Source organism: Mycobacterium sp. 663a-19 (assembly GCF_035616495.1).
GTDB lineage: Bacteria > Actinomycetota > Actinomycetes > Mycobacteriales > Mycobacteriaceae > Mycobacterium.
The window spans coordinates 1-57,671 of sequence record NZ_JAPJAV010000011.1 but is presented as its reverse complement, the minus strand read 5'-3'; the positions used below and the strand labels follow the sequence as shown (position 1 = coordinate 57,671).

The 57,671-nt window shown below is 68.2% G+C and carries 46 protein-coding genes, 2 tRNA genes and 1 pseudogene (1 of these 49 running past the window's edge); 16 read left to right on the top strand and 33 right to left on the bottom strand.

From position 1 onward, the window contains the following. Positions 1-854, top strand: the 3' portion of a protein-coding gene (locus OQ968_RS19190) for an amidohydrolase family protein (RefSeq protein ID WP_324680759.1). It extends 286 nt beyond the left edge of the window; the window shows 854 of its 1,140 coding nt (coding positions 287-1,140); the start codon falls outside the window, past its left edge; the stop codon is at positions 852-854. A gap of 44 nt (positions 855-898) precedes the next feature. After that, complete coding sequence (locus tag OQ968_RS19185; protein ID WP_324680757.1) at positions 899-1,276, top strand: nuclear transport factor 2 family protein; 378 nt, start codon at positions 899-901, stop codon at positions 1,274-1,276. Here OQ968_RS19185 and OQ968_RS19180 read toward each other — a convergent pair. Together OQ968_RS19180 and OQ968_RS19175 are read right to left on the bottom strand one after the other, a co-directional pair. Further along, a complete protein-coding gene (locus OQ968_RS19180; RefSeq protein WP_324680754.1) occupies positions 1,269-2,138 on the bottom strand; it encodes a hypothetical protein in 870 nt (289 codons plus the stop codon). The genes OQ968_RS19185 and OQ968_RS19180 overlap by 8 nt on opposite strands. Further along, entirely contained in the window at positions 2,117-2,728 is a 612-nt protein-coding gene (locus OQ968_RS19175) for an NAD(P)-binding protein (RefSeq protein ID WP_324680753.1), read from the bottom strand. The genes OQ968_RS19180 and OQ968_RS19175 overlap by 22 nt, the downstream gene beginning before the upstream one ends. A 155-nt stretch (positions 2,729-2,883) precedes the next feature. Between OQ968_RS19175 and OQ968_RS19170 the strand changes: the two genes are divergently transcribed. From OQ968_RS19170 to OQ968_RS19155, 4 genes are all read left to right on the top strand, one after another. Then, the gene (locus OQ968_RS19170) at positions 2,884-3,360 is read left to right on the top strand and encodes a CAP domain-containing protein (RefSeq protein WP_420715955.1); all 477 of its coding nucleotides are present in this window, start codon (positions 2,884-2,886) and stop codon (positions 3,358-3,360) included. A 140-nt stretch (positions 3,361-3,500) separates the two neighbouring features. Further along, positions 3,501-6,674 carry an ATP-binding protein gene (locus OQ968_RS19165; RefSeq protein WP_324680749.1) on the top strand — a complete coding sequence of 1,058 codons (3,174 nt, stop codon included), beginning with the start codon at positions 3,501-3,503 and terminating at the stop codon, positions 6,672-6,674. Further along, on the top strand, positions 6,671-9,340 hold the full coding sequence (locus OQ968_RS19160) for an ATP-binding protein (protein WP_324680747.1): 2,670 nt from the start codon (positions 6,671-6,673) through the stop codon (positions 9,338-9,340). Before OQ968_RS19165 ends, OQ968_RS19160 begins: the two co-directional genes overlap by 4 nt. A 96-nt stretch (positions 9,341-9,436) precedes the next feature. Next, positions 9,437-10,267 carry a Sir2 family NAD-dependent protein deacetylase gene (locus tag OQ968_RS19155; RefSeq protein ID WP_324680745.1) on the top strand — a complete coding sequence of 277 codons (831 nt, stop codon included), beginning with the start codon at positions 9,437-9,439 and terminating at the stop codon, positions 10,265-10,267. Here OQ968_RS19155 and OQ968_RS19150 read toward each other — a convergent pair. Further along, the gene (locus tag OQ968_RS19150) at positions 10,264-11,523 is read right to left on the bottom strand and encodes a cytochrome P450 (RefSeq protein ID WP_324680744.1); all 1,260 of its coding nucleotides are present in this window, start codon (positions 11,521-11,523) and stop codon (positions 10,264-10,266) included. The genes OQ968_RS19155 and OQ968_RS19150 overlap by 4 nt on opposite strands. A 92-nt stretch (positions 11,524-11,615) precedes the next feature. Here OQ968_RS19150 and OQ968_RS19145 point away from each other — a divergent pair, with 92 nt between their 5' ends. Beyond that, positions 11,616-12,275, top strand: a complete 660-nt coding sequence (locus OQ968_RS19145) for a TetR/AcrR family transcriptional regulator (RefSeq protein ID WP_324680742.1) — start codon at positions 11,616-11,618, stop codon at positions 12,273-12,275. Here OQ968_RS19145 and proB read toward each other — a convergent pair. The 15 genes from proB to clpX form a co-directional block, all read right to left on the bottom strand. Further along, complete coding sequence (gene proB, locus OQ968_RS19140) at positions 12,265-13,329, bottom strand: glutamate 5-kinase (protein ID WP_324680966.1); 1,065 nt, start codon at positions 13,327-13,329, stop codon at positions 12,265-12,267. The genes OQ968_RS19145 and proB overlap by 11 nt on opposite strands. Positions 13,330-13,364: 35 nt before the next feature. Continuing rightward, positions 13,365-14,807 carry a GTPase ObgE gene (obgE, locus tag OQ968_RS19135; RefSeq protein ID WP_324680740.1) on the bottom strand — a complete coding sequence of 481 codons (1,443 nt, stop codon included), beginning with the start codon at positions 14,805-14,807 and terminating at the stop codon, positions 13,365-13,367. Positions 14,808-14,897: 90 nt separating this feature from the next. Then, positions 14,898-15,155: a 50S ribosomal protein L27 gene (gene rpmA, locus OQ968_RS19130; RefSeq protein WP_324680738.1), complete on the bottom strand. Its 258-nt coding sequence runs from the start codon at positions 15,153-15,155 to the stop codon at positions 14,898-14,900. Between the two features lie 15 nt (positions 15,156-15,170). Then, positions 15,171-15,482 (bottom strand): 50S ribosomal protein L21, encoded by a 312-nt coding sequence (rplU, locus tag OQ968_RS19125; RefSeq protein ID WP_324680736.1) that lies wholly within the window; start codon positions 15,480-15,482, stop codon positions 15,171-15,173. A 159-nt stretch (positions 15,483-15,641) separates the two neighbouring features. Beyond that, positions 15,642-18,461 (bottom strand): Rne/Rng family ribonuclease, encoded by a 2,820-nt coding sequence (locus OQ968_RS19120; RefSeq protein WP_324680733.1) that lies wholly within the window; start codon positions 18,459-18,461, stop codon positions 15,642-15,644. 319 nt (positions 18,462-18,780) lie between these two features. After that, the gene (gene ndk / locus OQ968_RS19115) at positions 18,781-19,191 is read right to left on the bottom strand and encodes a nucleoside-diphosphate kinase (protein ID WP_324680731.1); all 411 of its coding nucleotides are present in this window, start codon (positions 19,189-19,191) and stop codon (positions 18,781-18,783) included. A gap of 29 nt (positions 19,192-19,220) precedes the next feature. Continuing rightward, positions 19,221-19,652, bottom strand: a complete 432-nt coding sequence (locus tag OQ968_RS19110; protein WP_324680729.1) for a DUF4233 domain-containing protein — start codon at positions 19,650-19,652, stop codon at positions 19,221-19,223. Then, positions 19,649-21,091, bottom strand: a complete 1,443-nt coding sequence (gene folC, locus OQ968_RS19105) for a bifunctional tetrahydrofolate synthase/dihydrofolate synthase (RefSeq protein ID WP_324680728.1) — start codon at positions 21,089-21,091, stop codon at positions 19,649-19,651. The genes OQ968_RS19110 and folC overlap by 4 nt, the downstream gene beginning before the upstream one ends. Next, positions 21,088-23,754 (bottom strand): valine--tRNA ligase, encoded by a 2,667-nt coding sequence (locus OQ968_RS19100; RefSeq protein ID WP_324680726.1) that lies wholly within the window; start codon positions 23,752-23,754, stop codon positions 21,088-21,090. Before OQ968_RS19100 ends, folC begins: the two co-directional genes overlap by 4 nt. Positions 23,755-23,780: 26 nt before the next feature. Next, positions 23,781-25,040, bottom strand: coding sequence for a trans-acting enoyl reductase family protein (locus OQ968_RS19095; RefSeq protein ID WP_324680724.1), 1,260 nt, complete (start codon positions 25,038-25,040; stop codon positions 23,781-23,783). A 90-nt stretch (positions 25,041-25,130) separates the two neighbouring features. Beyond that, positions 25,131-25,790, bottom strand: a complete 660-nt coding sequence (locus OQ968_RS19090) for a transglycosylase family protein (RefSeq protein ID WP_324680722.1) — start codon at positions 25,788-25,790, stop codon at positions 25,131-25,133. 1,116 nt (positions 25,791-26,906) lie between these two features. Beyond that, the gene (mobA, locus tag OQ968_RS19085; protein WP_324680720.1) at positions 26,907-27,521 is read right to left on the bottom strand and encodes a molybdenum cofactor guanylyltransferase; all 615 of its coding nucleotides are present in this window, start codon (positions 27,519-27,521) and stop codon (positions 26,907-26,909) included. Positions 27,522-27,524: 3 nt separating this feature from the next. Next, entirely contained in the window at positions 27,525-28,619 is a 1,095-nt protein-coding gene (locus OQ968_RS19080) for a 2-oxoacid:ferredoxin oxidoreductase subunit beta (RefSeq protein WP_324680718.1), read from the bottom strand. Further along, a complete protein-coding gene (locus OQ968_RS19075; protein WP_324680716.1) occupies positions 28,616-30,577 on the bottom strand; it encodes a 2-oxoacid:acceptor oxidoreductase subunit alpha in 1,962 nt (653 codons plus the stop codon). Before OQ968_RS19075 ends, OQ968_RS19080 begins: the two co-directional genes overlap by 4 nt. A 259-nt stretch (positions 30,578-30,836) precedes the next feature. Then, positions 30,837-32,117: an ATP-dependent Clp protease ATP-binding subunit ClpX gene (gene clpX, locus OQ968_RS19070; RefSeq protein ID WP_324680714.1), complete on the bottom strand. Its 1,281-nt coding sequence runs from the start codon at positions 32,115-32,117 to the stop codon at positions 30,837-30,839. A gap of 290 nt (positions 32,118-32,407) precedes the next feature. On the opposite strand from clpX, the gene mmuM reads away from it, so the two are divergent. Next, entirely contained in the window at positions 32,408-33,301 is an 894-nt protein-coding gene (gene mmuM, locus OQ968_RS19065) for a homocysteine S-methyltransferase (protein ID WP_324680712.1), read from the top strand. A gap of 62 nt (positions 33,302-33,363) precedes the next feature. Here the strand turns inward: mmuM and clpP2 are convergent, their stop codons facing one another. From clpP2 to OQ968_RS19045, 4 genes are all read right to left on the bottom strand, one after another. Next, positions 33,364-33,999, bottom strand: coding sequence for an ATP-dependent CLP protease proteolytic subunit ClpP2 (gene clpP2, locus OQ968_RS19060; RefSeq protein ID WP_324680710.1), 636 nt, complete (start codon positions 33,997-33,999; stop codon positions 33,364-33,366). Beyond that, positions 33,996-34,604: an ATP-dependent Clp protease proteolytic subunit gene (locus OQ968_RS19055; RefSeq protein WP_324680708.1), complete on the bottom strand. Its 609-nt coding sequence runs from the start codon at positions 34,602-34,604 to the stop codon at positions 33,996-33,998. The genes clpP2 and OQ968_RS19055 overlap by 4 nt, the downstream gene beginning before the upstream one ends. Positions 34,605-34,712: 108 nt before the next feature. Then, positions 34,713-36,101 carry a trigger factor gene (tig, locus tag OQ968_RS19050; protein ID WP_324680706.1) on the bottom strand — a complete coding sequence of 463 codons (1,389 nt, stop codon included), beginning with the start codon at positions 36,099-36,101 and terminating at the stop codon, positions 34,713-34,715. A gap of 37 nt (positions 36,102-36,138) precedes the next feature. Then, positions 36,139-36,212, bottom strand: a tRNA-Pro gene (locus OQ968_RS19045). 134 nt (positions 36,213-36,346) lie between these two features. On the opposite strand from OQ968_RS19045, the gene OQ968_RS19040 reads away from it, so the two are divergent. From OQ968_RS19040 to OQ968_RS19030, 3 genes are all read left to right on the top strand, one after another. Further along, positions 36,347-36,417 (top strand) — tRNA-Gly (locus OQ968_RS19040). A 31-nt stretch (positions 36,418-36,448) separates the two neighbouring features. After that, positions 36,449-37,633, top strand: coding sequence for a serine hydrolase domain-containing protein (locus tag OQ968_RS19035; RefSeq protein ID WP_324680704.1), 1,185 nt, complete (start codon positions 36,449-36,451; stop codon positions 37,631-37,633). 106 nt (positions 37,634-37,739) lie between these two features. Beyond that, positions 37,740-38,957, top strand: a complete 1,218-nt coding sequence (locus OQ968_RS19030; RefSeq protein WP_324680702.1) for a serine hydrolase domain-containing protein — start codon at positions 37,740-37,742, stop codon at positions 38,955-38,957. Here OQ968_RS19030 and OQ968_RS19025 read toward each other — a convergent pair. The 3 genes from OQ968_RS19025 to OQ968_RS19015 are packed head-to-tail and all read right to left on the bottom strand — an operon-like array spanning position 38,948 to position 40,898. After that, positions 38,948-39,751, bottom strand: a complete 804-nt coding sequence (locus OQ968_RS19025) for an Fpg/Nei family DNA glycosylase (RefSeq protein WP_324680700.1) — start codon at positions 39,749-39,751, stop codon at positions 38,948-38,950. The genes OQ968_RS19030 and OQ968_RS19025 overlap by 10 nt on opposite strands. 8 nt (positions 39,752-39,759) lie before the next feature. After that, positions 39,760-40,239 (bottom strand): ribose-5-phosphate isomerase, encoded by a 480-nt coding sequence (locus OQ968_RS19020; RefSeq protein ID WP_324680698.1) that lies wholly within the window; start codon positions 40,237-40,239, stop codon positions 39,760-39,762. A gap of 35 nt (positions 40,240-40,274) precedes the next feature. Further along, on the bottom strand, positions 40,275-40,898 hold the full coding sequence (locus OQ968_RS19015; protein WP_324680696.1) for an Rv2466c family mycothiol-dependent reductase: 624 nt from the start codon (positions 40,896-40,898) through the stop codon (positions 40,275-40,277). 100 nt (positions 40,899-40,998) lie between these two features. Here OQ968_RS19015 and pepN point away from each other — a divergent pair, with 100 nt between their 5' ends. Further along, positions 40,999-43,593 carry an aminopeptidase N gene (gene pepN / locus OQ968_RS19010; protein WP_324680694.1) on the top strand — a complete coding sequence of 865 codons (2,595 nt, stop codon included), beginning with the start codon at positions 40,999-41,001 and terminating at the stop codon, positions 43,591-43,593. 85 nt (positions 43,594-43,678) lie between these two features. Here the strand turns inward: pepN and OQ968_RS19005 are convergent, their stop codons facing one another. The 3 genes from OQ968_RS19005 to OQ968_RS18995 form a co-directional block, all read right to left on the bottom strand. Next, a complete protein-coding gene (locus OQ968_RS19005; RefSeq protein ID WP_324680693.1) occupies positions 43,679-44,146 on the bottom strand; it encodes a DUF5130 domain-containing protein in 468 nt (155 codons plus the stop codon). Further along, positions 44,133-44,360 (bottom strand): hypothetical protein, encoded by a 228-nt coding sequence (locus OQ968_RS19000; RefSeq protein ID WP_324680965.1) that lies wholly within the window; start codon positions 44,358-44,360, stop codon positions 44,133-44,135. Before OQ968_RS19000 ends, OQ968_RS19005 begins: the two co-directional genes overlap by 14 nt. Before the next feature lie 66 nt (positions 44,361-44,426). Beyond that, a complete protein-coding gene (locus OQ968_RS18995) occupies positions 44,427-45,074 on the bottom strand; it encodes an HNH endonuclease (protein ID WP_324680692.1) in 648 nt (215 codons plus the stop codon). 155 nt (positions 45,075-45,229) lie between these two features. On the opposite strand from OQ968_RS18995, the gene OQ968_RS18990 reads away from it, so the two are divergent. Next, a complete protein-coding gene (locus tag OQ968_RS18990; protein ID WP_324680691.1) occupies positions 45,230-45,619 on the top strand; it encodes a globin in 390 nt (129 codons plus the stop codon). Next, positions 45,619-47,202: a glycoside hydrolase family 13 protein gene (locus tag OQ968_RS18985; RefSeq protein ID WP_324680689.1), complete on the top strand. Its 1,584-nt coding sequence runs from the start codon at positions 45,619-45,621 to the stop codon at positions 47,200-47,202. Before OQ968_RS18990 ends, OQ968_RS18985 begins: the two co-directional genes overlap by 1 nt. A 6-nt stretch (positions 47,203-47,208) precedes the next feature. Here OQ968_RS18985 and OQ968_RS18980 read toward each other — a convergent pair whose 3' ends face one another. From OQ968_RS18980 to OQ968_RS18960, 5 genes are all read right to left on the bottom strand, one after another. Continuing rightward, positions 47,209-47,880 (bottom strand): hypothetical protein, encoded by a 672-nt coding sequence (locus OQ968_RS18980; protein WP_324680687.1) that lies wholly within the window; start codon positions 47,878-47,880, stop codon positions 47,209-47,211. Further along, positions 47,868-48,281 (bottom strand): thioesterase family protein, encoded by a 414-nt coding sequence (locus OQ968_RS18975; protein WP_324680685.1) that lies wholly within the window; start codon positions 48,279-48,281, stop codon positions 47,868-47,870. The genes OQ968_RS18980 and OQ968_RS18975 overlap by 13 nt, the downstream gene beginning before the upstream one ends. Then, positions 48,278-53,122 (bottom strand): NAD-glutamate dehydrogenase, encoded by a 4,845-nt coding sequence (locus tag OQ968_RS18970; RefSeq protein WP_324680683.1) that lies wholly within the window; start codon positions 53,120-53,122, stop codon positions 48,278-48,280. Before OQ968_RS18970 ends, OQ968_RS18975 begins: the two co-directional genes overlap by 4 nt. A 94-nt stretch (positions 53,123-53,216) precedes the next feature. Then, the gene (ettA, locus tag OQ968_RS18965; RefSeq protein WP_324680681.1) at positions 53,217-54,893 is read right to left on the bottom strand and encodes an energy-dependent translational throttle protein EttA; all 1,677 of its coding nucleotides are present in this window, start codon (positions 54,891-54,893) and stop codon (positions 53,217-53,219) included. 80 nt (positions 54,894-54,973) lie between these two features. Further along, entirely contained in the window at positions 54,974-55,456 is a 483-nt protein-coding gene (locus OQ968_RS18960; protein WP_324680679.1) for a single-stranded DNA-binding protein, read from the bottom strand. Positions 55,457-55,708: 252 nt separating this feature from the next. Between OQ968_RS18960 and OQ968_RS18955 the strand changes: the two genes are divergently transcribed. Both OQ968_RS18955 and OQ968_RS18950 read left to right on the top strand, forming a co-directional pair. Then, positions 55,709-57,223, top strand: coding sequence for an adenylate/guanylate cyclase domain-containing protein (locus tag OQ968_RS18955; RefSeq protein WP_324680677.1), 1,515 nt, complete (start codon positions 55,709-55,711; stop codon positions 57,221-57,223). 24 nt (positions 57,224-57,247) lie between these two features. Further along, a pseudogene (locus OQ968_RS18950) lies at positions 57,248-57,478 on the top strand (type II toxin-antitoxin system Phd/YefM family antitoxin); the annotation flags it as partial. Between the last annotated feature and the right edge of the window lie 193 nt (positions 57,479-57,671).

Below are 57,671 nucleotides of genomic sequence, written 5' to 3'. Positions count from 1 at the left end.
TTCGCTGGCTCGACGGTGCGGGGCTCGACGAGGCGGTCCTGTTCCCCAATTTCGGGCTGCTCTGGGAGCGCCGCCTGTCGTCGTCACTTCCGGCGATGACCGCCAACATGACGGCATGGAACCGGTGGTGCGCGATCGTGCGGGCCGAAGGGGGCGGGCGGCTGCATCCGGTGGCGCACCTGACGTTGCGCGACCCGGAGTGGCTGGAGGCCGAGCTGGATGCGCTGGCGGGCGCCGGCGTCACGCTGGCGATGATCGGCGCCGGGCCGGTGGACGGCCGGGAGCTGTCGCATCCCGAGCACGACCGGATCTGGTCCGCGTTCGTCGACCACGCCGTCACGCCGGTGTTCCACGTCGCCGATCAGGTGCGCGTCTTCGACGATTGCTGGTATCACGACGACCCGGTCCAGGATCTGGTGCCCGCCACCGAGGCGGTATTCCTGTGGGTGCCACCGGCGCTGGCGCTGTCCGACCTGATCCTGCACGGCGTCTTCGAGCGTCATCCGGGTCTGCGCTTCGGCGTGGTCGAGCTCAGCTCCGCCTGGGTGCCGCAGTTTCTGATGATGTTGGACGGGGCGTCCGCGTTCACCACGATGCTCAACGGCAAGCCGACGGCGGAACTGTCCCGGCGGCCGAGCGAATACTTTCTCGATCATGTCCGGGTGTCCTCGTTCTCCTACGAGAACCCTAGGCAGCTGGCCACGATGAGCGGCGACGTGTTCATGTTCTGCAGCGACTATCCCCACTCCGAGGGAACCGCGACGCCGCTGGACGACTACCGGCGGATGGGCTGCGACGAGCAGGAACTGCCCGGCCTGTTTCACACCAACGTCGACTCGTTGCTCAACCGATAGGCCGGCGCGCTGTTGCGCCTGCCAAAGTGGGTACCCACCACCACATGACTGACAATTCGATGCTCGATGCGTTGATGGAACTCGAACGGGCGGGCTGGGATTCGTTGTGCAACGCGACCGGTTCGGAGTTCTACGGCGGCGCGATGCTGCCCGATGCGGTGATGGTGCTCGCCAACGGCATGGTGATGGACCGCGACGCCGTCGTGTCGGCGCTGTCCGAGTCCCCGCCGTGGCGCGCATACGACATCGCCGATGTGCGGTTGGTCCAACTCGATGACGACAACGCGGCGCTGGTTTACACCGGAACCGGGTACCGCGAAGACGCGGAACCCGCTTTCGTCGGGGCGATGTCGAGCGTGTACCACCGCACGCAGGATGGCTGGAAGCTCGCGCTGTATCAGCAGACTCAGATCACTACTTGAGTGGACCGCAACGGATGCCGAATCGCTCCCGCACGGTGTCGAGCACACGGCGCTGGCGCTCGCGCTCGCGGCGGTGGGTGAGCACGAACCGTGCCATGCCCGGCAAGCGGCGCGGCAGCGGGTACCACTTGTCGAAATCGAGGCTGTTCTCGGCGAATACGCGCCTGGGGACGTTGTCGTAGATCAGGCTGAGGTTGTGCTGGATGAGCGCGAACAGCACGTACGGAAACGCCAACGGTGACTTTTGCCGCAGTTCCTGCCAGTCGATTTCGTAGAGCGGGATCTCGCCGAGCTTGTCGAGGAACAGCAGGTGGCCCATGAAGTAGCCCATGAACGCGGGTAGGTGCAGTATGGCCGACCGCACATTGATGGAAGCGACTGCGCCACTGGGCGAAACGTACGGCTCGTAGGAGTTGTCGTCGGGGAATTTGACGTATCCGGTGCAGTTGACCACCCAGCTGCCGCGTTGGATCGTCTTCGTCGATCCGCTTCGGAACACCAACTCGGTCGTGCCGTTGCGATCGACCGCATCCTCGAAATAGTCCATGACGACATCGTTGAGACCTGCTGAGATGGTGCGGTTTTCGGCCTCGGACAGCACACCCAACACGAAGTTGTCCGCCTGCGGAGTCAGGTAGGTGCCGTAGGTGGCGCGGAACCAGCCTTGGACCTCCGATTCGTTGGTGCCGTCGTACTGGCGACCCATCTGTGCGCCGATGGTGCTCCCCGGCGTGCCAGTCCACCACCGTCGGGCGCCGCTCGGGAAAAGGTTGTCCCGGCTGGAGAAGAACGTTCCCCGGCCGGCGACGAGGTTCACCTCGCGACCGGGGTACGCCGTGATCAGTGCGTGCGCGGTGTCCATCGCGGTTTTCCGCCGCCGATGACCCACACGGGCGCGTCGCTTTCCCTGATGTCGCCCGCCCGGACGTCGCAGTAGTCGGGCGACACCGAATGGATGCGTTTACTGGACATCTCGAGCGGCTCGTTCGTCGTGATTGCCAGACCAAAGGCCTTGATCAAGCGCCTTGTCTCGACGACGAGCACCCGGCCGTCGGCGGCCCGACAGGTGACCCGCACGATGCCGTCGGCTTCTTCCGCCGACTCGAAGTCCCAGCCGAGGTACTCATCGACCCGCACGCGCTCCCTGATCACGTCGACGCAGTGCCGAAAATGGTCGAGCACCTCGTCCTTGGCCGCCAGGTAGCCGCGATCCTTGCCGAGCGTCCACTCGATGTCGCCCGCGGTGAACATGGGATGCGGCTGGTGCAGGCGCACGTACGAGTACACGTCGACCCACATGCCGCCGACACGCGCCCGACGGTCGATCAGGATCACCCTCTGGTCGCGCGACAGGTATCGGCTCGCGGCGAACAGGGCGTTGAGCCCGGCGATGCCGGCTCCGACGATGCAGACGTCGCAGCTTTCCACAAGCGGAGGCTGGGGTGCGGACATCAGACCACCTCTTCTTGTACAGGCGTCAAGTATGTGTCCGCGCGGCGCCCCCGGGAAGAGTAATCGACTACTCCTTTGATTCCCTGCCTTTTGTGGTCGAACGTGAGTAGCATTTGTTTGCTAAACAGCAACGCGAGCGCGTGGCAAGAGGCAACGTGACGATGAAAGTCAGATTTGTCGCCGTCTTCGCGATCTGCGCCGTCTTCACAACTCCGGGCACAGTTGCTGGCTTTGTCGCTCGCGCGGACGATTCGGGGACCGCGGTGTACAGCGGCATCAGCCGGCTTCGCCAAACGTGCGGGCCGATCGGGGACGACCCGCGGTTGGCAGCCTCGGCGCAGCGGCACGCCAACGACATGCTGGCGAACGGGGTGAGCGGCCATATCGGTTCGGATGGCTCTTCGCCGCGGGCGCGCATCGCGGATGCGGGCTACCCGACGACCGGCGCCACGGGTGAGATCGTCTATTGGGGCACCGGCTCCGCTGCGACCCCGAGCTCAGCGGTCGACCTCTGGATGGGTAGTCCCCCACACCGAGCGATCATCCTGAATTGCACGTTCACAACGGCCGGCTTCGCCACCGCGTCGGACGGCAACAAGATGACCGTCGTGGGTGACTTCGCGAGCCCCTGAAACCGAGCGGGCCACGACGTTTCGAGTCACCACCTCCGCCGTAGCACTCGGCACAGCGATCACCACCGCGAACCCCTCCTCGTGGGGTTTGCGATCGCCTATCCTGTGAGAACCGGGGGCCGGGATTGGCGGAGGGTCGGGTGACTGCCATAGCAGCGTGCCGGACGTGCGGCAGCGAGCCCTTGGAGAATGCCCGGTTTTGCCATAGGTGCGGTTCACCGCTGCCAGACGGAAATGCCCGCGCCGAGTACAAACAGGTCACCATCCTGTTCGCCGATGTGGTGCACTCCATGGACATCGCCGCGGCGGTGGGTCCGGAGCGGCTCCGCGAGATCATCACCGGCCTTGTCGACCGCTGCTCGGCGGTGGTCAAGCGGTACGGCGGAACGGTGGACAAGTTCACCGGCGACGGGATCATGGCGGTGTTCGGCGCGCCGATGGCGTTGGAGGACCATGCGATTCGTGCCGGTCTGGCGGCCCTGGGGATTCAAGACGAGGCCGCGCGGCTCGCCGTCGACGTCCAAGAACACGACGGCGTGGACCTCCGGATACGGGTGGGACTGAACTCCGGTCAGGTGATCGCCGGTGAAATCGGTTCCGGGCCTTTCGGTTACACCGCCATCGGTGAGCAGGTCGGCATGGCGCAACGGATGGAATCGGTCGCCCCGCCGGGCGGGGTGATGCTCACCGCGTCAACGAAACGACTTGTTGATGACGTTGCGACTCTGGGCGATCCCGAGCTGGTCCGGATCAAGGGTGCGGACGAGCCGGTCGTGGCGTATCGGCTGTTGGGCCTGGGAGACGGGCATCGCGTTGTCGGGCATGGCGAGTCGAGTCTGGTCGGTCGACGGTGCGAGTTGTCCACCGTCGAGGCTTTGTTGGAGCGCGCAATCGACGGCCACGGCGGTGTGGTCAGCGTGGTGGGCTCACCCGGCATCGGCAAGAGCCGTCTGGTGCGCGAGGTCGCCGCGATGGCAGCGGTCCGGGGTGTGGAGGTGTTCACCACCTTTTGCGAATCGCACGCCGCCGACGTTCCGTTCCGCGTGGTGGCGCGGCTGTTGCGCGCGGCCACCGGGATCGAGGGCGTCGAGGCGGAGGCGGCCCGCGCACAGGTCCATGCCCAGGTTCGCGGTGCAGACCCCGAGGACCTGGCGCTCTTCGACGACCTGCTGGGCATCGCCGATCCCGAGTTTTTCCTGCCCAAGACCGATGCCGACGCGCGACGGCGACGGTTGACCGCGCTGGTCAATGCCGCATCACTGGCCCGCACAACCCCCACCCTCTACGTCATCGAGGACGCCCACTGGATCGATGCCGTCAGCGAATCGATGCTGGCCGATTTCCTCGAGGTGATCCCGCGGACGCGCTCGTTGGTGTTGATCAGCTACCGCCCCGAATATCGGGGCGCGCTGAGCCGGGTGCCCGGTGCGCAAGGCATCACCCTCGCGCCCCTCAGCGATGCCGAAACCGCCGCCCTGGTCGCCGAACTGTTGGGCCCCGATCCGTCAGTGGCCGAGATCGGCCAGATCATCACCGCACGCGCGGCGGGCAACCCGTTTTTCGCCGAAGAGATCACCCGGGAACTCGCTCAACGCGGCGTACTCGTCGGCGAGCGCGCCAACTACTCCTGCCGCACCGATGTCACCGACGTGCAAGTGCCGGCCACGCTGCAAGCCGCCATCGCCGCCCGCATCGACCGGCTACCCCCGGCGGCCAAACGCACCCTTGCTGCCGCGGCGGTCATCGGATCCAGCTTCAGCTGCGATCTGCTGGCCAGCCTGGGCATCGACGCCCGCGTCGACGAGCTGATCACCGCCGAGCTGATCAAACAGGTTCGGCACGGGCCGGATGCCGAATATGCGTTTCACCATCCGCTGATTCGGACCGTGGCCTACGAGGCTCAACTGAAATCCGATCGCGCCGAGTCGCACCGGCGGCTGGCCGCCGCGATCGAAACCCGCGAGCCGCAATCGGCCGACCAGAACGCCGCGCTGATCGCCGACCATCTCCAGGCCGCCGGTGACCTGCGCGACGCATACGGCTGGAACATGCGCGCCGCGAAGTGGGCGACCAACCGCGACATCGCCGCGGCGCGTTTCAGATGGGAGCGCGCCCGGATGCTCGCCGACGCCCTGCCTGCCGGGGAGCCGGACCGGGCAGCCATGCGCATTGCGCCGCGCACGATGTTGTGCGCGATCGCCTGGCGAGTCCACGAACATGTTGCCGGCGCCCGTTTCGAGGAAATGCGTGAGCTGTGCGGCGCCGCCGGGGACAAGGCGTCACTGGCCATCGCCACGGCGGGGCTGGGCCACGATTGCCTCTATCAGGGCAGGATTCTCGAGGCCTCGCGGCTGGCATCCGAGGCCTGGGAGCTCATCGAGGCGCTCGACAATCCGGTGCTGACGGTGGGGCTCTCCCCCTTGCCGATCCGGGCCAAGACCGCGACGTCTGAGTGGTCCACGGTGCTGCGGTGGTCACAACGGGCCATCGACCTGGCCGAGGGCGACCCGTCCAAGGGGAACTTCATGATCGGCTGTCCGCTGGCGAATGCCTTGGCGGTTAGGGGTATCGCCCGTTGTTCGCTGGGCCTTCCCGGATGGCGCGATGATCAGCGGCAAGCAATCGCCATGGCGCGCCACGCCGACCCCCTCTCCTACACCGGGGTCATCGCCTACGTTTACTTCCCCGGAATCCTGAGCGGCATGCTCCTGCCCGAGGATTCCGCGATGCGCGAGATCGAGGACGCGGTGCGGATCGCCGAACGGTCCGGCGATGACGTGGCGTTGGCCTTCGCTCGCATGACGCTCAGCGTCGCGCTGGTCCACCGCCACACGGCGGCCGAGCGTGAACGGGGAAATGAGCTGCTGGCCACGGTCAGCGAAATGTACCGAAGCCGTGGCCAAAACGTGGGCCTGTTACCCGCGATCAACGTGTGCCGGGCGCGTGAGATGGTTCGGCGTGGAGATCGCGATGAGGCGATACCGCTGATGCGCGCCGCCGTCGACGATTTGTTCCGCGACGGAGTGCTGCAGGCGCTCGGCTCGCTGGCGACCGGTGTCCTGATGGAGACACTGCTCGATCGCGGCGCCGACGGTGACATGGCCGAAGCCGAGGCCGCCGTCGAGCAATTGGCCGCCGCGCGGGGTGAAGACGGTCTGGTAACGCGCGAGATCTGGCTGCTGCGCTGCCGGGCTGGTTTGGCGCGGGCTCACGGTGACGACGCCGGCTATCGCGAGTACCGGGATCGCTACCGCGACATGGCGAAAAGGCTTGGCTTCGAGGGTCATATCGGCTGGGCCGAGGCGATGCCATGATCGCTGCCCCTTCCGGGGTTGTGACGTTTTTGTTCACCGATATCGAGGGTTCGACCGGTCGGTGGGAGACGGACGCGGACACGATGCGGAAGGCCCTCGCCGCACACGACGAGGTGTTGCGCTCGGCGATCGAGGCGCACGGCGGTTTTTTGTTCAAGCACACCGGTGACGGAGTGTGTGCCGCATTCGCGTCACCAACGTCCGCGGTGGATGCTGCCATTGCCGCGCAGCGGACGCTGGAGTTGCCCGTGCGGATGGGCATCGCAACCGGCGAAGCCGAACTGCGGGAGGGCGACTACTTCGGTGCGGTGCTCAATCGCGCGGCGCGGGTGATGGGCGCCGGGAACGGTGGTCAGATTCTCCTTGCCGAGTCGACGGCGGTTCTGCTCACTGGAGTTGATCTGGTGGATCTGGGGCCGCGGCGGTTGCGGGACGTACCAAGGCCGGTCGGTGTCTTTCAAGTACGGGCAGCGGGCCTGCGCGAGGAGTTTCCCCCGTTGCGGGCGCTCGACACGACCCCGGGAAATCTGCGGCCTGCGACCACCAGCTTGATCGGACGTGAGTCCGAGGTCGCCGAGATCGAAGCGGCGGTCAAGTCGCATCGGTTGGTGACGCTGACCGGCGTGGGTGGGGTCGGCAAGACCCGTCTGGCGTTGGAAGTCGCGGCGCACCTAGCTGATGAATTCCCGGACGGTGTTTGGTTTTTCGAACTCGCAGCGGTGACCGATCCGGCTGCGGTACCCGACGCCGTGGCCGCGGTGCTGGGCATCACCCAGCAGCCGGGCAAGACCGTCAGCGAGTCGGTGGCCGCTGCGTTGGAGGGCCGGATCCGACTGTTGGTGATCGACAATTGCGAGCACGTTCTCACCGCCGCCGCCGACCTGATCGAAGCCGTCCTCGCGCACTCGGCGACTGCGCGAATCCTGGCCACCAGCCGCGAGGGACTCGGAGTTTCAGACGAGCAGGTTCGACCGGTGCGCTCGCTGGACGCTGCCGCGGGAATCGATTCTGTGGCGGTGAGTCTGTTCGTCGAACGCGCTCAAGGCATTTCACCGGGCTTCTCGATGGTCGACGGCGATGAGGCCGCTGCGGTCACCGAGATTTGTCAACGCCTGGACGGGATTCCGTTGGCCATCGAACTGGCCGCCTCCCGGATGGCGTCGATGACCGCCAGCGAAATGCGCGATCGACTCGATCACCGATTCAGGCTGCTGGTTGGCTCGCGGCGCGGCCTGGAACGCCACCACACGCTGCGCCATGCGGTGGCCTGGTCCTACGACCTTCTCGCCGACACCGAAAAGTCAGTGCTGGAACGCTGTTCGGTCTTCGCGGGCGGATTTGACCTCCAAGGCGCCTGCGCGGTAGCTGCATCGGACGATCTCGACGAGTACGCCGTTCTTGACGTACTCGACGCACTGGTGCGCAAGTCGCTGCTGATCGCCGACCGATCTTCGGGGCGGACTCGGTTTTCGATGCTGGAGACGATCCGCCAGTTCGCCGAAGACCAACTCGTCGGCCACTACGAAGCGTCCGAGGTGCGGACCGCCCACTCGCACTACTTCGCCGGGCGGGAAGCCGGCATCCTGGCCCTGTGGGACAGTCCCCGCCAGCGCGAGGCGTACGACTGGCTCAGCGTCGAACTCGCCAATCTGCGTACCGCGTTTCGGTGGGCTGCCGACCGCGGCGATCTCGACGCCGCTGCCGCCATCGCGACATGTGCTGCGTTTCTCGGCTCCTCTCTGGGGAACTACGAACCCACAGCCTGGGCCGGAGAGCTGGTAGAGCCTCTTCGCGCCGTCGACCATCCTCGACTGGCCGCGGTGTGCGTGGTGGCATCGCTGTGCTGCGTCATCGGACGCTTCGAGGAGGCTGTGCGCTACAGCGAGGTCGGTCAGCGGGTTATCGCCGCCGCCAGCGACAACGTGTCGTACGTCGGTGAGGGCTGGCTGGCGAGTGCCTACGGTTTTGTCGGCCAGCTCGACCGGTGGGTCGAGCTATGTCGCGCCCAGCTGGCACGCAGTGGCGGCACCAACACATACGCCAGGGCGCACCTTGTGCTCGCGTTAACTGTCTCCGGTTCGACTGACGAGGCGATGGTTGCCGCGAACGGGCTCGTCGATGCGGCTGAAGCGAGCCGTAATCCGTGGTTGCTTGCGTACGCACTGCTCGTGTCCGGGGCTGCCTGTCGCAACGCCGAGCCCGGCCGCGCTCTCGAAGCGCTGCGCCGCGGTGTGCTCATCGCGCGGGATAGCGGCAACCGTTTCTATGAGACACAACTGGCCTACTTGGTCTCCGGCATTGAGGCCGAACACGGCAACCCGATGGTGGCGTTGAATTACCTTGCCGTGGCGGTCCGTAATCACCACGAGTCGGGCAACTTCGGCATGGTGCATAACCCCTTGGCCATGCTTGCTTTCGTTCTCGACCGGTTCGGGCGCTACCTGCCAGCGGCCACCATCGCGGGTTTCGCAACGGTCAATCCGATGACCTCAGCGGGCTTCCCCGAACTCGCCACAACGATCACCCACCTTCGCGAGGTTCTCGGCGACCAAACCTACGAATCGCTCGCCCGCAAGGGCGAGACGATGACCACCGCCGAGATGGTGACCTACGCATACGACCAAATCGAACAGGCCCGAGCGGAACTGAACACCGTCGCGAAATAGACCCCAGCCTCGCGCGAGGGTGCGCAGGATGCCAGCGTTATCGGCGTGGCGATGTGCAAACGCGCACGCTCGCGAGGGTCTGGATACCCTTGGGCCATGGACGCTCCGGAGCTGGTTGCGCTGTTGGCCGGACGGCGGGTCGCGGTGCTCACCGGCGCGGGGATCTCCACCGACTCCGGCATCCCCGACTACCGGGGCCCGGATTCGCCGCCGAGCAACCCGATGACCATCCAGCAGTTCACCTCCGACCCGATGTTCCGGCAGCGCTACTGGGCGCGCAACCACGTCGGCTGGCGGCACATGGACGACACGCTGCCGAACGCCGGGCACCGCGCGGTGGCCGCGCTGGAGCACGTCGGCGTGGTCACCGGGGTCATCACCCAGAACGTCGACCTGCTGCACACCAAGGCCGGCAGCCGCAACGTCGTCAACCTGCACGGCAGCTACGCGCGGGTGATCTGCCTGGGCTGCGGCCACACCCTGAGCCGTGCGGCGCTGGCCGAAGAGCTCGAGGCGCTCAACCCGGGGTTCATCGAGCGCGCCGAGGCAATCGGCGGGCTGGCGGTGGCGCCCGACGCCGACGCAGTCGTCGCCGACACCGCGTCGTTCCGCTACCTCGACTGCCCGAGCTGCGCCGGGATGCTCAAGCCCGATATCGTCTACTTCGGCGAAAGCGTCCCCAAAGACACTGTGGCCCAGGCGTATTCGGTGGTCGAAGAAGCCGAGGCGCTGCTGGTCGCGGGCTCTTCGCTGACGGTGTTCTCCGGCTATCGGTTCGTGCGGCACGCCGCCGCGCGGGACATCCCGGTCGCCATCGTCAACCGCGGCCGCACCCGCGGTGATGGCCTGGCGACCGTCAAGGTCGACGGCGGCTGCTCGGAGTTGCTGGCGTTGCTGGCCACCGAACTCGCCGGAGCATTGGCCTAGAATGTGCAGGGCATGCTACGCACGGCATGGATGAAGTTGCCCGCCACGTAGGTCGGATCGCCCGCCTCGATGTCCGGCAGCTGGCGCAGTAGCTCGCCGAAGATGGCGCGCAGCTGCGCGCGGGCCATGTGCGCCCCGAGGCAGAAGTGCGCTCCGCCGCCGCCGAAGCCGACGTGCGGGTTAGGGTTGCGGCTCAGATCCAACCGCTCCGGGTGGTCGAACACCTCGGTGTCCCAGTTGCCGGACGGATAGAACATCACCACCTTCTCGCCCGCCCGGATGGTCTGGCCGCCCAGCTCGTAATCCGTTGCGGCCGTGCGCCGAAACGTCATCACCGGCGAGGCCCACCGGACGAATTCCTCGACCGCGGTGCCGATGCGGCTGTCGAAATCCTCTAGCAGCCATGCCCTTTGGTCTCCGAAGTCGGTGAGCGCCTTCATGGCGTGGCTGGTGGTCTGGCGGGTGGTGTCGTTGGCCGCGACGGAGAGCAACACGAAGAACGCGGCCACGTCGGCGTCGGAAAGCCGGTCGCCGTCCACCTCGGCGTGCACCAGGCTGCTGATCAGGTCGTCGCCGGGATGTTCGCGGCGCTCCGCCGCGAGCGCGCCGGCCACCTGATGCACGTACACCTGGTTCTCGACCAGCACCTCCATCGGGTTGCGGCCGTCGAGGTAGGCGGGGTCGGCCCACGACACCATGGCGTCGGTGGCGTGGGCTATGTGCTCGCGCTCGGATTCGGGAATCCCCACCATGTCCGACAGGGTGCGGATGGGCAATTCCTTGGCGCAGTTGTCGACGAAGTCGGCACCACTGCCAGCGGCCCGGAGCTCCTCGACGATGGTCTTGGCGTTCGCCTTGATCGAGTCCTCGATGCGGCGAACCTGCCGCGGGGTGAAGGCGGCGCTGACGAGCTTGCGCAACTTGGTGTGTCGGGGCGGGTCCATCGCAAGGAACGACTGCGACGCTTCGAGCAGCTCCGCCGGAATGTTCTCGAACATCACGCCCTTGCCGGACAGGAACACCTCGTTGTTGCGGCTGACGGTGACGATGTCGGCGCGCCGGGTGACGGCCCAATAGCCGGGGTCGTCCGGGTCGGGCATCAGGGCGTCCTCGACAGGAGGATGCCAGCTCACCGGCCGCTCTGCCCGCAGCACGGCAAACGAGCGTTCCCGGTCCGCGGCGGTGGTCGACCAGAACGCCCGCGAGGACAAATCGATGGTGTCGTAGGCGCGGGCAATGGCAGGCGTAGCCGTCATGGGATCCTCCAACGAACCGAGAGCCGTTCACCGACGATATGCCTAGACACTTTGTCTAGTCAATATGTCAAGGCGTCGGCTATGCTCGGCGCATGCCGTCAGTCACCCGGAAGCCGCAGGCCAAGCCACAGGTGACTCGCCAGCAGCGGCGAGCGCAGCTGGAACGTCGGCTGTTGGACGCCACCGAACGGCTGATGCGCGACGGCGCCAGCTTCACCGAGCTCAGCGTGGATCGGCTGTCCACCGAGGCCGGCATCTCGCGGGCCAGCTTCTACATCTACTTCGAGGACAAGGGCCACCTGCTGCGCCGCCTCGCCGTCCAGGTGTTCGGTGATCTTGCCGCCGGCGCCGAGCGGTGGTGGGGGGTTGCGCGGCGACGCGATCCAGACGACGTGCGCGCCGCGCTGGCCGCCATCATCGCAACCTATCGACGTCATCAAGCGGTGCTCGTTGCCCTCAACGAGATGGCCGCCTACGACCCGGAAACGGGGCAGACATATCGCGACCTGCTGACCGCGATCTCCGCGCGTATGACCCGTGTCATCGAGGACGGCCAGGCCGACGGCGCAATCCGTCGCGAGCTGCCTGCCGCCACCACTGCTAGCGCACTGGTGTGGATGGTCGAGAGGGCTTGCCACCAGAACCTTCCGGTGAAGCCGCGCGACTACGATGCGGAGCTGGCCGAGACACTGGCCGAGATCGCTTGGGGTGCGCTGTATCTCAAACCCATGACAGCGAGCGCTACACGGTGACCAAGTCGTCGGCGTGCACGGCGGGGCGGCGCAGCTCGCCGGGCAGCTCCGAGGTGGACCGGCCCATCATGGTGGCCAGCTCGGCCGCGTCGTAGGCCACCACGCCGCGGGCCACCAGGGCCGCATCGGGGCCGCGCAATTCGACGACGTCGCCGCCGTAGAACCGGCCCGACACCGCGGTGATCCCCGCGGGCAGCAGCGAGCGGCGCTGCCCCACCACCGCGCGCACCGCCCCCTCGTCGAGGGTCAGCGCGCCGGCCGCCTCGGCGGCGTAACGCACCCAGAATCGGCGGGCCGACATCCGGACGGGCCGCGCGGCGAACACCGTGCCGATCGAGGCGTCGGTGAGCGCCGTCGCGGCGTCGGCCGCGGCGGCCAGCAGCACCGGCACCCCGGCGTCGGCGGCCAGCAGCGCCGACGACATCTTCGACGCCATCCCGCCGGTACCCAGGTGATTGCTCGGACCGGCGACCACACCGTCGAGGTCGGCCGGCCCCGCTACCTCCGGAATGAACTGCGCCCCAGGCACTTTCCGGGGATCGGAGTCGTAGAGCCCGTCGATGTCGGAGAGCAGCACCAGGGCCTCGGCGCCGACCAGGTGGGCCACCAGCGCCGAGAGCCGATCGTTGTCGCCGAACCGGATCTCGTTGGTGGCCACCGTGTCGTTCTCGTTGACGATCGCCACCGCATGCAGCGCGCGCAGCCGATCCAGCGTGCGCTGGGCGTTGGTGTGCGAGGACCGGACGGAGATGTCCTGGGCGGTCAGCAGGACCTGCCCGACCGTGCGGCCGTAGCGGGCGAACGCGGCGCTCCACGAATTCACCAGCGCGACCTGCCCGACGCTGGCGGCGGCCTGCTTGGTAGCCAGATCCTTTGGGCGACGGGATAACCCGAGCGGATCGATGCCGGCGGCGATGGCGCCGGAGGACACGATGACGACGTCGGTACCCGCCTTCATCCGCGCCTCGATGGCGTCGGCCAGCCCGGCTAGCCGGCCGGCGTCGAACACGCCCGACGGCGTGGTCAGCGCGGTCGTCCCGACCTTGACGACCATGCTGCGTGCGGTGCGGATCGCCTCGCGATGCGTGCTCACGAGGGCCCGCCGTGCTCGCGTCGCTGACGCCGGGCGGCCTTGCGCTCAGCGGCGCCGACGCGCTCGCTGCGTTCCAGCCGCGCGTCGGTGCCCCGGCCGGACAGCGCGACCTGGTGGCCCGCCGGCGTTTGCGGCTCCCAGTCGAACGTCATCTCGCCGATGGTCACCGCGCAGCCCGGTTTGGCGCCCAGTCGCAGCAGTTCGTCCTCGACGCCCAGGCGGGCCAGTCGGTCGGCGAGATAGCCCACCGCCTCGTCGTTGTCGAAGTTGGTCTGTCCGACCCAGCGCTCGGGACGCGCGCCGGTCACGACAAAGCCGCCCTGCCCGTCGGGTTCGACGGTGAAGCCGCTGTCGTCCACCGGCACCGGGCGGATCACCGGGCGACGCGCCACCGGCGCCGGCCGGGCGGCGTTGTAAGCCTCGATCATCTCCCACAGCCCAAAGATCAACGGCTGCAAGCCTTCCCGGGTCGCCGTCGACACCAGGAACACCGGCCAGCCGCGCTCGGCGATGTCGTCGCGGACGAACTCGGCGAGCTCGCGAGCCTCCGGCACGTCGACCTTGTTGAGCACCACCGCCCTGGGCCGCTCGGTGAGGTCGCCCAGCGCCGGGTCGCCCTGCAGCGTCGGCGTATACGCGGCGAGCTCGGCCTCCAGCGCGTCGATGTCGGAGATGGGGTCGCGGCCGGGTTCCGCGGTCGCGCAGTCGACGACGTGCACCAGCACGGCGCAGCGCTCGATGTGCCGCAGGAAATCCAGGCCCAGGCCGCGGCCCTGCGACGCGCCCGGTATCAGACCGGGCACGTCGGCCACCGTGTACGAGTGCTCGCCGGCCGAGACCACGCCCAGATTGGGAACCAGCGTGGTGAACGGGTAGTCGGCCACCTTCGGCTTGGCCGCCGAGATCACCGACACCAGCGAGGACTTCCCGGCGGACGGGAATCCGACCAGGCCGACGTCGGCGACGGTCTTGAGCTCGAGGGTGAGGTCACGGGCCTGGCCCGGTTCGCCGAGCAGCGCGAAGCCGGGGGCCTTGCGGGCCCGCGACGCCAGCGCCGCGTTGCCCAGGCCACCGCGGCCACCGGCGGCGGCCTCGAAGCGGGTGCCCGCGCCGACCAGGTCGGCGAGCAGCCGGCCGTTTTCGTCCAGCACGACGGTGCCGTCGGGAACCTTGACCTCCAGGTCCGCTCCGGCGGCGCCGTCACGGTTGTTGCCCATCCCCTGCTTGCCCGACGGCGCGGTGATGTGCGGGCGGAAGTGAAAGTCCAGCAGGGTGTGCACGGAGGGGTCGACGACGAAGATGACGCTGCCGCCGCGGCCGCCGTTGCCGCCGTCGGGGCCGCCCAGCGGCTTGAATTTCTCGCGATGCACCGACGCGCAGCCGTTACCGCCGGAACCCGCCCGCGCGTGGATGACGACGCGGTCGACAAACCGGGGCATCGGGGATCCTCTCACCCGTCTCGCTCGCCGAACGTGCAGCTACTGCGAGATTTGCCTCGAATTATCGCAGTGGGTGCACGCTCGCGACGCTCAGTCGGCCGACGCGACGATGCTGACGGTCTTGCGCCCGCGCCGGACGCCGAACTCGACGGCCCCGGCTTCCTTGGCGAACAACGTGTCGTCACCGCCGCGGCCCACATTGGCGCCGGGGTGGAACTTGGTGCCGCGCTGGCGGACGATGATCTCGCCGGCCTTGACGACCTGACCCCCGAACCGCTTGACGCCCAGTCGCTGGGCGGCGGAATCGCGGCCGTTGCGCGAGCTGGAAGCGCCCTTCTTGTGTGCCATATTTGTCGCCTCCCGCTACTTGATGCCGGTGACCTTCAGGACCGTCAGCTGCTGACGGTGTCCCTGACGCTTGTGGTAGCCAGTCTTGTTCTTGAACTTGTGGATCCGGATCTTGGGGCCCTTGGTGTGCTCGAGCACCTCGCCGGTCACCGCGACCTTGGCCAGCTTCGCGGCATCCGAGGTGACCGTGGCGCCGTCGACGACCAGCGCGACCGGCAGCGACACCTTGGCGCCGGGTTCGGAGTCGAGCTTCTCGACCTTGACCACGTCTCCGACGGCGACCTTGTACTGCTTGCCGCCGGTCTTGACGATTGCGTAGGTCGCCATCGTGGGTGCACCTCTGTCTGCTGTCGTGGGCACGCGGCACCGGTTGCGTGCGCGTGGTGGGTCTTTGGCGGGGGCCTGGTGTCTCCCGCTGTCGTCGGCCGGGGGCCTGACGGCAACTGTCCAAGGGTACGTGACCAGCGGCTACAGGGTCAAACCGGGTCAGTCCGCGTGGATCGGTGGGCCGGCCGGCCTGCCCGCCGCGCGCCGCCGGCGCGGACGTGCGGGTCCGGCGTCGGCGGCGGCCCAGGAGCCGCCAGCGGTGTCGGCCTCGGAGTCGTCGTCGGAATCGGAATCCTCGACGTCCAGGTCGTCATCGTCGAGATCGAGTTCCTCGTCGTCGTCGCCGAGATCCTCGTCGTCGAGGTCTTCGTCGTCGAGCTCGTCCTCGTCGTCGGAGTCCTCGTCGTCGGAGTCCTCGTCGTCGGAGTCCTCGTCGTCGGAGTCCTCGTCTTCCTCGTCGGAATCGACGTCCTCGTCGGAGTCCTCGAACTCCCGGTCGGTTTCCTCGAGACCGGCGGGAACCTTGTCCTCGGCCTGCTCCTCGGCCTCGGCGGTGGCATCCGTCTCCTCACCGGGCTCGCCGGTTTCGCCGTCACCACGGCCGGCCGCCATCGCCTTGAACATCGGGTGTTCGCCGGGGGCGTGCGCGGGCACCTTGGCGACCGCGGGCTCGTCGGACCGGCCCTTCTTCGAGCGTTTGCCGCGGCGACCGCCGGACTCGGACTTGCGCCCGGTCGCCGGGGCCGAATCGACCGGGTCGCCGTGCATCAGGATTCCGCGGCCGCCGCAGTTCGGGCACGACGTGGAGAACGCCTCGATCAGCCCCGTTCCCAGCCGCTTGCGGGTCAGTTGCACCAGGCCCAGCGAGGTCACCTCGGACACCTGGTGGCGGGTGCGGTCGCGGGCCAGCGCCTCGGTCAGCCGCCGCAGCACCAGGTCGCGGTTGGACTCCAGCACCATGTCGATGAAGTCGATGACCACGATGCCGCCGATGTCCCGCAGCCGCAGCTGCCGGACGATCTCCTCGGCCGCCTCGAGGTTGTTCTTGGTGACCGTCTGTTCGAGGTTGCCGCCGGAACCGGTGAACTTGCCGGTGTTGACGTCGATCACCGTCATCGCCTCGGTGCGGTCGATCACCAGCGTGCCGCCCGACGGCAGCCACACCTTGCGGTCCATCGCCTTGGCCAGTTGCTCGTCGATGCGATGCACCGCGAACACGTCCGGCCCGCCCGAGCCATCCGGCCCGGCGGCGGGCTCGTACTTTGTAAGCTTCGAAACGAGTTCGGGGGCAACGGAATTCACGTACTCATTGATGGTGTTCCACGCTTCGTCGCCGGAGACGATCAGGCCGGCGAAGTCTTCGTTGAACAGGTCGCGGATGACCTTGACCAGGACGTCGGGCTCTTCGTAGAGCGCCACGGCGGCGCCGGCGGCCTTCTTCTTGACCTCGGCCGCCTTGGCCTCGATCTGCGTCCAGCGCTCCTGCAGCCGGGTGACGTCCTTGCGGATGTCCTCTTCCTTGACGCCCTCGGACGCGGTGCGGATGATCACGCCGGCGTTCGACGGCACCACCTCGCGCAGGATCTCCTTCAGCCGCTGGCGTTCGGTGTCGGGCAGCTTGCGGCTGATCCCGGTGGACGACGCGCCCGGCACGTAAACCAGGAAGCGGCCCGCCAGGGACACCTGCGTGGTCAGCCGCGCGCCCTTGTGCCCGACCGGGTCCTTGCTGACCTGGACGACGACGTAGTCGCCGGGCTTGAGGGCCTGCTCGATCTTGCGGTCGGCGCCACCCAGGCCCGCGGCCTCCCAGTTGACCTCTCCGGCGTAGAGCACGCCGTTGCGGCCGCGGCCGATGTCGACGAAGGCCGCCTCCATCGATGGCAGCACGTTCTGCACGATCCCGAGGTAGATGTTGCCCACCAGGGAGGCCGAGGCGGCCGACGTCACGAAATGCTCGACGACGATGCCGTCCTCGAGCACCGCGATCTGGGTGTAGCGCGCGCCGGGGTGGGGTGGCTCGGTGCGGACCCGGTCGCGCACCACCATCATGCGTTCGACGGCCTCGCGGCGCGCCAGGAATTCGGCCTCGGTCAGCACCGGCGGGCGGCGGCGCCCGGCGTCGCGGCCGTCGCGGCGTCGCTGCCGCTTGGCCTCCAGCCGGGTCGAGCCGTTGATGCCCTTGATCTCGGCGGTGGAGGACCCATTGGAGTCGTTGTCGTCGGATTTGCCGGAACGTGGCGCCCGCTCGTGCACCACGGTGTTCGGCGGATCGTCCGGCGCCGGGCCCTCGTCGTTGTCGTCGCCCGAACCCGACTTGCGGCGCCGGCGGCGCCGGCGGCGCCGGTTGGCCGCCTCCGACGAACCCTCGTCGCCGTCGTCGTCGGAGTCCTGGTCGTCGTCGTCCGAGTCGGACGAGTCGGACCTGCCCTCCCCCTCGTTGTCGGACTGGCTGTCGGGCCCGCCCTGTTCACCGCGGCCCCGCCCACGACCCCGGCGGCCGCGGCGGCGCCGCCGGTTGGCGGGCCGGTCGGCCTGTTCGTCATCGTCGTCGTCGGAGTCGGATTCATCTGAGTCGGCGGCGTCGTCGGCGCTGCCGTCGTCGTCGTCGCTCTCGATCGGTTGCGGCGCGACGAACAGCGGCATGTAGTGCGGCCGGTCCGCGGGGTTTTGCGGGGTCTGAAGCATCAGCCGGGATTCGGGTTCGTCGGCGGGTTCGCCGACCGCGGCGGGCGCGCCGGCCGCGACGGGCGCCTCCGACTGGGCGGCGGCCAGCAGGTCGCGGACCCGGACCGCGTCGTCGCGGTCGACGGTCGAATGCGCGCTGCGGACCCGTCCGTCCAGCGCGTTCAGCGCGTCCAGCACCTGCTTGCTGGTGGTTCCCAGGGTTCGGGCCAGCGAGTGGACCTTTAGGCGGTCCGGCAGTTCCTCGTGCTGGATCGGCTCGTGTGATGGGTCTGAAGGTGGTGCACCGTCTACCACGTATTCTCCTCAAGCCCCCGGGCGCGTCGTTTCGACGCGGCCACGCGAGGGCTTCGCTATGGGCCCGGGTCGCTTTCCCCGGGCTTGTGATGGTCTCGCCCCGAGCGGCTCAGGTAGAACCCACTCGGCGCCGTGCTGAATGTCGGCCTGACATGCCGCGCAACACCGTGGGGATCCGCGATGGTCGCGCTTGTCTAAGTCTTCATTCGGGTGTCCGACACCGGTCCGGCGACGTTCACCCGCTCCAAGTATCCCACATCACTCGGCCGGTTCACCCGCACTCCGGATTCGGGACTCCGCAAACCCGCCCGCGCTCCGGCTAGGCGCCCGGGAACCACAACGCGATCTCGCGCTTTGCCGAATCCACCGAATCCGACCCGTGCACCAGGTTGAACTGGGTCTCCAGCCCGAAATCGCCGCGGATGGTGCCGGGCGCGGCCTGCTCGACGGGGTCGGTGCCCCCGGCGAGCTGCCGGACAGCCGCGACCGCCCGCGGGCCCTCCACGATTGCTGCCACCACGGGTCCCGACGTGATGAACTGCAGCAACGAGTCGAAGAAGGGTTTGCCCTGGTGCTCGGCGTAGTGCTGGCCGGCCAGCTGTTCGTCGACGTGCCGGAGCTCCAGGGCCGCGATGGTGAGGCCTTTGCGCTCGATGCGGCCGATGATCTCGCCGATCAGCCGCCGCTCGACGCCGTCCGGCTTGACCAGTACCAGGGTCCGTTCCGTCACGGCGGACAGCGTACAGAACGAAACCGCCCTCAGTCGGGTGGCGGCTGGCGGTGTGGCTGTCCGTGCGCCTGTCGCCGCCGCACCTCGGCGCGCAGGTAGGCGATCAGCAGCCACAATCCGCCGAACAGCAAACCGATGAAGCCGACGCCCGGGTAGACCGCGAAGCCGGCGAGAAGCACCGCCTGCGCGCCCAGGTTCACCCAGATCGCCCAGGGTCTGCGCTGCAGCCCGGTGAGCAGAATCAGCAGCGCGGCCAGCCCGATCAAATAACCCAGCGATGCCGGGTTCAGGCCGCCGCCGACCGCACCCACCACCGGTATCGCCAGCAGCACCACGATCGCCTCCAGGATCAGCGTCGCGGCCATCACGGCGCCGAAGCTCTTCCACGGGTCGGCGGGCTGCGGGGCGGCGGGCGGCGGGTCGGCGGGCGGCGTCGGCTCCCGCGGGTTTTCGTCGGTCATGCCGGATCACGACCGAACAGGGTGCGGGCGGCGCCGGCGGTGACGACCGACCCGGTGACGACGATCCCGGTGCCGGAGAATGCGCCGCCCTCGGCCTCCCCCACGGCGGCCGCGTCGTCGACCAGGGCGGTCGCGACGTCGATGGCGTCGCGCAGGTTTTCGGCGGTGGTCACGCGGTCGGGCCCGAACCGCGCCCGCGCGGCCGACGCCAGCGACTCCACGTCGAGCGCCCGTGGCGACCCGTTGTGGGTCACCACGACCGCGTCGAACGCCGGCTCCAGCGCGGCAAGGATGCCGTCCACGTCCTTGTCTGTGAGCACGCTGAGCACACCGACGACGAAGCGGAAGTCGAACTCCTCGCCCAGCGTCCGCGCCAGCGCGGCCGCGCCCGCCGGGTTGTGCGCGGCGTCGATGAACACGGTGGGGGCGCTGCGCATGCGTTCCAGCCGGCCGGGGCTGGTCACGGCGGCGAAACCGGCCCGGACGGCCTCGACGTCGAGCTGACGCTGCGCGCCGGCGCCGAAGAACGCCTCGACGGCCGCGAGCGCGACGGCCGCATTGTGCGCCTGGTGTTCGCCGTGCAGCGGCAGGAAGACGTCGGAGTACACGCCGCCGAGGCCCTGCAGCTGCAACACCTGTCCACCGATCGCGATCCGGCGGCCCAACACCGCGAACTCGGAGTCCTCCCGCGCGACCGCGGCATCGGCGCGCACGGACTGGGCCAGCAACACCTCCATCGCCTCGGGTGCCTGCCGCGCGATGACCGCGACGGTGTCAGGCGAACCGTCGGGCGCCTTGGTGATGATGCCGGCCTTTTCCCCGGCGATCCCCCGGATGTCGTCGCCGAGGTACTGGACGTGGTCCACGCCGATCGGGGTGACGACGGCGACGGGCGCGTTGATCACGTTGGTGGCATCCCACCGACCGCCCATGCCCACCTCGACGACGGCGACCTCGACGGGCGCGTCGGCGAACGCGGCGAACGCCATGGCGGTCACGACCTCGAACTTGCTCATCGCCGGCCCGCCGGCGGCCCGCGACTGCGCGTCGATCATCTGCACGAACGGTTCGATCTCCCGATACGTCGCCACGTAGCGTGCGGGGCTGATCGGTTCGCCGTCGATCGCGATGCGCTCGACCGCCGACTGCAGGTGCGGGCTGGTGGTCCGACCCGTGCGCCGGTGCAGCGCGATCAGCAGCGCGTCGATCATCCGCACCACCGAGGTCTTGCCGTTGGTGCCCGCGACGTGGATCGACGGGAAGCCCAGCTGGGGCGAGCCCAGCAGGTCCATCAGCGCGCTGATCCGGGTCAGGCTCGGCTCGATCTTGGTCTCGGGCCAGCGCTGGTCCAGCAGGTGCTCGACCTGCAAGAGGGACGCGATCTCGTCCGGTGTGGGCGCCACGCCGACTCGCGGTCCCCACTCGGGCGGCTCAGTCATTGCAGCCCGGCCAGCCTGGCGGTGATCCGTTCGGTTTCCTCCCGGGCCACCCGCTGGCGGTCGCGGATCTTGCCGACGACGTGCTCGGGGGCCTTGGCCAGGAAGTCGTCGTTGGCAAGTTTGGCGGTGGTGGACGCCAGCTCCTTTTGTGCTGCGGCCAAATCCTTTTCGAGACGACGACGCTCGGCGGCCACGTCGATGGTGCCCGACGTGTCGAGTTCGACGACGACGGTGCGGTCCAGCTTCGGGCCGAGCCGGACCTCCAACGACGCCGACGGGCGGAAATCCGGACCCGGCGCGGTCAGCCACGCCAGCGACGTCACCGCCGCCACCTGAGTGTTCAGATCGCTGTCTTCGACGCCGGTCAACCGCGCCGGCACCTTCTGCCTGTCGGCGAGCCCCTGGTCGCTGCGGAACCGGCGGACCTCGGTGACCAGCCTCTGCATGTCGCTGATCCGTTGCGCGGCAACCGGATCCAGGTCCACGCGGGACGGTTCGGGCCAGTCGGCGATCACCAGCGACTCCCGGTTCGCCTCCCCCTTCGTCAAGGCCTGCCACAGCGCTTCGGTGAGGAAGGGGATCACCGGGTGCAGCAGCCGCAGCAGCGTGTCCAGCGTCGCGGCCAGCACGGCGGTGGTGTGCGTGATGCCGTCGGCGAGCTGGGTCTTGGCCAATTCGACGTACCAGTCGCAGAATTCGTCCCACGCGAAGTGGTAGAGCGACTCGCAGGCCCGACTGAACTCGTAGCCGTCGAAGGCCGAATCGACCTCGGCGCGAACCTCTTCCAGCCGGCCCAGGATCCACCGGTCGGCGTCGGTCAGCTCGGCCTGCGGCGGCAGCGGCGCCAGCTTGGTGCCGTTGAGTAGCGCAAACCGGGTGGCGTTGAACAGCTTGGTGCCGAAGTTGCGCGACGCCCGGACGTGGTCCTCGCTGATCGTCAGGTCGCCGCCGGGGCTGGCGCCGCGGGCCAGCGTGAACCGCAGCGCGTCGGCGCCGAACTGGTCGACCCAGTCCAGCGGGTCGATCACGTTGCCCTTGGACTTGCTCATCTTGCGGCCGAACTCGTCGCGGATCAGCCCGTGCAGGAACACGTCGGTGAACGGCACCTGGGGGCCGCGGCGGCCGTCCAGCGTGATGGCGTCGTCGTCGCCGACGAAGGTGCCGAACATCATCATCCGCGCGACCCAGAAGAACAGGATGTCGTAGCCGGTCACCAAAACGCTTGTCGGATAGAACTTTTCCAGTTCCGGGGTCTTTTCCGGCCAGCCCAACGTCGAGAACGGCCACAGCGCCGAGGAAAACCAGGTGTCGAGCACGTCGGGGTCCTGCTCCCAGCCGTCGGGGGGCGTGTCGTCCGGGCCCACGCATATCTGCTCGCCGTCGGGCCCGTACCAGATCGGGATGCGGTGGCCCCACCACAGCTGCCGCGAGATGCACCAGTCGTGCATGTCGTCCACCCAGGCGAACCAGCGCGGTTCCAGGCTGGCGGGGTGAATCACGGTGTCCCCGTTGCGCACCGCGTCGCCGGCGGCCTTGGCGAGCGATTCCACCCGGACCCACCACTGCAGCGACAGCCGTGGCTCGATCGGTTCGCCGCTGCGCTCCGAATGCCCCACGCTGTGCAGGTAGGGGCGTTTCTCCTCGACGATGCGGCCCTGCGCCGCAAGGGCTTCCCGCACCGCGGCGCGGGCCTCGAAGCGGTCCATGCCGTCGAATTGCGTTCCGGTGTTCCCCACCCGGCCCCTGGTGTCGAGGATCGAGATCATCGGCAACTCGTGGCGCAGCCCGATCTCGAAGTCGTTGGGGTCGTGTGCCGGCGTGACTTTGACTGCGCCCGTTCCGAATTCGGGGTCGACGTGCTCGTCGGCGACGATGACTAGTTGCCGGTCGATGAAGGGGTGCGGCAGCGTGCTACCCGCCAGGTGGCGGTAGCGCTCGTCGTCGGGATGCACCGCGATCGCGGTGTCGCCCAGCATCGTCTCGACCCGGGTGGTCGCGACCACGATGTGCGGTTGTGAGTCGTCGAGCGAACCGTACCGGAACGACACCAGTTCGCCCTCGACGTCCACATAGTTGACCTCGAGGTCCGAGATCGCGGTCTGCAGCACCGGCGACCAGTTGACCAGCCGCTCGGCCCGATAGATCAACCCGGCGTCGTAGAGCCTCTTGAAGATGGTGCGCACCGCGCGGGACAGGCCCTCGTCCATGGTGAACCGGTCGCGGCTCCAGTCCACCCCGTCGCCGAGACGGCGCATCTGGCCGCCGATGGCGCCGCCCGACTCACGCTTCCAATTCCAGACCTTCTCGATGAACAGGTCCCGGCCGAAGTCCTCCTTGGTCTTGCCGTCGACAGCGAGCTGCTTTTCCACCACGCTCTGGGTCGCGATGCCCGCATGATCCGTGCCCGGCTGCCACAGCACCTCGTAACCCTGCATGCGCTTGCGGCGCGTCAGGGCGTCCATCATGGTGTGCTCGAGCGCGTGCCCCATGTGCAGGCTGCCGGTCACGTTCGGCGGCGGCAGCACGATGGAATAGCCGGGTTTGGTGCTGGCCGCATCCGCCTCGAAGTAGCCGGCATCCAGCCACTTCTGGTAGATCGCGCTCTCCATCGCGCCCGGATCCCACGACTTGGGCAGGTCGGCGGAGGTGGGACTGGCGGTCACCGGTCAATTCTAGGGATGCGGGGCGGTCATCCGGTCAGCCGGTCAACCTCCAACGACACGCCGGCGGCCGGGAACCGGTCCAGCAGCGCGTCGCCCATCGCGGCCGCCGGTGTCAGCACGCCGAGCAGGTCGGACAGCTTGTCGCGATCGAAGGCGAGCGCCAGGGCGCACTCCCCCAGCAACACCGAGGTCGCCTGGTAGCCGGGGTCGCCCCGCTGCTCCATGCGCGCCACGTAGCGGGCGCCGCTCGTCGTGGTGGTGTAGGTCTCGATCTTGTAGTAGCCGCGCTCGCGCGCCGCCGCGCTGGGACCGGTGCCGGGCTTGGGTACGAACCGGTCCAGCAGCCGCCGGGGCAGCAGCCGGAAGTAACGGGCCCCCAATCCGAACGTCGCCTTGCCGACGCCGGCGAACACCGCCGACGCCAGCGGCGCGAGCGGCGACGAGCCCAGGCTCATGTGTTCGCTGTAGCGGAACCCGCGACCGTATGCCCATTCGAGTAACGCGTTGCTGCGCCTGACGACTCGCGTGTTGATCGACGCCATCACGAATCCTGCGGTCCACACGCCGTTCAGTTCCGGCGCGATCTGCCGGCCGCGACGCCAGGGCATGTCCGGCTGCGGGCCCAGGTCGGGCTCGGCGGCGCGGTCGGCGCTCAACGTGTACGGGTCGGCCAGCAGATCACGCACCTGGGGGTCGCGGGACGAGGCCTGCAGCACGTCCATCATCGACGCGATGGTGCCGCCGGACAGCCCGCCGGAGAACGAGCGCACCACGAAGTCGGTGCCCAGCAGCTCGCCCGCCCCGTCGTCGCGCGCCGCCCGGTGCAGCGCGTACACGCTCAAATCCGAGGGGACGGAATCGAATCCGCAGCAGTGCACGATGCGGGCGCCGGTGTCGGCGGCCTGCTTGTGGTGCAGGTCGATGCTCTCCCGGATAAACATCGCCTCCCCGGTCAGGTCGGCGTAATCGGTGCCGGCGGCGGCGCACGCCGCCACCAGCGGCAGCCCGTAGCGGCTGTAGGGCCCGACCGTGGTGACGACGACTCGGGTGCGGGCCGCCATCTCGTCCAGCGTCGACGGCGATGTCGCGTCGGCGCTCAGCAGCTGCCACGACCGCGCGGATTCGCCGAGGCCGTCGCGGACGGCGCGCAGCCGGTCGGTCGACCTGCCCGCCAGCGCGATCCGCGCGCCCGACGCGGCGCGCGCCAGGTATTCGGCGGTCAGCTTTCCCACGAAGCCGGTAGCCCCGTACAACACGATGTCGAATTCGCGCGGCGTTGCGGTCACCGGCCCGACGCTACCCGGGACAGGTAATGCCGGGCCCAAGGCCCGGCATTACCCGTATGACGGCGCAAGCCGTGTGTTTGCGTCGGTCGGTCAGCCGCGGCGGCCGCAGACCGGCCACGCGCCGATGCCCTGCGAATGCAGGACGTTCTCGGCCACCCGGATCTGCTCCTCCCGGCTGGCGCTGGCGGGAGAGCCCGAGCCGCCGTTGGCGTGCCAGGTGCTCGACGTGAACTGCAGGCCACCGGAATAACCGTTACCGGTGCTGATCCCCCAGTTTCCACCCGACTCGCACTGCGCGATGGCGTCCCAGTTCACGCTGTAGGCCTTGCGGGCCGGAGGAGCGGGCGGGGCGTCCGGCGCCGGCGGCGGCGGAGCGTCCGGAGCCGGCGGCGGAGCGGCCGGGACCGGAGGCATTGGGGGGTTGCCGTCGAAGCCCGCGGGGGCCGGCGGCGGCGGGACCTCCGGCGCCGGAGGGGGCGGCGGAGGAAGGTTCGGGTCGAATCCCGCCGGGGCCGGCGCGTCAGCGGGGGCCAAGGCGTCCGGGACCGCAGGCGGCGGCGGAACGTTCGGGTTGAAGCCCGCGGGAGCCGCGGCGTCCGGCGCCGGAGGCGGGGGCGCGTCGGGGGCGGGCCCGGCGGCGGGAACGTTCGGGTCAAAGCCCATCGGTTCCGCGCCCGCGGCGGCGGATGGCAGTGTCACCAGCGAGCCGGTGATCGCCGCCAGGATGAGCGTCTTACGGACGTTCTTCAATCTCGTTCCTTTCGCGGTGCGCGCGCGCCAAAGCAAACCCGCGGATGCGGGTTTGGGGTGCTGATGTTCCAAGCGGAATAAGTGCTCTGGGGCGTGCCGTCTCGTTCGGGCACGACAGCGGGGGCTGATCCGCCCGGCGGGCTGTTGCCCACCGGCCGCGCGGCGGCTGTCGCCGATCGCAGCCCCGCTCACACGCGGGTCCGTGGATTCAATTTTTCGTTACTCACATCGCCCGATTTGGGCTAAGAGGGACCGTACGAGAACCGATTGCATTCGTCATCTCGAGAAAATGGACATCTCGGTTCGATAACGAGCCGATCACGGCGCGATAGCAGAAATAACTCGGCAGGTCAGCCGCCATTTCCCGGCGAAGACCTTACGAGCGGTGCCGCCGGGTTATCGTGAGCCGAATCACGTACATTTTGTGAGCTGGACCACGGTTTGCGGCGCGACGGCCGGGGCCGTTGCACGCCGCCCGCGGCGGCAGAGCGCACAGCCTACACCGCTATCGACCCGATTTCCGCCCGACACGCCGAGGACGCGAAGGACGCAGGCACGGCGGCACTTCGAAAGTCAAAGTGTCTCAGCCGCATTCGTCGCAAACCGTCCGCGCGACGGGGACTGCCGGCAAGTGTTTGCGCCGATGCGGCACGGTCCGTGAGGCGAGGAATGAGGTTGTCACGGATTGCCAACTGCCCCAGGTGATTTGGCGTCCACGGATGCAGCGGCGCCGATCGCGGCCACAGGCCCGCCGTTGCCCGGCCAAAACGCCCGGCCGGGGATGGGCGATTTGCGCGGCGCAATTTGCCACGCGTGACTCGCGGTCGCGGATGCCGGACCCGTCATGCCCCAATCCGATCTGGTACGATGTACGTCGGGACACACCCCAAATCGCCACTGCGCCAACGTTTTACGATGGCCCACGCGGCAAGCGGAGCGATTTACTCCGCGATAAATTCAAAAGCTAACTAGAGTCAATAGTTTCTGGCACTCAATTATCCATAATTTCCAAGCGCAAAAGATCAATGTCGAACCGCGATTAAGCAATTGTTTCGGCAAAATCTAAAGGCGCAAAAAGCGCGCCGGAAATTCTTCCGGCCCCGCGGTTGGCTCGCGTCAGGCCCCGGGCCGCACCAGGGCGCGCAGGTCCGCGTCGCTGTTGACGTTCGTCAACGGACGCGAATCCGACATCACGATTCGCTGCGAGTCCGAAACGTCAACCAGGGCACGCATTTTGCGCTCCCCGGCGGCCACCAGGGCTTCGGCCCGGTCGGCCAGCTCGGTCCGGTACACCGCGGCCAGATAGTGGTCCCGGCCGTCCCACGGCAACACCACTTCGGCGTTGGTCTCGACGGCCCGGCGAGCGAGGTCGTCGATCAATTCGACGGCCAGCAGCGGCATGTCCACGGCGCAGACGAAGGCCAGCCGGGCGCCGGCCTCCGCGGCGGCGCGCAGCCCGCGCGCGGTCGCCGGCAACGGCCCCTGTCCGCCCAGCTCGTCGCGGATGATGCGGGCCTGCAACGCGGGCAGCGGCTGCCCCTGCGCGGCCATCACCAGGACCGGCTCGCAGCGTCGGCCGAGAACCCCGACCACGTGCTCCACCATGGTCTCGCCGGCGCCGGAAGGCCCCGGGAACGGAAGGGTGGCCTTATCGCGGCCCATCCGCCGCGACTCGCCTCCAGCGAGTACTACCCCGGCCAGTGATACTGCGTCGGGCACCAGCGCAGCCACCCCTTACTCGACGGTCCAGGTGTCGCGCCCGCGCAACAACGACTGCAATGCGGCGGAGTCGAACGGCCTCGACGACTGGGCGGCACGCACCTGGGCCCGGGCCGCGTCGTCGTAGGTGGGCCGGTTGATGTTCCGGAAGATACCGAGCACCGTGTGCTCGAGGTTCTGGTCCGACAACCGCGACAGCGCGTACGCGTAGGCCGAGTCGTCGGCCTGCGCGTCGTGCACGACGATCTCCTCGACCGCCACGTCGGCGGTCTTGGCGACCTCGAGGCCGAAGCCGGACTTCACCACGCAGTATTCGCCGTTGGCGCCGAAGACAATTGGATCGCCGTGGCGGACGTTGATCAGCCGCTCCTCGGCGCCCTCCTTGCGCAGCGCGTCGAACGAGCCGTCGTTGAAGATCGGGCAGTCCTGCAGGATTTCGACCAGAGCCGCGCCACGATGGGCGGCGGCCCCGCGTAAGACCTCCGTCAGCCCGTTGCGGTCGGAGTCAAGCGCGCGACCGACGAACGTCGCCTCGGCCCCCAGCGCCAGCGACACCGGGTTGAACGGGTGATCCAGCGATCCCATCGGCGTCGACTTGGTGATCTTGCCGACCTCCGACGTCGGCGAGTACTGCCCCTTCGTCAGGCCGTAGATCCGGTTGTTGAACAGCAGGATCGTGATGTTGACGTTGCGACGCAGCGCGTGGATCAGGTGGTTGCCACCGATCGACAGGGCGTCGCCGTCACCCGTGACCACCCACACCGACAGATCCTCGCGGGCCAGCGCCAGCCCGGTCGCGATCGCCGGCGCGCGGCCGTGGATCGAGTGGAACCCGTAGGTCTCCAGGTAGTACGGGAACCGGCTGGAGCAGCCGATACCGCTGACGAAGACGATGTTCTCCCGGCGCAGCCCCAGCTCGGGCAGGAAGTTGCGGATGGTGTTGAGGATGACGTAGTCACCACAGCCCGGGCACCAGCGGACCTCCTGGTCACTGGTGAAATCCTTGCCCTTCTGCGGCTCATCCGTCGTGGGCACACCGTCGTTCTTGGTCAACCTCGGGGTCAAACCAAGGTCCGCGCCCGCCAGATCGCCACCGATCAGGTCGGTCATTCTTCCGCTCCCGCTCCTACTGTCGCTGCCGCCATTCTGGCGACCATCGTCTTGTCGTGCTCGATTTCGGCCAATGTTCCGCCCAGCGCGGCGCGGATCACGCGCCCGATCTCGTCGGCCAGGAACGCGACACCCTGGACCTTGGAGACGGATTGCACGTCGACCAGATACTTGCCGCGCAGGATCAGCGCCAGCTGACCCAGGTTCATCTCCGGGCACACCACCTTCGGGTAGCGCCGCAGCACCTCGCCCAGGTTGGGCGGGAAGGGGCTGAGGTAGCGCAGGTGCGCGTGCGCGACCTTGATGCCCTTGCGCCGCGCCCGGCGGCAGGCCTCGCCGATCGGGCCGTAGGAGCTGCCCCAGCCGATCAGCAACAGCTCGGCGTCTCCGGTCGGGTCGTCGACCTCCAGATCGGGAACCGAGATGCCGTCGATCTTGGCCTGGCGCAACCGGACCATGAGGTCGTGATTGATCGGCTCGTAGGAGATGTTGCCGCTGCCGTTGGCGGCTTCCAGACCACCGATGCGGTGCTCCAGGCCGGGAGTGCCGGGCACGGCGAACTGACGCGCCAGCGTCTCCGGGTCGCGGTTGTAGGGCTGGAACGGCTCGTCGGGTTTGGCGAAGACGTGCTTGATCGGCTCCAGCGAGCCGACATCCGGAATCTGCCATGGCTCAGAGCCGTTGGCGATCGAGCCGTCGGACAGCAGGATCACCGGGGTGTGATACGACACGGCGATGCGCACCGCCTCGAGGGCGGTCTCGAAACAGTCGGACGGCGACCGCGGCGCCAGCACCGCCACCGGCGACTCCCCGTTGCGGCCGTACAACGCCTGCAGCAGGTCGGCCTGCTCGGTCTTGGTGGGCAGGCCGGTCGACGGTCCGCCCCGCTGCACGTCGATGACCAGCAACGGCAACTCGGTCATCACGCCCAGGCCCAGCGCCTCGGACTTCAGCGAGATGCCCGGCCCGGACGTGCTGGTGACGCCCAGGGCGCCGCCGTAGGAAGCGCCGATCGCCGCGCAGATGCCGCCGATCTCGTCCTCGGCCTGGAAGGTGATCACGTTGAAGTTCTTGTGCTTGGACAGCTCGTGCAGGATGTCCGAGGCCGGCGTGATCGGGTAGCTGCCGAGCACGACGGGAATGTTGGCGAGCTGACCCGCTGCCACGATGCCGTAGGCGAGCGCGGTGTTGCCCGAGATCTGCCGGTATTCACCGGCGGGCAATGTGGCGCGGGAGACCTCGTAGGTGGTGCCGAAGGCCTCGGTCGTTTCGCCGTAGTTCCAGCCCGCCTTCAGCGCGAGCACGTTGGCCTCCGCGATGTCGGGCTTGCGGGCGAACTTCTCCCGGATGAACTTCTCGCTGGCTTCGATCGGCCGCCCGTACATCCACGACAAAAGGCCAAGCGCGAACATGTTTTTCGCGCGCTGGCCGTCCTTCTTCGACGCCCCGATGGCCTCGACCGCGCCGAGCGTCAGCGTGGTCATCGCCACCGAGTGCACGACGTACTCCTCGAGCTCGTCGGACTCCAACGGGTTGGTGACGTAGCCGACCTTCGTCAGGTTGCGCTTGGTGAATTCGTCGGAGTTCGCGATCACCATGCCGCCGCGCGGCAGGTCGCCGAGGTTGGCCTTCAGCGCGGCGGGATTCATGGCGACGAGCACGTCGGGCCGGTCGCCGGCGGTCAGGATGTCGTAATCGGCGATCTGAATCTGGAACGACGAGACGCCGGGCAGCGTGCCCGCGGGGGCCCGGATCTCGGCGGGGTAGTTCGGTTGAGTCGCCAGGTCGTTGCCGAAAAGCGCTGCCTCCGAGGTGAACCGGTCGCCGGTCAGCTGCATGCCGTCGCCGGAGTCCCCGGCGAAGCGGATGACAACTTGTTCCAGCCGCTGACGGTCGGACCCGTTGCGAGGGGCCTCGCTATGAGAATCTGACCCGGCCCCACTGCCGTTCGGATCCACGTCTCCGCCTTCCATTTCTCAACCGGATAGGCACTCCACTGAAGCTTTAGGTTACGCGCCGTTGGAGTGACTCCCGCGCCCTCGCGCTTGTGTGTCACTGCTAGTACCGAGTATGGCACTGCTTTTAGGCGAGCATGGGCGTCTCATATCCCTCGCACGCTGCGTGTTTACCAGCAATGCCGAAGTCAGCGGCGTGCTACCGACGAGTAGGCGTCAAACTGTGGTGTTGGTCACTTCGGTCGGCGCGGCGCTGAGCGGCCTACGCGCTCTTGTCGCGGCGCTCGGTGCGGGACGGCTTGCGCGGCACGATCGTCGGCAGCACGTTGTCCTGCACCGTCTCCTTGGTCACCACGACCTTGGCGACGTCGTCGCGGCTCGGGATGTCGTACATCACCGGCAGCAGGACTTCCTCCATGATCGCGCGCAGCCCGCGGGCGCCGGTGCCGCGGTGGATCGCCTGATCGGCGATGGCCTCCAGCGCGTCGTCGGTGAACTCCAGCTCGACGCCGTCCATCTCGAAGAGCCGGGTGTACTGCTTCACCAAAGCGTTCTTCGGTTCGGACAGGATCTTCACCAACGACTCCATGTCCAGGTTGGTCACCGACGCGACCACCGGGAGGCGCCCGATGAACTCGGGGATCAAGCCGAACTTGATCAGGTCCTCGGGCATCACGTCGGCGAAGTGGTCGGTGGTGTCGATCTCGGCCTTGGAGCGGACCTCCGCGCCGAAGCCCAGCCCACGCTTGCCGACCCGCTCGTAGATGATCTTCTCCAGGCCGGCGAACGCCCCCGCGACGATGAAAAGCACGTTGGTGGTGTCGATCTGGATGAACTCCTGGTGCGGGTGCTTGCGCCCGCCCTGCGGGGGAACCGACGCCTGGGTGCCCTCGAGGATTTTCAGCAGGGCCTGCTGCACGCCCTCGCCGGACACGTCGCGGGTGATCGACGGGTTCTCGCTCTTGCGCGCGATCTTGTCGACCTCGTCGATGTAGATGATGCCGGTCTCGGCCCGCTTGACGTCGTAGTCGGCGGCCTGGATCAGCTTGAGCAGAATGTTCTCGACGTCCTCACCGACATATCCGGCCTCGGTCAGCGCGGTGGCGTCGGCGATGGCGAACGGCACGTTGAGCATCTTGGCGAGCGTCTGGGCCAGGTAGGTCTTGCCGCAGCCGGTGGGCCCGAGCATCAGGATGTTGGACTTGGTCAGCTCGACCGGCTCGTACCGGGAGTCGCGACCCTTCTCGCCCGCCTGGATCCGCTTGTAGTGGTTGTAAACGGCGACCGCCAGCGTTCGCTTGGCGGTGTCCTGCCCGATGACGTATCCCTCCAGGAACTCCCGGATCTCGGCGGGCTTGGGCAGTTCGTCGAGCTTGACGTCGTCGGCGTCGGCGAGTTCCTCTTCGATGATCTCGTTACACAGGTCGATGCACTCGTCGCAGATGTACACACCGGGGCCAGCAATGAGTTTCTTGACCTGCTTTTGGCTCTTCCCGCAGAACGAGCACTTCAGCAAGTCACCGCCGTCTCCGATGCGCGCCATGGTGCTTGAGTGCCTACTTCCTGTTCGCCGTCCGTCGTGCTGTGCCGCATGTAATCCCCGACGCTACCCGCTTGCTCGGGCCCCACGCGACCGTTAGCGCCGAATCGCGTCGGTGGTATTCATCTGTGTCCGTCTGAATGAAACATATAGCCCGACGGCGCCAGTCACTCGTCAAAGACGCGCACAGCGTGTCCTTGGCGTGTCGCGGTCGTTACCCGACCGAGGCTCGTACGCCCCCGAACCCGATGGCTATTGGCGGGCCACCAGGCAACCCACCCTACAGTGGCGGTGTGGGTTTGGCTGTCCAATTCGGGGGGCCCGGCGAATCCGTGTTGATCGCCGATGGCGGCCTGGCCACCGAGCTCGAAGCGCGCGGTCACGACCTGTCCGACCCGCTGTGGTCGGCGCGGCTGCTGGCCGATGACCCGCAGCAGATCGTCGCGGTGCACGCCGCGTACTTTCGCGCTGGCGCCGCGATCGCGACGACCGCCAGCTACCAGGCGTCGTTCGAAGGCTTCGCGGCCCGCGGGATCGCCCGGGACGAGGCCGCCGCGCTGCTGGGCCGCAGCGTCGAGCTCGCCAAGGCCGCGCGGGACGCCGCCGGCGGCGGGGACTTGTGGGTAGCCGCGTCGGTCGGCCCCTACGGCGCGGCGCTGGCCGACGGGTCCGAATACCGCGGCCGCTACGGCCTGTCCGTCGCGGCCCTGAGGCGCTGGCATCGTCCGCGGCTGGAGGTCCTGGCCGACGCGGGCGCGGACGTGCTCGCGCTGGAAACGGTGCCCGACGTCGACGAGGCGGAGGCTCTGGTCGACCTGGTGCGCACGCTCGGGGTGCCGGCCTGGCTCAGCTACACCATCGACGGAACTCGGACCCGCGCCGGGCAGCCGCTGGCCGACGCGTTCGCGGTGGCCGCCGGCGTCGACGAGATCGTCGCCGTCGGCGTCAATTGCTGTGCGCCCGACGACGTGCTGACCGCCATCGGGATCGCCAACGTCGGCAAGCCGATCATCGTCTACCCGAACAGCGGCGAGCGGTGGGACGGCAACACGTGGGCGGGGCCGCGCACGTTTTCCGCGCGGCGCGCCTTGGAGTGGGTGGCGGCCGGCGCCCGCATCGTCGGCGGGTGCTGCCGGGTGGGGCCGGCGGCGATCGCCGACGTCGCATCGGCTCTACGCCCAATGTGAAGCTGTTGCGAAAACTCGGCCGCGAATTCGCAACAGTTTCACGCTCGGCGATAGGCCGGGCGTCAGGCGGTCTGCGCGGACAGCTTCCGGTATTCCAAGACGGTGTCGATGATCCCGTAGTCCTTGGCGTCTTCGGCGGTCAGGATCTTGTCCCGGTCGGTGTCCTTGCGGATCACCGAGGCGTCCTTTCCGGTGTGGCGGGCCAGCGTGGTCTCCATCAGCGTGCGCATCCGCTCGATCTCGGCGGCCTGGATCTCCAGGTCGGAGAACTGGCCCTGGATGACACCCTGAAGGGACGGCTGATGGATCAGCACCCGCGCGTTGGGCAGCGCCATCCGCTTGCCCGGCGTCCCCGCCGCCAGCAGCACCGCCGCCGCCGAGGCGGCCTGACCCAGGCACACGGTCTGGATGTCGGCCCGCACGTACTGCATGGTGTCGTAGATCGCCATCAACGAGGTGAACCCGCCGCCCGGGGAGTTGATGTACATGGTGATGTCGCGATCGGGATCCAACGACTCCAGCACCAGCAGCTGCGCCATGATGTCGTTGGCCGAGGCGTCGTCGACCTGGACGCCGAGGAAGATGATGCGCTCCTCGAACAGCTTGTTGTAGGGGTTGGATTCCTTGACGCCGAAGCTGGAGTGCTCGATGAACGACGGCAGGATGTAGCGCGCCTGGGGTTGGGTTTCGGGGTTCATTGGGCTTCTCCGTTGGTGAGGTGTGCGGCGCGGGTGATGATGTGGTCGACGAAGCCGTATTCCAGGGCTTCGGCGGCGGTGAACCAGCGGTCGCGGTCGGAGTCGGTCACGATCCGCTCGACCGGCTGACCGGTGAACTCGGCGATGAGCCGGAACATCTCCTGCTTGATCAGCGTGAACTGCTCGGCCTGGATGGCGATGTCGGCCGCGCTTCCGGTCACCCCGCCCAGCGGCTGGTGCATCAGGATGCGAGCGTGCGGCAATGCGTAGCGCTTGCCCTTGGTGCCCGCGGCGAGCAGGAACTGACCCATCGAGGCGGCCATGCCCATCGCGTAGGTGGCGATATCACAGGGCGCCAGGACCATGGTGTCGTAGATCGCCATCCCGGCGCTGATCGAACCGCCGGGCGAATTGATGTACAGCGAGATGTCCTTGGCGGGGTCCTCGGCGGCGAGCAGCAGAATCTGCGCGCACAGCCGGTTGGCGACGTCGTCGTTCACCTCCGAGCCCAGGAAGATGATCCGCTCGGAGAGCAAGCGCTCATAGACCGAGTCCGTGAGGTTGAGACCCTGCGAGTTCGTACGCATGTCAGTCGCATCTCTCATTTAGGTGGCACCTGCTTCTCTCGAAAATCCGTATGCACCGACACTATCCAACCGAGCCCACGGTTTGGCGGCCACGCACCCGATAAACGGGCGCGTTCGCTCACAGCGTCATTCCGCGGCGCCGCCGGACGGCTCGGACGCCTCGTCGGCCTCCTCGCCCGCCTCGGCGACCGGGGCGCGCTTGCCGAAGAACTCGCTGGTGTCGATCGTGTTGCCGTCGGTGTCGGTGACCGTCGCCGCCTCGACCACCGCGGCGATGGCCAGCCCGCGGCGCACGTCGGCGAACATGGCCGGCAGCTGGTTGTTCTCCTGCAGATAGGCGAACAGCTGCTGCGGCTCGATTCCGTATTGCCGAGAGGTCATCACCAGTCGTTCGGTCAGGTCGTCCTGCCCGACCTGGACCTCCAGCTGGTCGGCCAGCGCGTCCAGCAGCAGCTGGCGGCGCAGGTCCGTCTCCGTGGCATCGCGCGTCTCGGCCTCGAACTCCTCGCGCGACTTGCCCTGGGTGGCGAGCACCTCGTCCAACTTGGCCTGGTCGTGGTCGAGGCCGTGCAACGCGCCGTGCATGGCGTTGTCGAACTGCGCCTGCACGACGGCCTCCGGCAGCGGCACGTCGACCTGCTCGAGCAGCGCGTCCAGCGTGGCCTCGCGGATCTGATCCGCCTGCTGGGCCCGCTTGAGCCGGCTCACCTGCTCGCGCAGGTTGGACCGCAGCTCCTCGATGGTGTCGAATTCGCTTGCCAATTGGGCGAATTCGTCGTCGGGCTCGGGCAGCTCGCGTTCCTTGACCGACCTGACGGTGACGGTGACCTGTGCGTCCTGCCCGGCGTGCTCGCCGCTCGCCAGCTTCGCGGTGAACTCCTTGGACTCGTCGACGGACATGCCGATGAGCGCCTCGTCCAGCCCCTCGATGAGCCGGCCGGAGCCGACCTCGTGCGAGAGTCCCTGCGCGGAGGCGCCCGGCACCTCCTCGCCGTCGACGGTCGCCGACAGGTCGATCGAAACGAAGTCGCCGTCGGCCACCGGCCTGTCCACCCCGGTCAGGGTGCCGAACCGGGCGCGCAGCGACTGCAGCTCGGCGTCGACGTCGTCGTCGCTGACCTCGATCGGGTCCACCGAGATCCGCAGCGCGCTCAGGTCCGGCAGGCTGAGTTGGGGACGGACGTCGACCTCGGCGGTGAACGCCAGCTCCTGGCCGTACTCCTTCTTGGTCACCTCGATGTCGGGCTGGCCGAGCGGATGGACCTCGGACTCCGCGACCGCCTGCCCGTACCGGGCGGGCAGGGCCTCGCTGACGACCTGGTCGAGCATCGCCTCCCGGCCGAACCGGGCCTCCAGCAACTTCGCCGGCGCCTTGCCGGGCCGGAATCCGGGTAGCCGCACCTGCTTGGCCAGCTCCTTGTACGCCCGCTGGAAATCGGGCTCGAGCTCGGTGAACGGCACCTCCACATTGATGCGCACCCGGGTGGGGCTCAACTGCTCGACGCTGCTCTTCACGGGGTGTGCTCCTCGGTGGTCGTTACTGGCGGTCCGGTCGGGGTGACAGGATTTGAACCTGCGGCCTTCCGCTCCCAAAGCGGATGCGCTACCAAGCTGCGCTACACCCCGCGCTGACCTCGACGATGCTACGGCCCGGCGGCGACGGCGTCGCGGCGACCTCACGACCTCACGGAGCGATAACGGACCCGCTTCGATTAGATTTGATGTTCTTCGCCAGATACAGTTTCGCTCGACTAATGAATGCGGGCGTAGCTCAATGGTAGAGCCCTAGTCTTCCAAACTAGCGACGCGGGTTCGATTCCCGTCGCCCGCTCTGCTGGGCGGCTGCTCGACAGAAAGGCGCCATGAGCGACGTCGACATACACGGCTCATGCGTCGAGGGCTTCGACGGGGTGCGCGACGCGTTCGCGCGCAACTTCGCGCAGCGACACGAGGTCGGCGCGGCAGTCGCCGTGTGGGTCGACGGCGAGCTCGTCGTCAACCTGTGGGGCGGCTCGGCCGACGCGGCCGGCGCCCGCCCGTGGCGGGAGGACACCCTCACCACGGTGCTGTCCGGCACCAAGGGCCTGTCGGCCACCTGCGTCCATCAGCTCGCGGACCGCGGCGAGTTGGACCTGCACGCGCCGGTGGCGCGCTACTGGCCCGAGTTCGCGCAGTCCGGCAAGCAAGACATCACGCTGGCCATGGTGATGGGCCACCGATCCGGCGTGATCGGGCCGCGCACCCGGATGAGTTGGGACAAGGTCGCCCACTGGGACTTCGTCTGTGAGCAGCTGGCCGCCGCCGAACCCTGGTGGGAGCCGGGCACCGCCCAGGGCTACCACATGACCACCTTCGGTTTCATCCTCGGCGAGGTATTCCGCCGGGTCACCGGTCGCACGATCGGTCAATACCTGCGCACCGAGATCGCCGAACCCATCGGCGCCGACGTGCACATCGGCTTGTCCCCCGCCGAACAGCGCCGGTGTGCCGAACGGGTCAACAAGCCGCATGCGCGGGATCTGTTGGCCGACGTGCAGGCCCCCGGCTACCCGACCAGCCTGGCCGAACACCCCAAGGCGGGGTTGTCGGTCTCGATGGGATTCGCGCCCGACGACGAACTCGGCTCCAACGACCTGCAGTTGTGGCGAGAGCTCGAGTTTCCCGGCACCAACGGTCAGGTGTCGGCGCTGGGATTGGCGACGTTCTACAACGCGCTGGCCCAGGAGAAGCTGCTCAGCCGGGAGCACATGGACAAGGTCCGCGTGTGCCAGGGCGGCGACGAGACCGACCTGGTGCTCGGGCCCCGGGTCGCCGATCACGGGTGGGGCCTGGGCTACATGCTCAACCGGCGCGGCATCAACGGGCCCAACCGGCGGATCTTCGGCCATGGCGGGCTGGGCGGCTCATTCGGGTTCGTCGACCTGGAACACCGCATCGGCTACGCGTATGTGGCGAACCGCTTCGACGCCACCAAGTCCAACGCGGACCCCCGCAGCCTGGCGCTCAGCAACGAGGTCTACGCCGCGCTGGGAGTGACGTCGGGCTGACGCCGGGGCCGGCCCGTCGCCCGGGGACGGCGTCCTCTGGATTTGCTGTGCGCCGCGACGTACATTTGCGCTCTGCACCGCTTATAAGAGGCCCGCGAGGCTGAGGATGACAACGAATCGGCCAGGAAGCACCGTCGTCGACGTCGACATTCAGGGCTCGTGTGCGGCGCGATTCGAGCGGGTTCGCGAGGCGTTCGCACAGAACTTTGCGGTGCGCGACGAGGTCGGCGCCGCGGTCGCGGTCTACGTGGACGGAGATCTCGTCGTCGACCTGTGGGGCGGTTGGGCCGACGCCGCCCGCTCTCGGCCATGGCGGCGGGACACGCTGGCCGCCCTGCTCTCCGCCACCAAGGGGCTGACGAGCACGTGCGTGCACCAGCTCGTCGAGCGCGGTGAGCTCGACCTGTATGCGCCGGTGGCCCGCTACTGGCCCGAGTTCGGGCAGGCGGGCAAAGAGGCCATCACCATCGCGATGGTGATGAGTCACCGGTCGGGGGTGATCGGCCCGCGTGCCCGGCTGACCTGGCAACAAGTCGCCGACTGGGATCTGGTCTGCGAGCGGCTGGCCGCCGCGGAACCGTGGTGGGAGCCGGGCACCGCCCAGGGCTACCACGCGGTCACCTTCGGATTCATCCTCGGCGAGGTGGTCCGCCGTGCCACCGGCCGCACGATCGGCCAGTACCTGCGCACCGAAATCGCCGAGCCGCTGGGTATCGACGTGCACATCGGCCTGCCCGTCAGCGAGCACCGCCGCTGCGCCGAGATGGTGAACCAGTTCCAGTTCCACAAAACGCTGATCGACGCCCAGGCTCCCGCCGGCTCCCCCGTTTCGCTGGCCGACCATCCGAAGGCGGGCGTCGCCGTCGCACTGGGCTTGGGGTTCGTGCCGGATGAGGCGCTGCGCGCCAACGACATGCGGTTGTGGCGGGAGATCGAGCTCCCCGCCAGCAACGCGCACGTGTCGGCGCTGGGACTGGCGGGCTTCTACAACGCGCTCGCGCAGGAGCGGCTGCTCAGCCGCCGCCACATGGACCTGATCCGCACATCGCAGGGTGGCTTCGAGCGGGACCTGGTGCTGGGTTCCCGGGTCGCAGACCACGGCTGGGGTCTGGGCTACATGCTCAACCAGCGCCGCGTCGTCGGACCAAACCCGCGCATCTTCGGCCACGGCGGCTCGGGCGGCGCGTTCGGATTCGTCGACCTGGAACACCGGATCGGTTACGCCTACGTGATGGATTACTACGACATGACCCAGGCCAATGCCGACCCGCGCAGCGTCGCCCTCATCGACGAGGTCTACGCCGCGCTGGGAGTTCACGTCTGACAGGTGGGGCACCAGAACACGTTTCGGCCCTCCAGGACTGCGGTGCGGACCGGGTCCCCGCACACCCGGCACGCCTCGCCGGCGCGCCGGTACACGTACGTCCGCGGCCGCCCGGGCCCGTACGACGGCGGACCGTGATCGTGTTCGGGTCGCACCACGATGATCTTGCCGCGGCGCAGGCCCACCCTCATCAGTGCCACCAGATCGGTCCACGCCGCGTCGAACTCGGCGTCGCCGATCTTCTGGCCGGGCCGGAACGGGTCGATGCCGTGCCGGAACAGCAACTCGCTGCGGTACACGTTCCCGACGCCGGCGATCACCGTCTGGTCCATTAGCAGCGCGCCAATCGGCCTGCGCGACTTGGTAATCCGGGCCCATGCCCAGGCCGGGTCGGCGTCGGCGCGCAGCGGGTCGGGCCCGAGCCTGGCCAGCACGTCGGAGACCTGTGCCTCGTCGATGACCTCGCACACCGTCGGGCCGCGCAGGTCGGTGCCGTAGCCGGCGCCGACCATCCGCATCCGCACCTGCCCCACCGCTTCCGGAAGCGTGCCGTCGCCAGGGCGTTCCCATTCGGTGAAGGTGCCGTAGAGGCCGAGATGCACGTGCACGATGGGGCCGCCGGCGTAGTGGTGAAACAGGTGCTTGCCCCACGCGCTGGCGCGGCGCAGCACCCGGCCGTCCACCGCGGCCGAATCGGCGAACCGGCCCTGCGGGCTGGACACCGCCACCGGCGCGTCGCGGAATCGGCGCTGATGCAGCCGGGCCAGCCGGTGCAGGGTATGCCCCTCGGGCACGGGACGCCCTAGGCCTGGGCGCCGGGCACCGGCGGCGCCTGATGCGTGCGTTCGTACTCGGCGAGGATGTCGATACGCCGTTGGTGGCGTTCGGCTTTCGACCACCGCGCGGTGAGGAAGGCGTCCACGATGGACAACGCCTCGTCGACGGTGTGCATGCGGCCGCCGATGCCGATCAGCTGCGCGTCGTTGTGTTCCCGCGCCAGCGTCGCGGTCTCGACGCTCCACGCCAGCGCGCAGCGGGCCCCGGGGACCTTGTTGGCCGCGATCTGCTCGCCGTTGCCCGAGCCGCCCAGCACGATGCCCAGGCTGTCCGGGTCGGCCACCGTGCGCGTCGCGGCGGCGATGCAGAACGCCGGGTAGTCGTCGTCGGGGTCGTAACCGAAGGCGCCGCAGTCGATCGGCTCGTGCCCGGTCTTCTCGAGGTGCTCGACGATCTGCTGCTTGAGCTCGTATCCCGCGTGGTCAGAGCCGAGGTAGACGCGCATGCCCGCAATCCTTACACAGCCGCGGGCCGCCGAGGCTAGTCGAATTCCGGCTTCTCGGTGCGGGTCCGCTTGAGCTCGAAGAAGTGTGGGTAGGAGGCGAAGGTCACCGACGCGTCCCAGAGCTTGCCGGCCTCCTCGCCGCGCGGGATCTTCGACAGGACCGGACCGAAGAATGCCACCCCGTTGACGTGGATGGTCGGCGTGCCGACATCGTCACCGACGGCGTCCATCCCGGCGTGATGGCTCTTGCGCAGCGCGTCGTCGTAGGCGTCGCTGTCCGCGGCCTTGGCCAGCTCCGCGGGCAGCCCGGCGTCGGCGAGCGACAACCTGATGACCTCCTCGAGGTCCTTGTTGTCCTCGTTGTGAATCCGGGTGCCCATCGCGGTGTACAGCGGGTCCAAAACGCCCGCCCCGTGGGCCTGCTCGGCGGCGATCGCCACCCGCACCGGCCCCCACGCATGCTTCATCAACTCGCGATATTTGTCCGGCAGGCCTTCGCGGTTTTCGTTGAGTATCGCCAGGCTCATGACGTGGAAGTTCACCTCGATGTCGCGGACCTTCTCCACCTCGAGGATCCAGCGCGACGTGATCCAGCACCACGGACACAGTGGGTCGAACCAGAAATCGGCTTGGTTTTTCACGGGGGCTTTCTCGGGCATTGCCAGTCCTCTCGTCAACGGCACCGTTGAGCACAACCGTAGACGGCGCACGCCTGTTCCCGCCCTGCGGCGCCGGTCCCGCACGCTCTAAGTTGGACGCGTGGCCCTTCCTAACCTCACCAGGGACCAGGCCGTCGAACGCGCCGCCCTGATCACCGTCGACAGCTACCGGATCAACCTCGATCTCACCGACGGCGACCGCACGTTCCGGTCCACCACCACCGTGGTGTTCGACGCGCTGGCCGGCGCCGACACGTTCATCGACATCGCCGCCGACGCCATCCACAGCGCCACCCTCAACGGCCGCGAGCTCGACGTCTCGAGCTACGACGAATCGACCGGCATCCCGCTGGCCGGGCTGGCCGACCGCAACGTCGTGGTCGTCGACGCGCACTGCCGCTACTCCAACACCGGCGAGGGGCTGCACCGCTTCGTCGACCCCGTGGACGACGAGACATACCTGTATTCGCAATTCGAAACCGCCGACGCCAAGCGCATGTTCGCCTGCTTCGACCAGCCCGACCTCAAGGCGACGTTCGCCATCCAGGTGAGGGCGCCCAGGCACTGGAGGGTGATCTCCAACGGCGCGACCGTGTCGGTGCAAGACTTCGACAAGCACGGGGTGCACACCTTCGCCACCACCCCGCGGATGAGCACGTATCTGGTGGCGTTGATCGCCGGGCCGTACGCCGAGTGGAAAGACACCTACACCGACGAACACGGCGATATCCCGCTGGGCATCTACTGCCGGGCCTCGCTGGCGCAGTACATGGACGCCGAGCAGCTGTTCACCCAGACCAAACAGGGCTTCGGCTTCTACCACCGAAACTTCGGGCTGCCGTACGCGTTCGGCAAGTACGACCAGTTGTTCGTGCCCGAATTCAACGCCGGCGCAATGGAAAACGCCGGCGCGGTGACGTTCCTGGAGGACTACGTCTTTCGCAGCAAGGTCACCCGCGCGTCCTACGAGCGGCGCGCCGAGACGGTGCTGCACGAGATGGCGCACATGTGGTTCGGCGACCTGGTCACCATGAGGTGGTGGGACGACCTGTGGCTGAACGAGTCGTTCGCGACGTTCGCGTCGGTGCTCTGCCAAAGCGAGGCAACCGAATTCACCGAGGCCTGGACGACGTTCGCCACCGTCGAGAAGTCCTGGGCTTACCGCCAAGACCAGCTGCCGTCGACGCACCCGATCGCCGCGGACATCCCCGACCTGGCCGCCGTCGAGGTGAACTTCGACGGAATCACCTACGCCAAGGGCGCTTCGGTGCTGAAGCAGCTGGTTGCCTACGTCGGGCTGGAGCAGTTCCTGGCCGGCCTGCGCGACTACTTCCGCGCCCACGCATACGGCAACGCCACGTTCGACGACCTGCTGGCCGCGCTGGAGAAGGCGTCCGGCCGCGACCTGTCGGACTGGGGCCGGCAGTGGCTGAAAACCACCGGGCTCAACACGCTTTCGGCGGATTTCGACGTCGACGACGACGGCCCCGACGGCAGGTTCACCCGGTTCGTGGTGCGCCAGGGCGGCGCCGCGCCCGGTGCGGGCGAGACGCGGGTGCACCGGCTGGCGATCGGTATCTACGACGACTCGGTCGACGATGGCGCCGGCAAGCTGGTGCGGGTGCACCGCGAGGAACTCGACGTCGAGGGCCCGGAGACGGAAGTCCCTGCGCTGGTTGGTGTTTCGCGCGGCAAGTTGGTTCTGGTCAACGACGACGACCTGACCTACTGCTCGGTGCGGCTGGACGCGCAGTCGCTGCGGACGGCGCTGGACCGGATCGCCGACATCACCGAGGCGCTGCCGCGCACGCTGGTGTGGTCGGCGGCCTGGGAGATGACCCGCGAGGCCGAGCTGAGGGCCCGTGACTTCGTGGCGCTGGTGTCGCGCGGCGTGCACGCCGAAACCGAGGTCGCTGTGTTGCAGCGGCTGCTGATGCAGGCCCAGACGGCGCTGGGCTCCTACGCCGAGCCGGCCTGGGCCCGCGAGCATGGCTGGCCGCAGTTCGCGGACCGGCTGCTGGAGTTGGCCCGCGGCGCGGAGCCCGGATCGGATCGGCAGCTCGCGTTCCTCAACGCGCTGTGCGCGTCGGTGCTGTCGCCCCGGCACGTCGAGGTGCTGGCCGGCCTGCTCGACCGGGAACCCGCCGAATTGGGGTTGGCCGGCCTGCAGATCGACACCGACCTGCGCTGGCGCATCGTGACCGCGCTGGCCACCGCCGGCGCGGTCGACGCCGACGGCCCGGCGACGCCGTTCATCGACGCCGAGGTGCAGCGCGACCCGACCGCGGCCGGCAAGCGCCACGGCGCGCAGGCAGCCGCGGCCCGGCCGCAGCTGCCCGTCAAGGAGGAGGCGTTCACCACGGTGGTCGAGGACGACACCCTGCCCAACGTCACCGCCCGATCGATAATCGCGGGCTTCGCGTCGCCGGGGCAGCAGGAGCTGCTCAAGCCGTTCACCGAGCGCTACTTCGAGGCCATCCCCGGCGTCTGGGCGCGACGGTCCAGCGAGGTCGCCCAGACCGTGGTGGTCGGGCTGTACCCGGGTTGGGACATCAGCGACGACGGCGTCGCGGCCGCCGACCGGTTCCTGCAGGCCCCGGAGTCCGAGGTGCCGCCCGCGTTGCGCCGGCTGGTGCTGGAGGGCCAGGCGGGGGTGAAGCGGTCGCTGAGGGCCCGCCGCTTCGACAGTTCCTGATTGACGCCCCCCGATCGAGGCGCGAGCGCGCTCATTTGTACGCCGACACGCCGTGTTACACGGCATTTTGGGGACGCTCGCGGGGCTAGGCCGGCGAGATCCCGGAGCTGAGCACGCGGATCGCGCTGACCAGCCCGTCGACCAGGTCGCCCTGCTGGAACGCCGAGGCGGCGGCGGCAACCCCCAGCGGCGCGGCCGACTCGGCGCCGCGCCCGCGCACCTGCGCGCCGTAGACGACCTCGATGGCGGACTGGTTCGGCGAGACCGCGAGCAACACCGCGTTGTTGGGCGTGGGCACCCGGGCCAGGATTTCGCGGGCCCGCGCGGCGGTGTCGCTGCCCAGGTCGCCGAGGTAGATGGCGAACCGCGCCATGGATGACCGCGAGGCGTATTTCAGCGCGTCGTCGATGGCGACGAGGTCCTTGATCGGGAAGGGGTAGTGCACCGACACGTCCCCGGGCTCGGTGACCCCCGAGATGCGTCCGCTGGTGGTGATCACCGAGCCCTTGGGCAGCTCGGCGGGCTCGACCGTCGCTACCTCACCACGTGCCACTGGCGCCACCCCCGACCGAGAACTCCGACGTGCCGTGCCCGCCGTGCTCGCCGCCGACGGCTTCGTCGGTGGCCGCCCACAGGATGGGCGGATGGGTCCACGGCTCCGACATCTTGTAGGTCGCCGGGTGCGGCCCCTTGTGCGACCAGATCAGTCCCGCAAGCACGACCACGATCAACAACGGGATGCCGACGAACAACAGGTGGATCTGCACAACGCTCACGACGCAAACCGTATCCCACCGCGCGGCGAACACACGCACTCAGGACCCGAGTCGTCCTCAGGCGGCGCCTTCACCGAGGTATCGGGCCCAGGCGGGATCCAATTCCTTGACGGTGGACAGCAGTCGCCAGTGCTGTCCCGTCGGGGGCAGCGGCGCGCGCCGCAGCGCCCAGCCCAGCTCGGTGAGCAGCTTGTCGCCCTTGCGGTGGTTGCAGGTCGAGCAGCACGCGACGCAGTTCTCCCACGAGTGGTCACCGCCGCGGCTGCGGGGCACCACATGGTCGACGGTGTCGGCCTTCGCGCCGCAATAGGCGCAGCAGAACCGGTCGCGGTGCATGAGCGCGGCGCGGGTCATCGGGACGCGGGCGCGGTAGGGCACCCGCACATACTTGCGCAGCTGGATCACTGACGGCACCACGATCGACCTGGTCGCCGAGTGGATGACCGGCCCGGCCGGATCGTCGTGCACCACGTCGGCCTTGCCGCAGATCACCATGACGATCGCCCGCCGCATCGGCAGCGCGGTCAGCGGCTCGTAGGTGGAATTCAGCAGCAGCACCCGCCGGCGGCTCCAGATCGACGCGCTCTCGTGGCGGGTCGGCGCGTGGGTGTCGACGCTGTGCAGGCATGGCGCTGTTACGGGCCCGGTTAGCCCTGCCGCGGCACCGGAACTTCGGTGGCTGCGGCGTCTCTTGCGCTGCGCCATAGATCCTCCGCGGAACAGTCCACCATGATTCGCCGCCAATCGCACGTCTCTTGCAGGTGAACGCCGTGTCGATCCGGTGAACGGCGGGCGTTGCCGGGCGGCTGTCGAAGCCCGCCGCGCCTTGTCGGGCCGGTGATGCACCACAATGGAACGCGATGGATCAGGTGAGCTTCTACGACGCTGTCGGCGGTGCCGAGACGTTCCACGCGATCGTGTCGCGCTTTTACGCACAGGTTCCCGAGGACGAGATACTGCGCGAGGTGTATCCGCTGGACGACCTCGAGGGCGCCGAGGAGCGGTTGCGCATGTTCCTCGAGCAGTACTGGGGCGGGCCGCGAACCTACTCCGACCGGCGCGGGCATCCGCGGCTGCGGATGCGTCACGTCCCGTTCCGGATCAGCCCCATCGAGCGCGACGCCTGGCTGCGGTGCATGCACACGGCCGTCGCATCCATCGACTCGCAGACCCTCGACGACGAGCACCGCCGGGAGTTGCTCGACTATCTGGAAATGGCCGCCCACTCGCTCGTCAACTCGCCGTTTTGATGTCGGCCAACGCGATGGACTCCAGGCCGTGGTGGTCAAGCGCGGTTTTCTATCAGGTGTATCCACGGTCGTTCGCCGACAGCGACGGCGACGGCGTCGGCGACCTGGACGGGGTGACGGCCCGGCTGGGGCACCTGCAGCGGCTCGGTGTCGACGCCATCTGGCTCAACCCGGTCACCGTCTCGCCCATGGCCGACCACGGCTACGACGTCGCCGATCCCCGCGACATCGACCCGCTGTTCGGCGGGATGGCCGCGATCGAACGGCTGATCGCCGCGGCCCACCAGCGGGGCATGAGGATCACCATGGACGTGGTGCCCAATCACACCAGTTCCGCCCACGGGTGGTTCCGGGCGGCCCTGGCCGCGGGCCCCGGCGCCGACGCGCGGGAACGCTATTTCTTCCGCGACGGCCGCGGCGCCGACGGGGAGCTGCCGCCCAACAACTGGAGGTCGGTGTTCGGCGGGCCGGCGTGGACGCGGGTGGTCGAGCCCGACGGCAAGCCCGGCCAGTGGTATCTGCACCTCTTCGACGCCGAGCAGCCGGATCTGAACTGGGAGCATCCGGATGTCTTCGACGACTTCGAGAAGACGCTGCGGTTCTGGCTGGAACGCGGCGTGGACGGGTTTCGCATCGACGTGGCGCACGGGATGGCCAAGCCGCCCGGTCTGCCGGACTCGCCGGCCGTCGACGCGAAGGTGTTGCACCACAGCGACGACGACCCGCGCTTCAACCACCCGAGCGTGCACGAGATTCACCGCGACATCCGCAGGGTCGTCAACGACTATCCGGCGGCGGTGACCGTGGGTGAGGTCTGGGTCACCGACAACGTCCGCTGGGCGGAGTATCTGCGGCCCGACGAACTGCACCTCGGCTTCAATTTCCGGCTGGCGAAGGTCGGCTTCGACGCCGCCGAGATCCGCGAGGCGATCGAGAACTCGCTGGCCGCAACGGCTCTCGAGAATGCCGTCCCGACGTGGACGCTGTCCAACCACGACGTGGGCCGCGAGGTGACCCGCTACGGCGGCGGGGAGATCGGGCTGCGCCGGGCGCGGGCCATGGCGATGGTGATGCTCGCCCTGCCGGGCGCGGTGTTCATCTACAACGGTGAGGAACTCGGCCTGCCCGACGTCGAGCTGCCCGACGATGTGCTGCAGGACCCGACATGGGAACGCTCCGGACATACCGAGCGCGGCCGCGACAAGTGCCGGGTCCCGATGCCGTGGTCGGGCGACACTCCTCCGTTCGGCTTCTCGACGAACGCCGACACCTGGCTGCCGATGCCGGCGGACTGGGCGGCGCTGACCGTCGAAAGGCAGACCGCGGATCCCGGGTCGACGTTGTCGTTCTTCCGGAAGGCGATCGAATTACGCCGTACACGAGCCGAATTCGAGGGCGACGACATCGAGTGGCTGAGCGCGCCGCGCCATGCGCTGACCTTCCGGCGCGGCGCCCGGGGCGTGGTGTGCGCGCTCAACGCCGGCCGGCGCCCGATCGCATTGCCACCGGGCGAGCTCATCCTGGCCAGCGCGCCGCTGGAACGCGGCAAGTTGCCGGCCGACGGCGCGGCCTGGGTGATCTGAGGCGGCTTAGCGCAGCACCAGCGCCGCATGACCGCGACGCCGGTGCACCGAGCCGAATTTGGCGTCGAGGCGCAACCACGCCGGCAGTATCCGGACGCGGATGACTTCGTCGCTGTCGATCGCATCCGGCAACTGAGGCAGAAAGCCCATCGCGGTCAATGCGAACACGCAGCGCATCGGCAGGCCCACGCTGACGTCGGCCGCGCTGACCCGAATGACCTCCTGGTCGAGCAGCGAGACCGGCGGGCCGTGAGAACTGCTGTGTTCCTGGGCAAGTCGCGCGCCGCGCTGCGCCAGGTCCAGCATCACCCGGGCGGGCACGTCGTCGAGATGGACGAAGCCGGACTCCGGGGGCAACGCGGATCGCCACGCCGAGTCCATGGCGAAGCCGGGGTCGACGTGGCCCGAATCGTCCATCGCGGACAGCCCGCGCGCCAACCCGTCGGCGCCCACGGTCACGTCCCCCGGCCGCAGCCTGCCCACCACCACCCGGCTGGCCAGCACGTCGAAACCCGTTGCCACCCAGGCCGTCAGCAGTCCGGCGGATCGGGCGCGCAGGCGGATGACCGCGGCGTCGTCCAGCCGCATCGCATGGTCGACGAATGCGGCCAGGTCCGCGCGGTGGGCCTCCCGGTGTTCCGGCCCCAGCCACAGTCCGCGCTCGGCTACCGCACCCAACGTTGCAGATACTCCCGATGCTGTGGTGAGAGCCGCACCAGCCGCTGCTCCTCGATGTGGACCGCGGCCAGCTGCGACTCGGCGATGACGGCGGGCTTGGACCCGGGATCGGCGTTGACAGAACGCACCTCGTAGCCGAGCGTGAAGTCGACCGCCCGCAGCCGCTTGGTCCAGATGGTCACCTGCAGGGGCGAATCGGCCAGCCGCAGCTGATCCTTGTAGGTGACCCGGACGTCGGCGATCAGCAGGCCGATGGTGGTGATGTCGGCGCCGAACGGCTCCCTGAGGAACGGGACCCGCGCCTCCTCGAGGATCGTGACCATGGTGGCGTGGTTGACGTGCTGGTACATGTCGATGTCCGACCAGCGCACCGGCACCGGCGCGACGAATCCAACACTCAACTCGACGATCCCCTGCCGCTGGTGCGGGTCATGCGGCGGATCTGCCGCGCGGCCACCGACAGCGTCGCGAGATCCTTTGCGCCGCTTTCCTGGATCTCGTTGAGGGTCCGCCGGGCCCGCTCCACCCGGGACGCGCTGATGTGTTCCCACTCGGCGATCTTCTCTTCACCGCTTTCGTCGGGCTCCCCGACGGCCAGCACATCGAAGCACAACGACCGCAACGAGGAGTAGATGTCGTCGCGAATCGCCAAGCGCGCCAACGAATGCCAGCGGTCGTATCGGGGCAGTTCGGACACCGCGGTCAGCAGGGCGTCGGTGCCGAGCCGGTCCATCAGCGCGAAATAGGTGTCGGCGACCTCGGCGGTGTCGATCTCGGTGATGTCGGCGATGTCGATGATGTCGAGCAGGCTGTAGCGATACAGGCCGGTCGCGACCCGGTAGGCGAGGTCGCGCGGCGCGCCCTGCGAGGCGAATTCGGCGGCTTCCTTTTCGACGATGGCTTTGTCGTCGCCGCGCAGCCACTCCGACATGCGCGGCGTCATCGCCTTGACCATGGCGGCGAACCGGTTGATCTCGGCGCCGACGGCCAGCGGCTGCGGACGATAGTTGAGCAGCCACCGTCCGGCGCGGTCGATCAGCCGCCGGGTGTCCAGCGTCATCCGGTCGGACACCGCGACCGGCATGTTCGCCGCGCGGATCCGCCGCCAGATGTGACCGACACCGAAGATGGCATCGGTGGCCACGTAGGTGCGAATGGCGTCGATCGGCCCGACGCCGACGTCCTCGGTGATCCGGAAGGCATAGCTGATGCCGGCGGTGTCCACCAGATCGTTGATCAGCATCGTGGTGACGATCTCCCGGCGCAGCTGATGCGTGCGGATCTCCGGGGTGAACCGTTCCCGCAGCGGCCTCGGGAAGTATTCCGGCAATCTGGACGCGAACACGTCCTGCTCCGGCAGCTCGGTGGTCAGCATCTCCTCTTTGAGCCCCAGCTTGACGTGCGCCATCAGCGTGCAGAGCTCGGGCGAGGTGAGCCCGATGCCGGCCTCGGTCCGCCGGTGAATCTCCTTCTCCGATGGCAGCGCCTCCAATTCGCGGTTGACGCCGCGTTCCTCGGCCAGGTACCTGATCTGCATCGCGTGCACCGGGAGCAGGCTGGCCGCATTGGCGCGGCTGGTGCCGATCAGATCGTTCTGGTCCTCGTTGTCGGTCAGCACCAGCCGCGCGACCTCGTCGGTCATCGACTCGAGCAGTTGCTTGCGTTCCTCGGCCCTGACCTTGCCGGCGGTGACCAGCGAGTCGATCAGGATCTTGATGTTGACCTCGTGGTCGGAGCAGTCCACGCCGGCGGAGTTGTCCATCGCGTCGGTGTTGATGCGCCCGCCCGCCAGGTCGAATTCGACGCGGCCCAACGCTGTCACGCCGAGGTTGCCGCCTTCGCCGATGACCTTGGCGCGCACCTGATTTGCGTTGACCCGCACCGGGTCGTTGGCGCGGTCGCCGACGTCGGCGTCGGACTCGGTTTCGGCCTTGATGTAGGTGCCGATGCCGCCGTTGAACAGCAGGTCCACCGGCGCCTGCAGGATCGCCTTGATCAGGTTCGGCGGGGTCATCTCGCTGGTTTCGCCCTCGATGCCCAGGGCGTCGCGCACCTGCGGGCTGATCGGGATGGACTTCTGCTCACGGCTGTACACGCCGCCGCCCTCGCTGATCAGCGACCTGTCGTAGTCGTCCCAGCTGGACCGCGGCAGGTCGAACATCCGCCGGCGCTCTCGCCACGACGACGCGGCGTCCGGGTCCGGGTCGAGGAAGACGTGCCGGTGATCGAAGGCGGCGACCAGCCGGATGTGCTCGCTCAGCAGCATGCCGTTGCCGAACACGTCGCCGCTCATGTCCCCGATGCCGACGACGGTGAAGTCCTCGGTCTGGGTGTCGACGCCCATCTCCCGGAAGTGTCGTTTGACCGCCTCCCATGCGCCCTTGGCGGTGATGCCCATCGCCTTGTGGTCATAGCCGACCGAGCCCCCGGACGCGAACGCGTCGCCCAGCCAGAAGCCGTAGGACTTGGCGACGTCGTTGGCGATGTCGGAGAAGGTGGCGGTGCCCTTGTCGGCGGCCACCACCAGGTAGGCGTCGTCGCCGTCGCGGCGTATGACTTCCGGTGGCGCGCTTACCTTTCCGGTGGCGTGGTCGACGTTGTCGGTGACGTCCAGCAACCCGGAGATGAACAGCTGGTAGCAGGCCACGCCCTCGGCGCGCAGCGCCTCGCGGTCGGCGGCGGCGTCGCCGGTGGGCAGCGGCGGGCGGTTGAGGACGAACCCGCCCTTGGCCCCGACCGGCACGATGACGGCGTTCTTCACCGCTTGCGCCTTGACCAGGCCCAGGATTTCGGTGCGGAAGTCGTCGCGGCGATCCGACCAGCGCAGGCCGCCGCGGGCCACGGGGCCGAACCGCAGGTGCACGCCTTCCACGCGCGGCGAGTACACGAAGATCTCGAACTTGGGGCGCGGCAGCGGCAGCTCCTCGATCAGCTGGGCATCGAGCTTGAGCGCCAACACGTTGCGCGCGCGTGCCGAACCCTCCCGCGTCACAAAGTAATTGGTCCGCAACGTGGCCTGCACCAGCGACGCGAAGGCACGCAAAATGCGGTCGGTGTCCAGCCCCACGACCGCGTCGATGTCCGCGGCGACCGACGCGGCGGCCGCTTGCGCGTCGCGGCTCGTCGGCGACCCCGAAGAGGAGGACGCGCGGGGGTCGAAGAGCGCCTCGAACAACAACACCAGCGACCGCGCGGTGGAGGGGTGGTCGTTGAGCACGGTTTCGATGTGGGACTGGCTGTAGGGAAAGTTCGCCTGCCGCAGGTATTTCGCGTAGGCGCGCACCAGCACGACCTGCTGCCACGTCAGCCGCGCGCGCATCACCAACTCGTTGAACCGGTCGATCTCCACGCGGCCCTGCCATATCGCCGTGACCGCGTCGGCGAATCGCTCGGCCATCGCGTCCCGTTCGGCCGTCGTCGACGCCAGCGGGATGGTCGGGTGCGGTGAGATCTTGAACTGATAGATCCACACCGGCAGCCCGTCCGGGCGGGTGACGGAGAACGGTCGCTCCTCGAGCACCACGACGCCCATGCTCTGCAGCATGGGCAGCAACTGGCTCAACGACGCGGTGCGTCCCCCCAGGAACCAGGTCAGCAGGGCGAGCCCGTCCTCACCGCGATCGGAGAACACCAGCTTGACCGAGTCGTCGGTCAGCTCGTTGATGATGGCGATGTGTTCGATAGCGTCGTCGGGGGTGACGGCCTGCTTGTAGGCCTCGGAGAAGGCGGCCGCGTAATGCTCGGCGTCGTCGTGCGAGACGGCGCCGGTCCCCGCGGCTCCGATGATCCGGTCGCCCCAGGTCCGCGCGGCTTCGCTCAACAGCGCCTGTATCCGGGACCTGTTGGCCTCGGAAACGTCGACCGGGGTGGCGTGTTCGGGCAGCCGCACCATGAAATGCATGAGCGCCCAAGGTGATTCGCTCACGCGGGCGGTGAATTCCAGCCGCGTGCCGCCGAACTCGCGGACCAGGATGTCCTCGATCTGCAGCCGCACGGCGGTGGTGTAGCGATCGCGGGGCACGTAGACCAGGCAGGACACGAAGTATTGCAACCGGTCGGCGCGCAGGAACAACAACGCGCGGCGCTGCGACCCCAGGTCCACCACGGCTTTGGCCATCGCGAAGAGCCGATCGGCGCTGAGCGTGAACAGCTCCGAGCGCGGAACGGTCTGGATGACGTCGAGCAGCAGCTGGCCCGGGTGGGCCGGGTCGCTGTCGGCCATCGAAAGCGCCTCGCGGACCCGGTTCGAGATCGACGGGATCTCCAGCACGTCGGCGTTCATGGCGGCGACCGTGAACAGGCCGACGAAGCGATGCTCGATGATGCCGTCGTCGACGTTTTCGCGGACCGCGATGGCGTACGGGTAGGCGCCGTAGCGCAGGTAGCTGCCGACGACGGACTGGGCCAGAACCAGCAGCTTGTCGTCGTCGGTCAATCGGGGGCGGGAACCGGTGCGGGTGCGCAGCACGCCGAGGCCGGGTGACCCGTCCCCGGAGACCCTGCCGTCGTGCACCCGGCACCGCTGGTAGCCCAGCAGCAGGAAGTTCCCGTTGCCCAGCCAGCGCAGCAGCGCCGCGACATCCTCGCGGTCCGGCGCCGTGTAGTGGCCTTCCTTGTTGGCTTCGACGTCGGCGGCCAGGTTGCCGAGGACGGCGATCAACGCCGCGGCGTCGCTGGCGACCTGTTGCACGTCGCCGAGGACCTTGGGCAACAGTTTCTCGACCTCGGCGAGGGCCTTGGTGTCGACCGAAGGCAGCAGCTGGACGTATATCCAAGCCTCGCCGACGTATTGCGGCGTGCCGGGGGCCTTCGGTTCCACGCTGAGCAAATCCCCTTGCGCGTTGCGGCGCACCTCGAAGACCGGGGTCATGATGGCCGAGTACTGCACCCCGAGCCGGTGCAACAGCACCGTGACGGAGTCCATCAGCATGCCGCCGTGGTCGGTGACGACCTGCAGCGCCGGCCCGAATCCCGCGGGATCGTCCGGGGGGTGGACGCAGACGCAGCTGCAGCCGGCCGGGCGGCATTGGGCGAGCCGGTAGTGGGCGCTCAGCATGGCGGGGGTCACCATCCGGGCCGGGACGGTCAGGTCGAGGGTGCCGGTTTCTGCGCCCGGCTCTTCACCGTGCGGGCCCCGGTAGCTCTCGATGTAGGCCTTCGCGATCCAGTCGGGAATGTCGTCTTTGTTGGTGAACGCGGTCCAGGGCTTGTGTTCCTGCTTTGCTCCGGGATCGATCGTCATGCCGATTCCTCCCAACTCGCGACGGATGCCAGTGCGCCCCGCTCCTCGACGGCCCGTCCGGCCGCGTCGTCACGTGGCGTTGGCAGAGCTGACACTAGTCGCGTGTGAGCTTGCGGTGGGTCACTCTGTGCGGCCGGGCGGCTTCCTCGCCGAGCCGTTCCACCTTGTTCTCCTCGTACGCGCCGAAGTTGCCCTCGAACCAGAACCACTTCGCCTCGTTGTCGTCGTCGCCCTCCCACGCCAGGATGTGCGTGCACGTCCGGTCCAGGAACCAGCGGTCGTGCGAGATCACCACCGCGCACCCGGGGAACTTCTCCAGCGCGTTCTCCAGCGAACCCAGCGTCTCGACGTCCAGGTCGTTGGTCGGCTCGTCCAGCAGGATCAGGTTGCCGCCCTGCTTGAGCGTCAGCGCGAGGTTGAGCCGGTTGCGTTCGCCGCCGGACAGCACGCCGGCCGGCTTTTGCTGGTCGGGGCCCTTGAAGCCGAACGCCGACACGTAGGCCCGCGACGGTATCTCGCTCTGGCCGACCTGGATATGGTCCAGCCCGTCCGAGACGACCTCCCACACCGTCTTCTTCGGATCGATGCCCGCGCGGGCCTGGTCGACATAGCTGAGCTTGACGGTCTCGCCGACCTTGACGGTGCCGCTGTCCGGCTGCTCGAGCCCGACGATCGTCTTGAACAGCGTGGTCTTGCCGACCCCGTTGGGGCCGATGACGCCGACGATGCCGTTGCGGGGCAGGGTGAAGGACAGATCCTTGATCAGGGTGCGCCCGTCGTAGCCCTTGTCGAGGTGTTCGACCTCGACGACCACGTTGCCCAGCCGTGGCCCGACGGGAATCTGGATCTCCTCGAAATCGAGCTTGCGGGTCTTCTCCGCCTCGGCGACCATCTCCTCGTAGCGCTGCAGCCGCGCCTTGCCCTTGGCCTGGCGGGCCTTGGCGCCGGAGCGGACCCAGGCCAGCTCGTCGGCCAGCCGCTTTTGCAGCTTGGCGTCCTTGCGTCCCTGCACCGCCAGCCGCTCGGCCTTCTTCTCCAGGTAGGTCGAGTAGTTGCCCTCGTACGGATACGCGCGCCCGCGGTCGAGTTCCAGGATCCATTCGGCGACGTTGTCCAGGAAGTAGCGGTCGTGGGTGACGGCCAGGATCGCGCCGGGGTAGGCGGCCAGGTGCTGTTCGAGCCACTGCACGCTTTCGGCGTCGAGGTGGTTGGTCGGCTCGTCGAGCAGCAGCAGGTCGGGCTTGGACAGCAGCAGCTTGCACAGCGCCACGCGGCGTCGCTCACCGCCGGACAGATTCGTCACCGGGTCGTCCGGCGGCGGGCAGCGCAGCGCGTCCATGGCCTGCTCCAGCTGTGAGTCGAGGTCCCACGCGTCGGCGTGGTCCAGCTCCTCTTGCAGCCGGCCCATCTCTTCCATCAACTCGTCCGAGTAGTCGGTGGCCATCAACTCGGCGACCTCGTTGAAGCGGTCCAGCTTGACCTTGATGTCGCCCAGGCCCTCTTCCACGTTGCCGCGAACCGTTTTCTCCTCGTTCAGGGGCGGCTCCTGCAGCAGGATGCCGACCGTGGCGTCGTTGGCCAGGAAGGCTTCGCCGTTGTTCGGCTTGTCCAGCCCGGCCATGATCCGCAAGACGCTCGACTTACCGGCCCCGTTGGGGCCGACGACGCCGATCTTGGCTCCCGGCAAGAAGCTCAACGTGACGTCGTCCAGGATCACCTTGTCGCCGTGCGCCTTGCGGACCTTCTTCATCGTGTAGATGAACTCAGCCATGCCGAGGGTTTGCCTTTCTGGTCGTGCAGAATTGCCTCGCGAACCATCCTAGGCATCGCCCAGCGGCGCTGACCGGGCAGCTAAGCGGACAGCGACACCGGCCCCGTTGCGGCGGGCTCGAGGGTGTCATCGGCCTCGGTGTCCTCACCAGCGGCGTCGGACGCATCCGCGGTGGGCGCGGTGGTCTCGTCGGCGGTTGGACCGGTGTAGCCCGGCTTCTCGATGCGCACGATCGCCCGCGACACATCCGGGCCTACCGACGTCGCGCGCATCTCCAGCGACGAACGTCGATTGCCGTCCCGGTCCTCGTACTCGCTCGTGTAGACGTGGCCCACCACGATCACCGGCGCACCCTTGCCCAGCGCGGCACCCACGCCGGTGACCAGCTTGCCCCAGCAGTTGACGTTGATGAACAGTGAGTTGCCCGGCTCCCAGCTGCCATCAGCGGTGCGGCGGCGCGAATTGCTGGCGACCCGGAATTTCATGACCTCCTGGGTGCCGACCTGTCGACGCTCGGGGTTGTTGACGATGTGGCCGACGACGGTAAGCGGGGTTTCGAACATTGGCTTGTCCCTTCTCGTTTTGCTTTCTCTTCGCGCGGTGACCGCGCCCGATCTGGCCGCCATTTAGCGCCGTACCACCGACGGGTCCCGTGCCGAACTCGGGCCCGGTCGGCAAACCTGTGGAAAGAGCCGTGACTGTGGATAAGCCTGCTGGCCGGGGTGAACGCGAGCCAGGGTCGTCAACCGGTACGAAGATTGCCCATGCGCGTTCAAACACGCAGGACATGGTGGCCGGTCGCTTAGTCTGCCGGCATGGACCGCATCTGGCAGTGGACGTGGGATCGGTACGGGACGCGCTACTCGTGGGTTATCTGCGCGATCGGTTTCCCGATAGCGTTCCCGGTCTACCTATTTCTTTCGTTCATCATCGTGGCTTTCGAAAAGTCCAGTCGCTACATCGAGTCGGTCGGTGTCACCGTCGTTGCGGTGCTGGTGATGATGTACGCGTTGGTTCTTCCCGGCCTGGGCGCGTGGCGACTTGTCGGTCGATGGGCCGCGGGCCAGGAGAACGATCGGGTGAGCGCTCTGGAGGCCACGTATGTCTGGGCTCGTAAAGGGACCGCTCGTGCATTAGGGGTCATCGCAGTCGTGGCCGGCGTGTTGGCGGTCATTGTCGGTCTCATTGCCGGCGCGACCGGATCGAGGCTTGGCCAGTATGGGATCGTGGGCGCCACTTTCGGGCCGGGCTGCCACCTGATCGGGGTGCACAGCTTGGTCGAGGCCCCGCTACGGCCGGTGAGGGCCGCGCTCGCGGGTGGCAAGGGAATCGGGGACTCCCTGCCGCGGTCTCGCCCTACGTTCGCCACCTGGACGAACCTGTCCATGCTCGGGGTGGCGTTTGCATTCGCCGTCGTGGGCGTCATGTTCACCGCCGTGTTCGACCGTGCGAGTCACATTCCCGCGCTCTGGGTGGTGATCGGATTCGGGGTGACCCTAGCGTTCGGTGTGCCGATAACGGTCTTCGCCTCCTTCTCGCCGGCCCTGAAACCGATTAAGGATCTTGCGGAAGGAACCGAACGTGTTGCGGCAGGGGACTATAGCCAACGCCTGCCGGTCGTTCAGGACGATGACCTCGGCGCATTGGCCGCGTCGTTCAACCGCATGCAGGCGGGTTTGGCTGAGCGGCAACGACTCCAAGGGGCGTTCGGAACGTATGTCGATCCGGCCCTTGCGGCGCGGTTACTGGAGCAGGGCGACGATGTGTTCACCGGTGAGCGCCGGGAGGTGACGGTGATGTTTGTCGACATCCGCGATTTCACCCCGTTCGCCGAGGCAAACACCGCCGAGGACACGGTCGCGCGCCTGAATGCGTTGTTCGAAATTGTCGTGCCTGCGGTCGTCGACGCCGGTGGGCACGTCAACAAGTTTCTCGGCGACGGGGCGCTGGCCGTCTTCGGCGCCCCGAACGACCTCGCGGGGCATGCCGATGCCGCCGTGAGCGCCGCGGAATTGATTTACCGCCGTGTCGCCGAGCGATTCGGCGGGGAGCTTCGCATCGGCATCGGGATCAACACCGGCGCGGTGATCGCGGGAACCATCGGCGGCGGCGGCAAGCTCGAGTTCACCCTTATCGGTGACACCGTCAACGTGGCGGCCCGCGTCGAGCAGCTCACCAAATCCACCGGTGATGCCATCCTTCTCACCCAGCAGTGCGTCGACGCCTTAGCGTCCCGGCCGCCCAAACTCATCGACCGGGGATTCCATGTGCTGAAAGGAAAGTCGGCGGCCATACAGGTGTTCGGGCTCGGACAAGAGGCCGACGCGTGAGTTGGCCTCATCAACTAGCGGGGGAATCAGGCGCGCAAGAATCTGTTCCTTCTGATTAAGAAAGTGAATGCCGACCGGAGTTCGGTTGAGATCACGTCGAAGGCCGGGCGCGCGGTGTTGATGCCCGCCGATGACTGGGAAGCGTGGCAGGAGACGGCGTACTTGTTCCGATCCCCGGGCAATGCGCGGCGACTCCTGGACGCCGCCGACGCCTTGGACCAGAGTCCCGGAATCCCGGGCGAATTCGCCGATTGAAGTTTGTCTTCTCGCCTCAGGCGTGGAAGGACTACCTGCATTGGCACGCCGCACGCCGGACGGTGCTCAAGCAAATCAACAAGCTCATCGCGCACCCCGGGATCGTGGCCGGGACTTGTCGTACCCCTCTGTGACGATGTGGTCATGTCGTCGACCGCAGCGCTTGACTCGGAGTTGCGTCCTGCCGATCGGC

Bases quoted from the DNA above. Each gene is read 5' to 3' on its own strand.
- OQ968_RS19035 (WP_324680704.1), top strand. From the start codon at position 36,449: ATGAGCGACGTCGACATACACGGCTCATGCGTCGAGGGCTTCGACGGG.
- OQ968_RS19055 (WP_324680708.1), bottom strand. From the start codon at position 34,604: ATGAGAGATGCGACTGACATGCGTACGAACTCGCAGGGTCTCAACCTC.
- OQ968_RS19160 (WP_324680747.1), top strand. From the start codon at position 6,671: ATGATCGCTGCCCCTTCCGGGGTTGTGACGTTTTTGTTCACCGATATC.
- OQ968_RS19030 (WP_324680702.1), top strand. From the start codon at position 37,740: ATGACAACGAATCGGCCAGGAAGCACCGTCGTCGACGTCGACATTCAG.
- OQ968_RS19175 (WP_324680753.1), bottom strand. From the start codon at position 2,728: ATGTCCGCACCCCAGCCTCCGCTTGTGGAAAGCTGCGACGTCTGCATC.
- OQ968_RS18995 (WP_324680692.1), bottom strand. From the start codon at position 45,074: ATGGCGCAGCGCAAGAGACGCCGCAGCCACCGAAGTTCCGGTGCCGCG.
- rpmA (WP_324680738.1), bottom strand. From the start codon at position 15,155: ATGGCACACAAGAAGGGCGCTTCCAGCTCGCGCAACGGCCGCGATTCC.
- obgE (WP_324680740.1), bottom strand. From the start codon at position 14,807: ATGCCCCGGTTTGTCGACCGCGTCGTCATCCACGCGCGGGCGGGTTCC.
- folC (WP_324680728.1), bottom strand. From the start codon at position 21,091: ATGACTGAGCCGCCCGAGTGGGGACCGCGAGTCGGCGTGGCGCCCACA.
- OQ968_RS19155 (WP_324680745.1), top strand. From the start codon at position 9,437: ATGGACGCTCCGGAGCTGGTTGCGCTGTTGGCCGGACGGCGGGTCGCG.
- OQ968_RS19020 (WP_324680698.1), bottom strand. From the start codon at position 40,239: ATGCGCGTCTACCTCGGCTCTGACCACGCGGGATACGAGCTCAAGCAG.
- OQ968_RS19185 (WP_324680757.1), top strand. From the start codon at position 899: ATGACTGACAATTCGATGCTCGATGCGTTGATGGAACTCGAACGGGCG.
- OQ968_RS19145 (WP_324680742.1), top strand. From the start codon at position 11,616: ATGCCGTCAGTCACCCGGAAGCCGCAGGCCAAGCCACAGGTGACTCGC.
- OQ968_RS19180 (WP_324680754.1), bottom strand. From the start codon at position 2,138: ATGGACACCGCGCACGCACTGATCACGGCGTACCCCGGTCGCGAGGTG.
- proB (WP_324680966.1), bottom strand. From the start codon at position 13,329: ATGGTCGTCAAGGTCGGGACGACCGCGCTGACCACGCCGTCGGGCGTG.
- ettA (WP_324680681.1), bottom strand. From the start codon at position 54,893: ATGGCTGAGTTCATCTACACGATGAAGAAGGTCCGCAAGGCGCACGGC.
- OQ968_RS18960 (WP_324680679.1), bottom strand. From the start codon at position 55,456: ATGTTCGAAACCCCGCTTACCGTCGTCGGCCACATCGTCAACAACCCC.
- clpX (WP_324680714.1), bottom strand. From the start codon at position 32,117: ATGGCGCGCATCGGAGACGGCGGTGACTTGCTGAAGTGCTCGTTCTGC.
- OQ968_RS18985 (WP_324680689.1), top strand. From the start codon at position 45,619: ATGTCGGCCAACGCGATGGACTCCAGGCCGTGGTGGTCAAGCGCGGTT.
- OQ968_RS19015 (WP_324680696.1), bottom strand. From the start codon at position 40,898: ATGCCCGAGAAAGCCCCCGTGAAAAACCAAGCCGATTTCTGGTTCGAC.
- OQ968_RS18970 (WP_324680683.1), bottom strand. From the start codon at position 53,122: ATGACGATCGATCCCGGAGCAAAGCAGGAACACAAGCCCTGGACCGCG.
- OQ968_RS19110 (WP_324680729.1), bottom strand. From the start codon at position 19,652: ATGACCGACGAAAACCCGCGGGAGCCGACGCCGCCCGCCGACCCGCCG.
- clpP2 (WP_324680710.1), bottom strand. From the start codon at position 33,999: ATGAACCCCGAAACCCAACCCCAGGCGCGCTACATCCTGCCGTCGTTC.
- OQ968_RS19150 (WP_324680744.1), bottom strand. From the start codon at position 11,523: ATGACGGCTACGCCTGCCATTGCCCGCGCCTACGACACCATCGATTTG.
- OQ968_RS19080 (WP_324680718.1), bottom strand. From the start codon at position 28,619: ATGACCGACCTGATCGGTGGCGATCTGGCGGGCGCGGACCTTGGTTTG.
- OQ968_RS18990 (WP_324680691.1), top strand. From the start codon at position 45,230: ATGGATCAGGTGAGCTTCTACGACGCTGTCGGCGGTGCCGAGACGTTC.
- rplU (WP_324680736.1), bottom strand. From the start codon at position 15,482: ATGGCGACCTACGCAATCGTCAAGACCGGCGGCAAGCAGTACAAGGTC.
- OQ968_RS18955 (WP_324680677.1), top strand. From the start codon at position 55,709: ATGGACCGCATCTGGCAGTGGACGTGGGATCGGTACGGGACGCGCTAC.